This is a genomic window from Pyrococcus woesei (assembly GCF_050496105.1).
GTDB classification, from domain to species: Archaea; Methanobacteriota_B; Thermococci; order Thermococcales; family Thermococcaceae; genus Pyrococcus; species Pyrococcus furiosus.
In genome coordinates this window covers 1120790-1176042 of record NZ_CP179867.1, presented here as the reverse complement: position 1 = coordinate 1176042, position 55253 = coordinate 1120790, and the positions used below count along the sequence as shown (strand labels likewise).

At 41.1% G+C, this 55253-nt stretch carries 61 protein-coding genes and 1 CRISPR repeat array (2 of these 62 running past the window's edge); of the genes, 26 read left to right on the top strand and 35 right to left on the bottom strand.

The window, feature by feature from the left end; all coding sequences use genetic code 11:
• The 11 genes from ACMFNG_RS06425 to ACMFNG_RS06375 all read right to left on the bottom strand — a co-directional run.
• A protein-coding gene (locus tag ACMFNG_RS06425; protein ID WP_011011754.1) for an ATP-binding protein crosses the window boundary here: on the bottom strand, positions 1-428 show its 5' end (the start). 949 nt of this gene lie to the left of the window's left edge; 428 of the gene's 1377 nt are visible here — the first part of the coding sequence; the start codon lies at positions 426-428; its stop codon lies beyond the left edge, outside the window.
• 55 nt (positions 429-483) lie between these two features.
• The gene (locus tag ACMFNG_RS06420) at positions 484-1185 is read right to left on the bottom strand and encodes an IS6-like element ISPfu2 family transposase (protein ID WP_011011181.1); all 702 of its coding nucleotides are present in this window, start codon (positions 1183-1185) and stop codon (positions 484-486) included.
• A gap of 92 nt (positions 1186-1277) precedes the next feature.
• Positions 1278-2627, bottom strand: coding sequence for an ATP-binding protein (locus tag ACMFNG_RS06415; protein WP_011011755.1), 1350 nt, complete (start codon positions 2625-2627; stop codon positions 1278-1280).
• A 92-nt stretch (positions 2628-2719) separates the two neighbouring features.
• Positions 2720-4090 carry an ATP-binding protein gene (locus ACMFNG_RS06410; RefSeq protein ID WP_011011756.1) on the bottom strand — a complete coding sequence of 457 codons (1371 nt, stop codon included), beginning with the start codon at positions 4088-4090 and terminating at the stop codon, positions 2720-2722.
• Positions 4091-4154: 64 nt separating this feature from the next.
• Entirely contained in the window at positions 4155-5201 is a 1047-nt protein-coding gene (gene cas8a2 / locus ACMFNG_RS06405) for a type I-A CRISPR-associated protein Cas8a2/Csa4 (protein ID WP_011011757.1), read from the bottom strand.
• Positions 5198-6346: a type I-A CRISPR-associated protein Cas8a2/Csa4 gene (cas8a2, locus tag ACMFNG_RS06400; RefSeq protein ID WP_011011758.1), complete on the bottom strand. Its 1149-nt coding sequence runs from the start codon at positions 6344-6346 to the stop codon at positions 5198-5200. The genes cas8a2 (ACMFNG_RS06405) and cas8a2 (ACMFNG_RS06400) overlap by 4 nt, the downstream gene beginning before the upstream one ends.
• Before the next feature lie 12 nt (positions 6347-6358).
• The gene (locus tag ACMFNG_RS06395; protein ID WP_011011759.1) at positions 6359-7072 is read right to left on the bottom strand and encodes a CRISPR-associated endonuclease Cas3''; all 714 of its coding nucleotides are present in this window, start codon (positions 7070-7072) and stop codon (positions 6359-6361) included.
• Complete coding sequence (gene cas3 / locus ACMFNG_RS06390; RefSeq protein ID WP_011011760.1) at positions 7069-9045, bottom strand: CRISPR-associated helicase Cas3'; 1977 nt, start codon at positions 9043-9045, stop codon at positions 7069-7071. The genes ACMFNG_RS06395 and cas3 overlap by 4 nt, the downstream gene beginning before the upstream one ends.
• A complete protein-coding gene (gene cas5a / locus ACMFNG_RS06385; protein WP_011011761.1) occupies positions 9015-9806 on the bottom strand; it encodes a type I-A CRISPR-associated protein Cas5a in 792 nt (263 codons plus the stop codon). The genes cas3 and cas5a overlap by 31 nt, the downstream gene beginning before the upstream one ends.
• Positions 9807-10829 (bottom strand): type I-A CRISPR-associated protein Cas7/Csa2, encoded by a 1023-nt coding sequence (cas7a, locus tag ACMFNG_RS06380; protein WP_223209005.1) that lies wholly within the window; start codon positions 10827-10829, stop codon positions 9807-9809.
• Positions 10829-11191, bottom strand: coding sequence for a hypothetical protein (locus tag ACMFNG_RS06375; RefSeq protein WP_011011763.1), 363 nt, complete (start codon positions 11189-11191; stop codon positions 10829-10831). Before ACMFNG_RS06375 ends, cas7a begins: the two co-directional genes overlap by 1 nt.
• 127 nt (positions 11192-11318) lie before the next feature.
• Between ACMFNG_RS06375 and csa3 the strand changes: the two genes are divergently transcribed.
• Positions 11319-11981 (top strand): CRISPR-associated CARF protein Csa3, encoded by a 663-nt coding sequence (csa3, locus tag ACMFNG_RS06370; protein WP_011011764.1) that lies wholly within the window; start codon positions 11319-11321, stop codon positions 11979-11981.
• Between the two features lie 121 nt (positions 11982-12102).
• A complete protein-coding gene (locus tag ACMFNG_RS06365) occupies positions 12103-12402 on the top strand; it encodes a hypothetical protein (RefSeq protein WP_011011765.1) in 300 nt (99 codons plus the stop codon).
• 332 nt (positions 12403-12734) lie between these two features.
• On the opposite strand, the gene ACMFNG_RS06360 is transcribed toward ACMFNG_RS06365, so the two are convergent.
• Together ACMFNG_RS06360 and ACMFNG_RS06355 are read right to left on the bottom strand one after the other, a co-directional pair.
• The gene (locus ACMFNG_RS06360; RefSeq protein WP_011011766.1) at positions 12735-13085 is read right to left on the bottom strand and encodes a gamma-glutamylcyclotransferase family protein; all 351 of its coding nucleotides are present in this window, start codon (positions 13083-13085) and stop codon (positions 12735-12737) included.
• 665 nt (positions 13086-13750) lie between these two features.
• Positions 13751-15397: a radical SAM/SPASM domain-containing protein gene (locus ACMFNG_RS06355; RefSeq protein ID WP_011011767.1), complete on the bottom strand. Its 1647-nt coding sequence runs from the start codon at positions 15395-15397 to the stop codon at positions 13751-13753.
• Positions 15398-15535: 138 nt separating this feature from the next.
• On the opposite strand from ACMFNG_RS06355, the gene ACMFNG_RS06350 reads away from it, so the two are divergent.
• A complete protein-coding gene (locus tag ACMFNG_RS06350) occupies positions 15536-15886 on the top strand; it encodes a hypothetical protein (protein WP_011011768.1) in 351 nt (116 codons plus the stop codon).
• 34 nt (positions 15887-15920) lie between these two features.
• Positions 15921-16388, top strand: coding sequence for a GbsR/MarR family transcriptional regulator (locus ACMFNG_RS06345; RefSeq protein WP_011011769.1), 468 nt, complete (start codon positions 15921-15923; stop codon positions 16386-16388).
• A gap of 105 nt (positions 16389-16493) precedes the next feature.
• Here ACMFNG_RS06345 and ACMFNG_RS06340 read toward each other — a convergent pair whose 3' ends face one another.
• A complete protein-coding gene (locus ACMFNG_RS06340; RefSeq protein ID WP_223209006.1) occupies positions 16494-17468 on the bottom strand; it encodes a hypothetical protein in 975 nt (324 codons plus the stop codon).
• Entirely contained in the window at positions 17465-18232 is a 768-nt protein-coding gene (locus tag ACMFNG_RS06335; RefSeq protein ID WP_011011771.1) for a DUF6345 domain-containing protein, read from the bottom strand. The genes ACMFNG_RS06340 and ACMFNG_RS06335 overlap by 4 nt, the downstream gene beginning before the upstream one ends.
• 407 nt (positions 18233-18639) lie before the next feature.
• Between ACMFNG_RS06335 and ACMFNG_RS06330 the strand changes: the two genes are divergently transcribed.
• The 5 genes from ACMFNG_RS06330 (at position 18640) to ACMFNG_RS06310 (ending at position 22467) form a co-directional block, all read left to right on the top strand.
• The gene (locus ACMFNG_RS06330) at positions 18640-19827 is read left to right on the top strand and encodes an ATP-binding protein (protein WP_011011772.1); all 1188 of its coding nucleotides are present in this window, start codon (positions 18640-18642) and stop codon (positions 19825-19827) included.
• A 152-nt stretch (positions 19828-19979) separates the two neighbouring features.
• On the top strand, positions 19980-20504 hold the full coding sequence (locus ACMFNG_RS06325; RefSeq protein ID WP_011011773.1) for a hypothetical protein: 525 nt from the start codon (positions 19980-19982) through the stop codon (positions 20502-20504).
• Between the two features lie 201 nt (positions 20505-20705).
• Positions 20706-21083, top strand: a complete 378-nt coding sequence (locus ACMFNG_RS06320; RefSeq protein ID WP_011011774.1) for a hypothetical protein — start codon at positions 20706-20708, stop codon at positions 21081-21083.
• The gene (locus ACMFNG_RS06315) at positions 21080-22186 is read left to right on the top strand and encodes a serine/threonine-protein kinase (RefSeq protein ID WP_014835192.1); all 1107 of its coding nucleotides are present in this window, start codon (positions 21080-21082) and stop codon (positions 22184-22186) included. The genes ACMFNG_RS06320 and ACMFNG_RS06315 overlap by 4 nt, the downstream gene beginning before the upstream one ends.
• A gap of 41 nt (positions 22187-22227) precedes the next feature.
• Positions 22228-22467: a hypothetical protein gene (locus ACMFNG_RS06310; protein WP_011011776.1), complete on the top strand. Its 240-nt coding sequence runs from the start codon at positions 22228-22230 to the stop codon at positions 22465-22467.
• A 46-nt stretch (positions 22468-22513) separates the two neighbouring features.
• On the opposite strand, the gene ACMFNG_RS06305 is transcribed toward ACMFNG_RS06310, so the two are convergent.
• The 6 genes from ACMFNG_RS06305 to ACMFNG_RS06280 all read right to left on the bottom strand — a co-directional run bounded on the left by ACMFNG_RS06305 (position 22514) and on the right by ACMFNG_RS06280 (position 25934).
• Positions 22514-22927, bottom strand: a complete 414-nt coding sequence (locus ACMFNG_RS06305; protein WP_223209007.1) for a hypothetical protein — start codon at positions 22925-22927, stop codon at positions 22514-22516.
• A 24-nt stretch (positions 22928-22951) separates the two neighbouring features.
• Positions 22952-23848, bottom strand: a complete 897-nt coding sequence (locus ACMFNG_RS06300; RefSeq protein WP_011011778.1) for a dihydrodipicolinate synthase family protein — start codon at positions 23846-23848, stop codon at positions 22952-22954.
• 12 nt (positions 23849-23860) lie between these two features.
• On the bottom strand, positions 23861-24007 hold the full coding sequence (locus ACMFNG_RS06295) for a DUF835 domain-containing protein (protein ID WP_430515113.1): 147 nt from the start codon (positions 24005-24007) through the stop codon (positions 23861-23863).
• Positions 23961-24443, bottom strand: coding sequence for a hypothetical protein (locus tag ACMFNG_RS06290; protein ID WP_430515112.1), 483 nt, complete (start codon positions 24441-24443; stop codon positions 23961-23963). The genes ACMFNG_RS06295 and ACMFNG_RS06290 overlap by 47 nt, the downstream gene beginning before the upstream one ends.
• Positions 24415-24912 carry a hypothetical protein gene (locus ACMFNG_RS06285; protein ID WP_011011780.1) on the bottom strand — a complete coding sequence of 166 codons (498 nt, stop codon included), beginning with the start codon at positions 24910-24912 and terminating at the stop codon, positions 24415-24417. The genes ACMFNG_RS06290 and ACMFNG_RS06285 overlap by 29 nt, the downstream gene beginning before the upstream one ends.
• A gap of 65 nt (positions 24913-24977) precedes the next feature.
• Positions 24978-25934, bottom strand: a complete 957-nt coding sequence (locus ACMFNG_RS06280; protein ID WP_011011781.1) for a 4Fe-4S dicluster domain-containing protein — start codon at positions 25932-25934, stop codon at positions 24978-24980.
• An 82-nt stretch (positions 25935-26016) separates the two neighbouring features.
• On the opposite strand from ACMFNG_RS06280, the gene ACMFNG_RS06275 reads away from it, so the two are divergent.
• The 4 genes from ACMFNG_RS06275 to ACMFNG_RS06260 all read left to right on the top strand — a co-directional run bounded on the left by ACMFNG_RS06275 (position 26017) and on the right by ACMFNG_RS06260 (position 28449).
• Complete coding sequence (locus ACMFNG_RS06275) at positions 26017-26799, top strand: TrmB family transcriptional regulator (protein WP_430515111.1); 783 nt, start codon at positions 26017-26019, stop codon at positions 26797-26799.
• A gap of 140 nt (positions 26800-26939) precedes the next feature.
• Positions 26940-27083, top strand: a complete 144-nt coding sequence (locus ACMFNG_RS06270; protein ID WP_223209008.1) for a hypothetical protein — start codon at positions 26940-26942, stop codon at positions 27081-27083.
• Positions 27084-27147: 64 nt separating this feature from the next.
• Positions 27148-28110, top strand: a complete 963-nt coding sequence (locus ACMFNG_RS06265) for a hypothetical protein (RefSeq protein ID WP_011011784.1) — start codon at positions 27148-27150, stop codon at positions 28108-28110.
• Between the two features lie 30 nt (positions 28111-28140).
• Positions 28141-28449, top strand: a complete 309-nt coding sequence (locus tag ACMFNG_RS06260) for a hypothetical protein (protein ID WP_011011785.1) — start codon at positions 28141-28143, stop codon at positions 28447-28449.
• A 19-nt stretch (positions 28450-28468) separates the two neighbouring features.
• Here ACMFNG_RS06260 and ACMFNG_RS06255 read toward each other — a convergent pair whose 3' ends face one another.
• The 4 genes from ACMFNG_RS06255 to ridA all read right to left on the bottom strand — a co-directional run bounded on the left by ACMFNG_RS06255 (position 28469) and on the right by ridA (position 32439).
• A complete protein-coding gene (locus ACMFNG_RS06255; protein ID WP_011011786.1) occupies positions 28469-28819 on the bottom strand; it encodes a hypothetical protein in 351 nt (116 codons plus the stop codon).
• Between the two features lie 114 nt (positions 28820-28933).
• A complete protein-coding gene (locus ACMFNG_RS06250; RefSeq protein WP_011011787.1) occupies positions 28934-30292 on the bottom strand; it encodes an RsmB/NOP family class I SAM-dependent RNA methyltransferase in 1359 nt (452 codons plus the stop codon).
• 246 nt (positions 30293-30538) lie between these two features.
• Entirely contained in the window at positions 30539-31891 is a 1353-nt protein-coding gene (gene purB / locus ACMFNG_RS06245) for an adenylosuccinate lyase (protein ID WP_011011788.1), read from the bottom strand.
• A gap of 167 nt (positions 31892-32058) precedes the next feature.
• Positions 32059-32439 carry a 2-iminobutanoate/2-iminopropanoate deaminase gene (ridA, locus tag ACMFNG_RS06240; protein WP_011011789.1) on the bottom strand — a complete coding sequence of 127 codons (381 nt, stop codon included), beginning with the start codon at positions 32437-32439 and terminating at the stop codon, positions 32059-32061.
• A 90-nt stretch (positions 32440-32529) separates the two neighbouring features.
• Between ridA and ACMFNG_RS06235 the strand changes: the two genes are divergently transcribed.
• Positions 32530-33462: a GNAT family N-acetyltransferase gene (locus ACMFNG_RS06235; protein ID WP_011011790.1), complete on the top strand. Its 933-nt coding sequence runs from the start codon at positions 32530-32532 to the stop codon at positions 33460-33462.
• Between the two features lie 208 nt (positions 33463-33670).
• Here ACMFNG_RS06235 and ACMFNG_RS06230 read toward each other — a convergent pair whose 3' ends face one another.
• Complete coding sequence (locus ACMFNG_RS06230) at positions 33671-35443, bottom strand: ribosome biogenesis/translation initiation ATPase RLI (protein ID WP_011011791.1); 1773 nt, start codon at positions 35441-35443, stop codon at positions 33671-33673.
• Between the two features lie 71 nt (positions 35444-35514).
• Here ACMFNG_RS06230 and ACMFNG_RS06225 point away from each other — a divergent pair, with 71 nt between their 5' ends.
• Genes ACMFNG_RS06225 through ACMFNG_RS06200 form a run of 6 tightly spaced genes read left to right on the top strand, consistent with a single transcriptional unit; the run spans position 35515 to position 39665 of the window.
• A complete protein-coding gene (locus ACMFNG_RS06225) occupies positions 35515-35718 on the top strand; it encodes a hypothetical protein (protein WP_011011792.1) in 204 nt (67 codons plus the stop codon).
• Positions 35719-35775: 57 nt separating this feature from the next.
• Complete coding sequence (gene mmdA / locus ACMFNG_RS06220; protein ID WP_011011793.1) at positions 35776-37344, top strand: methylmalonyl-CoA decarboxylase subunit alpha; 1569 nt, start codon at positions 35776-35778, stop codon at positions 37342-37344.
• Between the two features lie 10 nt (positions 37345-37354).
• Positions 37355-37711 carry an OadG family protein gene (locus ACMFNG_RS06215; RefSeq protein ID WP_014835199.1) on the top strand — a complete coding sequence of 119 codons (357 nt, stop codon included), beginning with the start codon at positions 37355-37357 and terminating at the stop codon, positions 37709-37711.
• Between the two features lie 2 nt (positions 37712-37713).
• Entirely contained in the window at positions 37714-38148 is a 435-nt protein-coding gene (locus ACMFNG_RS06210) for an acetyl-CoA carboxylase biotin carboxyl carrier protein subunit (RefSeq protein ID WP_011011795.1), read from the top strand.
• Positions 38149-38154: 6 nt separating this feature from the next.
• Positions 38155-39357, top strand: coding sequence for a sodium ion-translocating decarboxylase subunit beta (locus tag ACMFNG_RS06205; RefSeq protein ID WP_011011796.1), 1203 nt, complete (start codon positions 38155-38157; stop codon positions 39355-39357).
• 56 nt (positions 39358-39413) lie between these two features.
• Complete coding sequence (locus tag ACMFNG_RS06200) at positions 39414-39665, top strand: hypothetical protein (protein WP_011011797.1); 252 nt, start codon at positions 39414-39416, stop codon at positions 39663-39665.
• Here the strand turns inward: ACMFNG_RS06200 and arcC are convergent.
• The 3 genes from arcC to trm10 all read right to left on the bottom strand — a co-directional run bounded on the left by arcC (position 39662) and on the right by trm10 (position 44019).
• Positions 39662-40606, bottom strand: a complete 945-nt coding sequence (gene arcC / locus ACMFNG_RS06195; RefSeq protein ID WP_011011798.1) for a carbamate kinase — start codon at positions 40604-40606, stop codon at positions 39662-39664. The genes ACMFNG_RS06200 and arcC overlap by 4 nt on opposite strands.
• Positions 40607-40737: 131 nt before the next feature.
• Positions 40738-42900 (bottom strand): ATP-dependent DNA helicase, encoded by a 2163-nt coding sequence (locus tag ACMFNG_RS06190; RefSeq protein WP_011011799.1) that lies wholly within the window; start codon positions 42898-42900, stop codon positions 40738-40740.
• A 9-nt stretch (positions 42901-42909) separates the two neighbouring features.
• Positions 42910-44019 (bottom strand): tRNA (guanine(9)-/adenine(9)-N1)-methyltransferase, encoded by a 1110-nt coding sequence (trm10, locus tag ACMFNG_RS06185; protein WP_223209009.1) that lies wholly within the window; start codon positions 44017-44019, stop codon positions 42910-42912.
• 53 nt (positions 44020-44072) lie between these two features.
• Here trm10 and ACMFNG_RS06180 point away from each other — a divergent pair, with 53 nt between their 5' ends.
• On the top strand, positions 44073-44744 hold the full coding sequence (locus ACMFNG_RS06180) for a M48 family metallopeptidase (protein WP_011011801.1): 672 nt from the start codon (positions 44073-44075) through the stop codon (positions 44742-44744).
• Here ACMFNG_RS06180 and ACMFNG_RS06175 read toward each other — a convergent pair.
• Positions 44719-45132: a secondary thiamine-phosphate synthase enzyme YjbQ gene (locus tag ACMFNG_RS06175; protein WP_011011802.1), complete on the bottom strand. Its 414-nt coding sequence runs from the start codon at positions 45130-45132 to the stop codon at positions 44719-44721. The genes ACMFNG_RS06180 and ACMFNG_RS06175 overlap by 26 nt on opposite strands.
• 206 nt (positions 45133-45338) lie before the next feature.
• Between ACMFNG_RS06175 and ACMFNG_RS06170 the strand changes: the two genes are divergently transcribed.
• The 3 genes from ACMFNG_RS06170 to ACMFNG_RS06160 all read left to right on the top strand — a co-directional run bounded on the left by ACMFNG_RS06170 (position 45339) and on the right by ACMFNG_RS06160 (position 47001).
• Positions 45339-46016, top strand: a complete 678-nt coding sequence (locus ACMFNG_RS06170; protein WP_011011803.1) for a hypothetical protein — start codon at positions 45339-45341, stop codon at positions 46014-46016.
• Between the two features lie 44 nt (positions 46017-46060).
• Positions 46061-46237: a hypothetical protein gene (locus ACMFNG_RS06165; RefSeq protein WP_430515110.1), complete on the top strand. Its 177-nt coding sequence runs from the start codon at positions 46061-46063 to the stop codon at positions 46235-46237.
• Positions 46238-46299: 62 nt separating this feature from the next.
• Positions 46300-47001: an IS6 family transposase gene (locus ACMFNG_RS06160; protein ID WP_430515109.1), complete on the top strand. Its 702-nt coding sequence runs from the start codon at positions 46300-46302 to the stop codon at positions 46999-47001.
• Here ACMFNG_RS06160 and ACMFNG_RS06155 read toward each other — a convergent pair.
• Complete coding sequence (locus ACMFNG_RS06155; RefSeq protein ID WP_244949832.1) at positions 46993-47553, bottom strand: glycosyltransferase family 4 protein; 561 nt, start codon at positions 47551-47553, stop codon at positions 46993-46995. The two genes, ACMFNG_RS06160 and ACMFNG_RS06155, sit on opposite strands and share 9 nt — an antisense overlap.
• A 142-nt stretch (positions 47554-47695) precedes the next feature.
• Here ACMFNG_RS06155 and ACMFNG_RS06150 point away from each other — a divergent pair.
• Together ACMFNG_RS06150 and hypE are read left to right on the top strand one after the other, a co-directional pair.
• Positions 47696-48567 (top strand): IS982 family transposase gene (locus ACMFNG_RS06150; RefSeq protein WP_430515108.1). Its coding sequence is split into 2 segments (ribosomal slippage): positions 47696-48121 and positions 48124-48567, totalling 870 coding nucleotides; the frame shifts between segments, so codons are not numbered across the junction.
• Positions 48568-48641: 74 nt separating this feature from the next.
• Positions 48642-49652 (top strand): hydrogenase expression/formation protein HypE, encoded by a 1011-nt coding sequence (hypE, locus tag ACMFNG_RS06145; RefSeq protein ID WP_014835178.1) that lies wholly within the window; start codon positions 48642-48644, stop codon positions 49650-49652.
• Here the strand turns inward: hypE and ACMFNG_RS06140 are convergent.
• From ACMFNG_RS06140 to ACMFNG_RS06125, 4 genes are all read right to left on the bottom strand, one after another.
• Positions 49639-50106 (bottom strand): DUF5615 family PIN-like protein, encoded by a 468-nt coding sequence (locus ACMFNG_RS06140; protein WP_014835177.1) that lies wholly within the window; start codon positions 50104-50106, stop codon positions 49639-49641. The genes hypE and ACMFNG_RS06140 overlap by 14 nt on opposite strands.
• A 517-nt stretch (positions 50107-50623) precedes the next feature.
• Positions 50624-53360: direct repeats of the CRISPR family, unit length 30 nt; unit sequence GTTACAATAAGACCAAAATAGAATTGAAAG.
• Positions 53361-53480: 120 nt separating this feature from the next.
• Positions 53481-53999: a flavin reductase family protein gene (locus ACMFNG_RS06135; protein WP_011011721.1), complete on the bottom strand. Its 519-nt coding sequence runs from the start codon at positions 53997-53999 to the stop codon at positions 53481-53483.
• Between the two features lie 35 nt (positions 54000-54034).
• Complete coding sequence (locus tag ACMFNG_RS06130; RefSeq protein WP_011011720.1) at positions 54035-54922, bottom strand: thiamine-phosphate synthase family protein; 888 nt, start codon at positions 54920-54922, stop codon at positions 54035-54037.
• Positions 54919-55253 carry the end of a CGP-CTERM-anchored Cys-rich protein gene (locus ACMFNG_RS06125; protein ID WP_014835176.1) on the bottom strand. 724 nt of this gene lie beyond the right edge of the window, so 335 of the gene's 1059 nt are visible here — the last part of the coding sequence; its start codon lies off the right edge, out of view; it ends in the stop codon at positions 54919-54921. Before ACMFNG_RS06125 ends, ACMFNG_RS06130 begins: the two co-directional genes overlap by 4 nt.

The following is a 55253-nucleotide window of genomic DNA, read 5'->3' as shown; positions in this document are numbered from 1 at the left end:
CCACAGAGTATGAGCATTATCTTTGTTGAGGACAAGTATAGATCCCAGTACTTTTGAAGGGTGCTGAGGAATCCTTTCTCAGCTCTAACAAGATACTGAACTTCATCTATGACCACAACCAATCTTTTGTTACTTTTTCCAGCTAGATACGTGAAGAAAGCTTTCCAAGTTCTAATGGGATTTTCTTTCAAAAAGGGATCCTTGAAGTAGTCTGTCAATCTTAAGGAGAAATCTTCCAAGTTCGTCTCGTTCTCTTCTGCAAGGAGGTATATTCCATTAGTTTCCTCAAGAAATTTCCGTAGGAGATATGTTTTTCCAATCCTTCTTCGGCCGTAAATAACTATCAGCTCGGCCTTTCCAGAATGATAATGATCTCTTAGGAAGTTTAACTCCCTCTCCCTATTCACAAACTTACTCGTGAGTATCATACTCATGAGTATGTTTTGTTAATTAATAAGTTTTACCGTCGATTTCGAGATACTGTCAGGATAACTGGGGCATCACCTCTTGAAGCCACTCAGTCACATCACCAGGCGGACAACCAAACCGAGAATGAAACCTAACAAAATTATACCAGAACGCAAACAGAAAAACAAACCTGTGAACCCTCCTCCAGTCTCTAGCCCTGAAATTATTCCAGAAACGCTTTGTTCTTTCTTTTAAAGTCCTGAACCAGCGTTCAATACAGTTCCTCGGCCCGAAGGTTACGTGAACAAAATCCAGTCCAAGGGATTTAAAAGCAGACTTGTACCACTTCCCACCATCAACCAGAAAAACAGGCTGTCCTTTGCAGGATTTCAAAACAACCAGAATGAAGTCTCTAGCAATCCACCAGTTTCTGGTTGTTGTAATCCAGACTGCGAGAACTTCCCTGCTCTCAACGTCAAGTGCAGCCCAGAGAAATCTCTTCTCCCCGTTGATTTTTACGACAGTCTCATCAACTGCGATAAAATTCCTCTGTTTTCTTACTGCGAGGAGTGTTGGCTGGTAAACTGCTTCTGCTAGTTTTTGAACTGCCTCCCAGACTGTTGTGTGGCTGATTTTGAGGATTTTTCCGACTTGTCTGTAGCTGAGGCCTCGCAGGTATAGTTCTACTGCTCTGATTTTCTTTTCTGGTGGGATTTTGTTGCGGCGAAAAGGTTTTAAGACTGAAATCAGTGAGTATAGAATGCTCTCAGCCTTCATTTCTCTCCCTTCTTTTTCTGAAAAATTATCAGAAACTTAAACCTAACGCCCTACCGCTTATCCTAACAGTATCGATTTCGAATCGCTTAGCATTATAACTTTTCACGTTCACTGTTTCCGGCAGCTTCCAAAATATCTTCCAAATCCCACACCAAGTAACCTTCCTTTCTGAGTTCCTCTTTTTTCTCCACATTTCTCGCTACGATGCCCAGATTAATTTTTCCACTAAAGTTAACTTTTTTAGCTTTCTCCTCAAGCTCTTGAAGAACTCTTAGGGCTTCCTTTTTCCTTAAATCCATCCATTTTACCTCAATAAGATTTGCTATATCCTCATCAATTGCCACGATATCTATTTCCTCTCCCCTATACCACCATCTTCCCAGGGTTTTGAACTCTATTGGGCGAAATAATGTTAGGAACTCCTTAGCAAGTTCCTCAAAGCGGATAGAATAAACCCTGTAAAGCTTGTCAAGCTTTGCTGTCCCAGAGCTTATTTCGGCCATCTGAGGATATGTTAAAGTAAGCCAAGTAAGGAGCATTGGATCCTTAATGCGGTAAAGGCTCACTTTCCTGCTTCCCAAAATCGGACTTTCTTTCTCGATAAAGCCCAATCTCATCAAAGTTTCAACATAGGGATAAATACTCCTCGCTGGTAAACCAACGAAGTTCGCGATTCTCTCAAGCCTTCTATTGCCCTCTGCTATTGCAATAAGTATCGAGAAGTATGTCCTTAGCTCTCTGAGCTCTTCACTAAGGAGAACATAGGGTTCATCGTAGAAGAACCCATAATCGCTCAGGAACTCCTCTCTTAGGAAGTCTTCAATGGTGTTGTAGCGACTTGCAAGCTTTAAGTATGAAGGAATTCCACCAACGAGCATATATGCCCTTATTCCAAATTCCCAGTCCGAAAAGAAGTTCAAGGCATCGGGATAGTTGAGGGGTTTAAGGTGCATGCTTCTTGTTCTCCTTCCATAGAGTGGTGAGGCATGGCTAAGCACCTCGTCCCACATCATGCCAAGGAGTGGAGCAGAAAGTACAAGCATGACTTTTTTCTCGCTTAGAATAATATCCCATACTCTTTGAAGGTCACTTAATATTTTTCTGTCTGACTTTACAGCATACGTGAATTCATCGAGGACTATAAGACAATCATCGACTTCTTCAGCCAAATATTTTAGAAGATCAAACCAGTTATCTGTTTTTAACTTTCTAATGAATTCATCCCCAAGAAAATCTGCCATTGCATCCTTAAACTCTCTCATTTGAATTTCCTTTATAGCCTCAGGGAATACAAAGAAGAAAGTCTTTTTAGCCTTTGAAAATTCTCTTAGAAGGCGAGTTTTTCCAACTCTTCTCCTTCCGTAGAGAACAACAAAGGAAGGCCTATTTTCCCACTCTTTTTCAAGGATTTTCATTTCCCTTTCACGATTGATAAATATCACCTAATCACCATTATATATAATCATGATTATATATAAGTATGTTTCGATTTAAGTTGCTCACCTGGGACTTCTCTAATAGCCGTCTTTGGGAATTATTCTTTCTTAACTAACTCAAAATCTCTTAAATCCCAGGCTAGAAAGCCTTCTTCTCTTAGATTTTCCTTTCCTTCAATATGTTTGGCAATTAATCCGTAGTTTTTATTCCAATAATCTAATCCAACTAACTTGGATTTTCTTTCAAGATCTCTAAGGATTGATCTTGCCTCTCCCTCCTTTAATGTCTTCCACTTCACTTCAATGAAAGAAGCTCTTTTCTCTCGTTTGTCTAAAGCTACTAAGTCTATCTCTTCATTCTTATGCCACCAACGTCCTATTTTTGAAAATCTGAAAGGAAACATTCTTTTCTTGTTTAACCTTACAAGAAATTGGCATGCTATATCTTCGAAAACCTCTCCAAGGTAGTTGTTGTAATCTTCAAGGAACTCCTCCCAAAAGTTAATACTCTCGAGTTCTATTTCATGTCTATACTTTTCAATGAATCGGAAGTAAAAGGCGATGTAGTTGTCAACTATCTTGTAACGGGTATTTTTGGTTTTGGGAGGAGCTGTAATTGGGGCTTCCCTGCGAAGTAAACCAAGTCTCTCAAGGACTTCAATGTATTTGAAAAGGTTTGGGCGGGGGATTCCAGTGAACGTGCTTATTTCGTTGAATCTTCTCTTCCCTTCCGCTATAGCTTTGAGGATTAACTTGTAAACTCTTGGCTCCCTTAACTCGCTGGAAAGTAGAAAATCAGCCTCTGCATAAAGAAATCCCTGCTTGCTAAAGGCAACATTTTTTAGATCTTCGAACTTTTTAAAGAGAATTAAATAGGCTGGAATTCCTCCTGTTACCCCATATATTTTAATTGCCTCCTCCAAGCTAACTCCTAAGAGCTTCCAGGAACTAAAGAAGTCCAAGGAGTGGAGCCTTATTTGGCCGTCTCTCCTCCCATAGAGGGGGCTTTTTTGACTTAGAACGTGCTCCTCCATCATGCCGATACTTGAACCAACTAAGATTAAATGTATCTCTGAATTCCTAACTATCTCATCTATTATATACTGGAACTCGCTCAAAATCCTTTTATCTGAGTTGATTAAATAGGGAAACTCGTCAATTACCACGACCACTTTCCCTTTTTCGCTTAAATATCTAAAGATATCGGTAAAAGTCGAAAAGGATTTAGGGGTTAAGTAAGGACTTGGATAAGCCTCTAGGACTACCTGGGAAAATCCATATAGGTTATCGTTGTAACTGCTATTTCTAGAGAGGTAATAAACGGAGGGCTTTCCCTTTATGAACTCTTTAACTAGTCGAGTCTTTCCAATCCTCCTTCTCCCGTAAACTGGGACGAAGGAATTTCTTCTTTTCCAGAGTGATTCCAGAAACTTAAGTTCACTCTCCCTGTCAACAAAAGTTATTGGCATGGTATTATACTTTATGTATAACTATTTAAACTCTTCGCCTAATGGTTATGGGAAAAGATAAAGCTTAACGTTCACATATTATATCCTCCAGGGCAGCTACTATTTCTCGACTTGAGACTACCCCAGCTTTCTTACCAAGCTTAAGCGCTGTATAAAATCCTTCTAACCTTTCGTTCATTATAGCATCAATCAAGGCTAAGGCTCCCTCAGTTGCTTTCTTGAGCAAATCGTCGATGAATTTTATTGCATGGTAGAAGTCTCTTCTCTTCAGCTTCCAAAGAAAGTCCATGAGCTTTCCAATTTCCTCTTCTTCAAAAGAGCGTATTGCTTGATTATTTCCTGATCTTTCAAGGGTATATGAGTGAATTACAAACTCTTTTTCAGTGAAGAGTTCCAGTGCTCCTAAGCTTTCACTATGGAGGAGGTGATACAAAAGGGCAAGCCTGCGATTGATAAGAAAGTCTAAGTTACTCTCATAGTAATGTGGGAGATGCATCTTGAGGTCTTTGAGAGAAAGTATTGAGATCATATCAACTTCTTCTACAGGCGCAATCTGATATATGTGAATCCATGTGGTATCTCCCTTTGCATATTTTATATATGGCGTATAATAGTGGAAACCAACCCAGGCTAGAGCATAGTTAAGCAGGTCAACCTTTATTGGATTACCTCCCTGGACCCCAAAGTGCTTTAGCATGTACTTGCCCGCTGAAGGCATAAGGGTTATGGGTATGGTTGCGGTACCTTTTACGCTCCTTTTCTTTTCAAGATCTTTCATCACCTTTTCCAAGTTTCTTGGTACGCTGTCCCAATATACATTGTTGATGTTTGCTCCTGCACTAAAGTCCGCATCACTAACAAGCTTTCCACCTTCTCTTGGAGAATGCCTTGCCAGTGCTATGTGGAGTGATAACATTTCGCTTAGGGCATCCACGAGACCATGGCGAAATTCCTCATTCGAAACGTCTGTTTGAATTAAATACGAGGCACCGTGGGGTATCAGGGTGGCTTCTTTGGCACCTCCTCTTATCAAGGATTCCACATACCCATAAGCCACGTACAGGTCAAAAATTGGATCAATTTGAGGTGTTTTAAATTCGTTAAATTTCATCTTATCACCTCCCTCTCGGAGAGATATTGGGCAATGGCATTCACTAATTCTGGATCAAGGGGGTATCCCGCACGTTTTAATACTCTGAATGCACTATAGAAACCCATTTCGTCCCTGTTTGTCAAAGCAGAATATAACTGGTGGCTAATCTCTCTAAGAATGTCTTCTTGGCTTTCTTTAATTGTTCTCTCTAATTTGTTTAAAATTTTCACAAATTTCATGGTTTCATAAAATGCACGTGCTTTCAAGTATCCAATAAAGTCCCAGACTACGGGGAGCTCCAATGTTCGGAAAATTCTCCATCCTTTTCCTTGTTGGCTTTCTTGTCCATAAATTACTACAGTAAATTTTGAGAGCCCAGGCACTTCTTCAGTAGAAGGTGGCAATTCGGTTAAAAGGAGAGTTTTTAACAGACCATACTCTGAACTTATTTTCCAGTGGAAGTCATTCCCTTGAACAATTTTAGTTGCTAGATCTTTGATTAGTAATAGCTCCCACATTTCAACTTCTTCATTTGGAGGATACTGAATTATTTCAACTATCTGTGAAGAACCCCTCTTAAATTTGTGAACTGAAGAATAATAATAAAACCCTACCCAGGCCAAAGCATACTCAAGATTTGTAATCCTGGATATTCCTTCTTCCTGTTTATAAAAAGAAAGCCATTGGTTAAGTGTAGGATCTAGTTGCTGTGGGGCTCTTAATACCTTTTTATCAATTAGGCTTTTAGTGCTTTTTAGTGATTTAATATCCAAGTTGTTTAGTATTGCCTCAAGCTCACGGTAGTATCTTTGCACGTTTTGGGGAGGATCAATAAAAGCACCATTAGAGATGACTGTATTACTTAATATTACATTGTTAAATTTTTTTGAACGAAAACCCATAGCATAATGAGTCATTATAATTTCCTCTAAAGCATCTCTTAGTCCTTCCAGAAGAAGCTTGCAACCTTCTCCTTCCAAATCTTCCTGGTTTTTTAGCCTACAGTCTAGGTATCTTGAGTGTATTTCATATCCCTCCCCAGTTGGGACTACATGAAGATTTGTTACTCCTGCACGTAGCGCACTTTCAACTATACCGTACATTATGTGGGTGTTTAATACTCGGGAATAATAACCAGAAAACATGGGAACAACAAGCTTCATTTAACTTCCCCCTCACTTCATCATTTCAACTCTAAGAACTTCTGCAAACTTTGGAGATTCACCTTCTCTTTCCTTAGCTCCTTTGTAATCACAGAGAACTAGCGGAATGAGTAACGCTCCAACAACCATCCTTAACTTGCCAGAATCAGGTCTATGCCTGGCAAGTACGCTAAGTCTGATTACTTCTCTGAGAACATCTTCCTGGGTTGGAGAGGGAACCTTTGGAATTACACCAAGCTTCTCTTTTATCATGCTCTTTATAAATGACTCTGTACCCTCCATAACTCCGTTAAAAGTGCGGAGCTTGTCGAGGACAACCTCTGGAGTAAGTTCCTCCTTATCCAGTGAACGTATCTGGCCCATTAGGATTGGTTCATGGTGCATCATCACAACGAGGGCTCCAATGAACGCTATGGTCTCGTCCTTGAACATGTCTTTTAGGATGTTATAAGCATAATAAGCGCTCACAAGCTCATGCCTGAAGCCTCTCAAAGGCTCATTATTGCTTAAGTGCTTCTGATATACCTCACTGCACTTTCCAACATCATGCAAAATTATCAAGGTTTTCATGAACTTGTCAGCATCTTCTTCAGTGAATTTAACACCAACAGTTTTCATTACCCTGATAATTGAGGGTATGTATTTGTTTTTGACAATCTCCCACGCAGCGAGCATCGCCTCAATGTGCTCTCTTAATGTTTGTCCTTGGAATGCCTTACAACTCATACTCTCACCCCCCAGTTTTCGAGACTTGTCTGCCCTTTCTTTCCTTTAGAGCGGTTTTTCTTTGACGAATGCTCAGAATTTCTTGTCCGAACTTTTGAGTCAGAATCTGTGTGAGAATTCGTGTCGCTAAGATTTGTAATAAATCCCAATTCCGAGTTATAGTACTTGGCATCAATTACATATATCTCATATGGATCTATCTTGAATGATTTCCGAACTTTCCATACCCACTTTTCAGCATTCTTGTCCCACTCTTTCATTAATCTACCAATCACGACATCTGATTTTTTCCATTCTTTTACACTATAGCTGATTCGAATTATCCTAGCTGTCTCGAGGTTGTCTATTACCTTATCTTCTACTCTCTCATTTTTCTCAATGTTCATTGGATACAATAATACATATAGCTCTGGTCTGGAGCGAAGTTCATATTCTGGAGGAGCTGAAAACAGTTTTAGCTCCTTGAAGTAGATGTATGCTGAAGCAAACTCTTTCGGCACGATGTTGTTCTCATAATGGAACTTGTATACCCTATCAAGGGCTTTTCTAGCTTTTGTTGTATCTGCTAGGTATTCTCCAATCTTTGATAATTCATCATAAGTAGTGAGGAGCACCAATGGATCATATGGTGAAACCGAGTATGGAATTATGTAGAGATCTTTGGGTAGTTTTTTACTTCTTTTCTTTTCTAAGACTCTTCTTGCAGTGTCAATGTCACCAACGTACACAAAATTTTTCTTTCCTTCTCCATAGTGGATCTCCACGACTCTATCGTATTCATTTGTGCTTGTAACAGTTGCAAAAACAACTGTATCCTCACCTATTTTTTCCATAAGTTCTGAAAGTCCCCTCACGATCTTTTCATGTTCAATGCAGTTTTCTACTGGGATGAGTATTATTCCTTCTCCTTCTTCTCCCGGTCTTCTTGCACACCTCCCAATACGCTGGATAAGGGCATCAAGGGGTGCTATATCAGTCACAACTAGTCCCACGTTTGGCAAGTCAAGTCCAGCCTCCACTACCTGGGTAGCAACGATCAATCTTGCTGAGTCAAGAGCTCTCTCCTTCTCCCTCCTATCGCCAATTGTGAACCTACTGTGTATGAGTAGGGCGTCTGAGGGATTAGCTAGGGTATCGTTTAGCTTTTTCTTTAAAACCTGATAGGTTTCAACAGCTTTTCTAACGGTATTACGCACAACAAGAACTTTCTTCCCATTCTTTAGAATCTTCTTAATGTCATTAAGAACATCTGTAATATCCCCCTCAACTAATCTGACTTTTACATTTCCCCTTGAAGGTTTATTCTTGTCATTCTTATCCACAGTTATAACTTCCGTATCCCCTGCTATCATTTCCCTAAGCTTTGAGGGAATTGTGGCACTCATTATAACGAGAGGAACATTGGCCTCTTCAAGAATTCCAACGACTAGTGAGAGAAGGCGCGGCATGTACATTGACTCATCCTGATACATCTGGACTTCGTCAAATATAACAAGGGATTGAGCTATTGCACCCGCTGGAAAAGTGAATCTATTCCCTACCGTTCTATGAGCTGCAAGACCATAGAGGAAAGCATCCCACGTCGTCACTACAACCCAACCAAGAAATGCATGAGTCTTCTCAAGCCCGTATTCAACAACCACGAGTTCTCTAGCTAGCTTTTCTGCCTCTTCTTTTGATTTTCCTTTTAACTGTAAAAGTTTGTAAACCAAGTTTCTTAGTCTTTCTGCTTGTTTTTCTACAAGTGACCTAGTTGGCAAGACATAAACCAATCTAGCAACAGGCCAATTATTGTTGTAGATTCCAGCGAAGAATGGCATCACAGCAGTTTCAGTCTTTCCTCCGGCCGTAGGCACTTCAATAATGACTTTTCCACCGTTATTCATAATCTCTCTGATTTTTTCCCATGCACGAAGTTGGTAATCATATGGTTCAAATCCGGTCAGCTCTCTGAAGAGTTTTTCGGTATCCATATTCCAAGCACCTCCCCATCAACAGTTAAAGCCTTCTCAACTTCAGGAGGATAAATTGTCCTTGCGTAGTATACTATTCTTTTATAACGGCGCTCTTCAATTGGTAAATAAAAGATCTCCTCCTGTGGCCCTTTAGTTTTTGAGTATTCTGGTGATACTCTCATTTTTTCTATATACATCCTTATCTTGCCCTTTGCTTGAATCTTCGAAGACAGCAAAGAGTATATTTCAGTATAAGGCGCTGAGAATGCGAGAGGTGCTTTTTTATCTTCAGGCTTTACAAAAGAAGCCCAAACTGGAGTAGCTAAACTTTCTGTGTCCCCAATGACATCAATGAGCATTGCTGCTTTTAGGTAGAGGTTTTTCTCCTCTTGAGTTAAATTCTTGAAAATATAGGCAACAAGCAATTCTCGCGTGAAGGTGTATTCTCGTCGCATAGCATCGCTCTTTTCGGCATTGGAACCGGATTCTAAATTTCTCAATCGTTTGAGTAGGAAAGCATTCCTAATGAGGGGACTTAGAGGGGCAACACTCACAGCTTTAATGTCAACTAGCTTGCTCTCGATTTCCTTTATGGCTTTGAGAGCGGCTTCATCTAATGAACTACTGGCATACTTCTCAGGTTTCAGGAGAATAAGCCCTTTTGCTAGTGCTCCTTTTAGAGCCGATGGTGGAGGAAGTAGGAAAGATGTCCTCACTTGATAAGAACGCTTAGCTACTGAGAAAAATGGAAAGCGAAGGCAAACGAGAAGGATGTCCATTCACTCCTTACCTCCCACCATTTTGACTAGATTAGCAACAAGCTCTTCTACGGAGGAAACTTTAGTAGCTTCGATATCCTCTCCCAAGTCAACGTTGTATGTAAACACTTCAATGTTGAATCCAAGAGCTCTTGCGTTCTTTATTATTGACCTGTTAGCTTCTATATAGTCCTCATAGAACCCGTGGACGAGGGCTGGAATAGGTCCTTCACTAGCTATTGCTACGAGCTCTTCAACCTTGAACACTGGGAAAGACCGAGCTAGATTTGCTCCAATGTAACCGCTGAGCATTGGTATCAGGGCCTTAAGAGCGCTTTCGATTCTTGCCTTTCTTTCGTTAGGGTCTATAACGATGTTGGGCCTTGGCTGATTCTCCTCGAATTTTACAGGCAACCCCTGGGGAATACCTACAAGGCCAAGATCAAGAACGATGGAGAAACCATAGAGACCTGTGGCATACTCCCTGCTGAACAGCATCTGGGCGGTTCCTTCCTTGGAGCTACCAATGGCACCTTTTTCATCCACATCAACGCGATTATGCTTTATGGCTGTTATGAGGCGCTCCCCCTCAACTTCTTTGATAAAGTCCTCGGTTGGGAGAATGAATGAAGCTTTAACCAGGCTAACTCTTCTTCTACCGGTCTTTGGAGCTAAAAAACCATGAACATCGGCATCAGCTAGTTCCTTAATAATAGTAGCCTCATCGTTTAATTGGACAGTGGCACCATTGGCTTTGGTTGCAGTGGTCTCACCCTGTCCAAACCTTGTCCCATTATATCTTAAAGCTCTCTCAGTAAGGTTTACTCCATATGGAGTAGTTTTGAAGTAGTCCACGAAGCCAACGAAGTGCCAGTGCTTTAACATGTTACCTGTTATTGCTGGTACTTCAACGACGGTCCAACCATTTTCTGTTCTTACGGTAACTTTAGTCTTAGTTATTTCGATGTAGTTAGTTCCTCCACCACCCTGGGCGTTGAGAGAGTGGGCATTCAACCTTATCCTACCACTTATACGGACATACATCATTCAACACCTCCTTCAGTCCCCTTTCCTTTTTTCGGGCAGTTATTCCAACTTGCAAAAGCCCATAATGCAAGGCTTACCGCAAGCTTTCTAAGATCTTTGGGATTGGAAAGTTGCTCAACCTTTTCTTCTAAAGCCTCAATGTCTTCTGGAGAAGGGATTCTGGGAGGTGGACAACCTTTAGATTCGGCCTTTTTCTTGAGCTTTGGAGCAAGTCTAAGAGCCTTATAGACACCTTCTAAGAGCTCCTCCTGTGTTCTGGCCTTTGCTATACCATCCACAACGTCGTAGGCATATTCTTCAAATGTGTCATCTACTAGATAGCTAAGGTATCTACCAATATTTCTGATCCATCCCCCCATTAAGGAACACCTATACTAACTTGGGCGAATTCTTATATAAATCTTTCTACTAGGAACTTAACTTAAGTTTGTTAACTATTAAGATAAGTTTATTAAGCATCTTAGTGAGCAAATAGGGGGAAGACAATTGAGGTACATAGTTACAGTAGGTCTACATATAAATCACATTTTCAAAAATGATGGTAGTCTTATTTTGCCTAAAAGAATAGAGGAAGCAGGATTTAATATTAGCAGTGCTGTTATCCTTTATTCATTTATGAAAAATGCTCCAAAAGAAGAAATTGAGAAAATTAAAGAGTGTGTAAAAAAAGCCCAGGAGGGATTTCTTAAGCTTGACATTCCAGTAATTACTAAAGAAATAAAGGATCCATACTTATTCCAGGAGAGAATTAAGGAATTTGAAAGATTGATTATACCAAAAACAATAATTAACTTAACTGGAGGAAGGAGAATCCTGGGATATGAACTTTTTTACGCGGCTATTGAAGTTTCAAACAAAAACCCTGAAGCTGTGGAGAGTGTTTTTTATGTAACTGAAGATGGGCACCCGATAGAACTTCCAATTATTAATCCACAAGCTAGACTTACACCTTTAGAGCTAGAGATACTTGAAATAATAAAACAGAAGAAATCAATCACAATAACCGAAATTAAGGAAATCTTATCAGAACGTAGAAAGAGCGAATATCCCCTTTCTCTAGTGAGTGAATACATATCACGGCTTGAAAGAAAAGGGTACGTTAAAAAGATTGCAAAGGGGAGAAAAAAGTTTGTCGAAGCTCTAATTTAGTTTTTCTGTATCGAATATTCCCCGAATGAAATCAAAAAAATATAAAATCCTCATTATTTCAATAGTTTTCGATGTCTCTCATGGAGCAACTGCGTAAGGATTTTGCGGAGTTTAAGGATCTTTGCATGGGGATCCTTCTCTATGGTTCTCAGGTCAGTGGGGGGCTACGAAGAGGAGTGATATTGATGTATGTCTTGTCAAACCAGAACCTGGGACTTACGAGAAAGTTCTTGAAAAGCTTAGTGGAAAATATGACATTAAGGTTTTTGAGGAGCTTCCATTGTATATCCAAATTGAGGTGATTAAGAATCACAAAGTTATTTACGGAGACGAACTGAACTCTCAGAGTATTTCTATTATTTTAGAAAGCTCTGGAGAGATATGGAGCATAGAATTAAAGAGAATCAGTTTAAAAGTGTGAGGGAGAAGGACTTACTTAGGAGGCATACTCGTGAGGTGGCAAAGATACTTGGAAAAGCTCGAGAAGTTTGAAGTTTATAAAAAGTCATAAAATAAAGGATGAAGTTACGCACCGGGCTCCCTCTATATTCCCTTCAGGTATGTGTTGAAGTAACTATGAACATTGCAAAGAGTTCGGTTAGAAATCACATTTAATTGGTGGTAACTTTTCTTGAAGTAAATTGTTAAGGGCTTTCAACATCTTTCCAAATGGTAGACCGGCTATAGGACATTCAACTCTATTTAGAAAGACTAAAAACTCTTAACCGTGAGGCAATACAAAATCCTTAATAATCATCTAACATCGTTAAAATCACCACTTTTTATCCTTTTTCCTTTAGGTTTACCACTCCACTCCCACAAGAAAGCCTTGCCAAACTTAGTGCTTACTTCAACTAATTTGTATCCAGCTCCTGTTTCAATCTCGTTAATTCTTTCAAATGTTTCCTTGTCAACTTCATAAACCTCAACTTTGAGCTTCCCTTCCCCCTTGACGGCATAGGGAAGAAACTCAAAATATAGCTGATACCCCTTAATCCAGTCCTCGCCCAGGAATTTAGCTTCTTTGAGATACCAATGTAAGGGTTTTCCTTTTCTTAGAGTTCCGTACACAGCTATTCTCACACTCTCTTCTCCATAAGACATGTAGAAAGTTTGGGACTCAAGTTTATTAAGAATTGCCCTAAAATTGGAGGTTTTAATTTCTTACGTGGGGGGAACTTGTTGTTTACCTTTATTCCACTATCTTCCAAGTAGAAACTCATATTTCTTTTTGCTCTTTAAAAAGTCGTCTATTACTCTACAGAGGTCAGGATTGGGAGATCTTTCAGTTATGATTTTATCACTTTTCTCAAGTATGAGTAAAAGTTGCGAGATCACCAGGGTGATATATCCCATTTTTGTTTTACGGCAATGTCTGGGAAAACCGCTCCATACAATTTTCTCTTTTTAGCTAACTTCTTCATAATTTCATATGGTCCCCACCCCAAACATAAAATTAAGTCTCCAGCTATGAAGTCAATTACGCGACTTCCCTAGAATCATGCTCATCTATGTTCATTATTTTAGATATAATCAGCCTTATATCTAAAATCATGCACAAAAATGAGCGTCGAAAAAGAGGCAAATCCGAGCTCCTTTTCCCCACATACCATCTTCAATCGTAATGGAAAAAATTGATAGATAAGCCGGCTCATCCAAACACAAAATCAAATACGAGAGAAAGTAGTATTAAAATTCACATTGTTACTTTTCAAAATTGTCTTTGCAAAAAGAACAAAAATAGTAAAAAATCAACAATTTTTACTCTTTTATGCATGAATTTTTTGACTTTCTTTACTAAGTAATTTTTCACCTACTTCTTCAACAACGTTGTAATACTTCGGAATGTTGAGTATTGGCACGCGAAGAACAATGCTCTCATCTACCCAGTTTACTTCACTCAAGCTCCTCGGCTTTCCATGCTTAACTATCTCCTCCCACACCCTCCTATTTATTATGCACCCAGGATCATCTCCCAGGAGGTCAAGCGTGTAGTGATAAGCTCTAGCTCTACAACCCCCGCAAATGTTCCTATAGGGGCACCTTTTACACTGTCCCGTAAAGTTATCCCTGTTCCTTAACAAGTTGAATATCCTACTATTCTCCCATATCTCCTTAAAGGGCTTGACCCTCACATTTCCCACCGGCAATGGAAGGAACACGCAAGGAACAACGGTTCCATCTGGCTCTATCCCCGCATATATCCTTCCTGCCCCACAACCTCCAATGAACTCGGCCAAGGTTTTCACTGCACTATTCTCTCCTATATAAAAGTGAGCAGGAGTAACGCTCTTTCCCTGGGACTCAAGGAGAGTTACCCTTGCATATTGAGGAGCAGTAGTTAGTATTTCGAGCTTTCTTTTCTTCATTTGACGATAAAGTTCCTTCATGAACTCTTCTCTTTCTTCTGGTGTTAAATCGACCTTTACCATATCCTCAGCTCTTCCGGTTGGAACTAAGTTAAAGAATATCACCCTCTTTACTCCAATGTTTTCGGCTAGGTCTAGAATGTCATCAATCTCTTGATATGTATCCTTGTCCATTATTACAGCCATTCCATGACTTATGCCAAGCTCAACAGCATTCTCTAATGCCTTAACTGCCCTTTCCCAGGCTCCTGGGATCCCTCTGAACTCGTCATGTTTCTCTGGTTTTGCTGAATCTACACTGACCTCAACGTATTTAAGGCCAGCCTTTATAGCTTCTTCAAGCTTCTCCTTATCAGCAAAGACCCATCCGTTAGTAGCTACTGATGTATGTATCCCCCTACTTGAAAGCTCCTTGACTATTCTTAGGAAGTGAGGATGTATCGTCGGCTCTCCCCCACTTAATGCCACAGCAGCAACTCCAGCTTTGTCTAACTGATCAACTAGCATGAGCTTCTCTTCTAGGGTAAGCTCACTTGACAATGGCCTGTCAGCCCTTTGATAACAGTGCTTACAACGGAAGTTACACATGTTAGTGAAGTTCCATACTATGAGGAAAGGCCCAGCTAACTTTTGGGGGACTGTAACTCCATACTTTGCTATCCCTTCCAATACCACCCATATTCCTCTCCTTATATGGGGATCCTTGAGGAGAGCCTCTTTTACTGCTTTTTCATCTCCTCTCGCAAGTTTTATTCCTAGCTTCAGGAGAAGCTTAAGAATATCAGCTTGGAATCTTATCATGAGGGGACAATTTATTGATTCCCCTGCATATACGCTGAGTGCCCAATAAAGGGCTGGCAATTCTCTCCCATTTATTTCATACTTCTTGAGCATTGGTTTTAGCAAGGCTCTAGCCAGTGGATTTCCAAGAATTAATCTGAAAGCTCTAAGGGCTGTTGTTATTTGATTTCCTCCCTTTGAGGGTGGTGTGTTCATTGCTTTCGGAAATGGTTCCTCCAAAGCCTCACTTAAAAAATCCTCTGTCATTATTCATCCCCCTTTTCTGACTTGTCCGTCTTTTATAATAAACTTTACGGTTAAGATATATCAAAAATTTCTGACATATCTAATACGTCCGAAAGATTTAAATAATACTTGCAACAAGGATAGGTTGAAGTGATCAAAATGGCTTCCGCAAAAACTGGGATGTGGCTGGCCATACTTGGAGGGTTGCTAATATTATTGGATGGAATACTAGTGCTCGCAAATAAAACATTCTACGGCTGGCACTACGGAGGAGTTTCAACAGTTGGCTGGATAGAGATAATTTTCAGTTTGATAATTATTGGCCTGGCCTACTACTACAAGAGCAACAAAAAGGCCATTGGCTGGAGTATAGTTGTATTGGCATTAATAACTTTGCCCTTTGACGGTGGTTTTTGGACATTAGGGGCATGGATTTGCCTTAATAGGTGGAGTGATAATAGCCTCAGGGAGTTCTTGAAACGTCTTTCTTTTTCTCATAACATTTTTTAAATATGGCTTGACACTTACTTTTAGGGGATAAATAATGAGAATGAGGCAGGAAGAGAGAAAGTTTGTGGAGCTTGTTGAGAGAATAATGGAAAGATGGGGATACGATAGAACTGGTGGAAAAATATATGGAATTCTTCTTTTGAGCAATAAACCACTTACAATATCTGAACTCTCAAAGATTACTGGTCTTAGCAGATCCTCAGTTTCAGTGGCCCTTTCAAAATTAACTAGAGAGTATCTCGTTACGTATACTAAAGAAAAGAAGACAAAATATTTTTATGCCGTTCCAGCATTTTTAGAGAAGTTTCTTAAACAACCAAAGGAGATCCTTGAAAGGGAGATTAAACCATTAAAGGAAATTGTCGTTAAGCTTGCTGAGAAGTCCAATGAAGAGGAAAAAGCTCGCTTTGAGGCAATACTTTCGGATCTCTTAACTTTAGAGTGTGTTCTCAAGAAAATAATAGAATTGGAAGAGAAAGAAAGTGAATGTCTTAAGAAATAGCTACTTTTTCTCCTGAAAGCTCCTCTACAATTTTTTAGCCTCTTATGGAAATGGAGATTTTAACAGTGTTGTTGCTGAAACCTTTCCGCTCTCTAAACCTCGCTTTCATTGTATTCTAATAGCTACTATCATAGCAGTAATGTTCCCTTTTTCGTGAAGATTCTTGTAATCCAGCATGTAAGTTCCATGCATATTATAGACTGGCACTATATATCCCTCAGAGTTTAGTCTATATGTAAGGGTGATATTCTGAATATTCATTTCAGTAAAGGCCATCCAGCTTATGTACCAATCCCTCATTGGCTCCCCTCTTCTCAATTTTTCTTCTAATTCCTTAATGCTTTCCGGGATAGTTTTAATCTCATACCTCCCAATAGGCACAATTTTCTGTGGCAATACTCCCTCAATCCTAATGATTTTGTCACCTTCAAGCACAATTGCGAAGCCTAGGTTATCTACCACAAAAGTTTCTAGTTTTGGCTTAACAATAACAGCTTTTAGGGAGGAGGAATTGTTAAGTTTTCTATAATCAACAACTTTAATGGTATAGTTCTGCATGTACAATAGACCTCTGGCTTTAAGAAAGTTGAGTGCTCTTTCTGTGATATTGCCGTTTAAGTTTGATGAAATTGGACTTTTAAATACAACTCGAATGAATCCAGTTTTTGTTTCGTATTCGAATGTTATGTTACTGTCATGGTAAAGGTATGCTCCTGTTATATTGTTATAGTACAATTTATCCGGACTTATGCCAAATTTTGATGCAATTTGAAATATTTTTTCGGGATTTTTATACTTCTCGATTTTATAAACAGTCAAAGAGTTGGGAAATGTCGCTTTTCTCACAGAAAGCTTTATAGAAAAAGGAAATGGATTTTTCTCGTGTATTCTAATGATGCTTCCGTTCTCAAGTTTATAGTACACTACTGGTAATACCACTCTGACTTTCTCAGGGTCGTATAATTCAAAACTGCCTTGCACCTGCTCCTTTCTAGTGTCGGATACTATGGAGGCTACTAAAAATAACATAATAATGATAATTCCAGCCCCTAATATTCTGATTTTTTCATATTTTTTCACCCCAAAGAACATGTTATTATAATCTTTGTTGAGTCCACAGGGATATACCTGTCAAAACTATCTAGATAATCATTATCTGCAACTTCTGCATTCTCCGCAATAATTCTAGCAATGTTGTCATTATGAGTTCCGTCATATGCTACATATGTATCAAAAAATGCGTCATGAACACTTTCTTTTGGATATCCTCCAGTACCAGTGAGTCTATACGCGAGCTCTGTAGCATCTCCAAGCGCAATTTTGGCTTCCTTTGCAAATCCTAAGATCATGTGAATTCCAGCTAGTGCTTCCAGCCAATTATTTACATTATTATCATTTAACACACTACACTGAATTATGAAAGTCCAGATCGCCCATCCATAACCATCTGGACTCTTATATCCCAATCTAACTTTTTCTGGCAGTGCACACCCTTTATCTCCGAAGCCAATACCTATTTCATTGTTATACACACAGCTATGACCCAATACAAGTGAAAGTTCTGTATAGTCCGCATAATTATTATCTTGGCCTCCATAATCTTCCTCTATCCACATATAAGAGCCAACATTAGGATAGTCCTTAAGAAATCCCTGATACCAATGAGGTTGAGAACTTATAATTTCCACGAAATTCTTCACGTCATTAAACCATTTATCACCAGTGTCATCTGTGAAAGTCATTACGCCACCTACATCATTTCCTTGGACTTTAGGAATAGAAACTAAAGCCATTAAACCAAGTAACAGAACACCAAACAACTTCCACTTTATTGGTATCACCATGAAAAATTATCTCACTAACTTATTAATTTTTCTTAATATTCTTAATATATTTTTGCATTTTAATATACTTTTAAAACATTTAAGAGTTATCATAATAAAAATTTCACGACTTTTTAAGACAGATAATAGAGATATTGTTTCCTAATAGATATTATTATCTATCTATAGTAACCTCGTAATCAGTAGTTAAAAGCTCTAAACTAAGAAAAAACAACCAATCGAAAGATTATCTCCAAAAGGAAAAATAGTTAATCCCCCAAGTTACCGTAGATAAATTCGCACCTAAAATGGCACGTTCATTGCGGATTTTTATGATAAGTCCTATAGAGGGTTAGGATAAACATTTGAGAAGTTAAAATTCTCAACATTTATAAATACTTGAGAACTAAAATTTTTCAGGTGTGCAAATGATGCTAGGCAATATAGCTTATATGAACCCATGGTGGGAAGGGAAAGAGGATTATCACGTAAAATTATGGAAGAACCAAAAAATACGCTGGGAGCCAAATTGGGTCAGAGAGATTTCTCTTAAGCCTTTCTCTCTTAATTTCATTCTTGGACCACGCCAAGTAGGAAAAACTACTGGTATAAAACTCCTCATTCAAAAAATCCTAGAGAATAATCCACCAGAATCAGTCCTATATCTAAACCTTGAAGTTTTACCGACATATAGAGATCTTCTGGAGATAATTCGTGAATTTCAAGAATTAAAAAAAGAGGAGAGAATAAAGACTGGGTACATTTTCCTGGACGAAGCTTCATCACTTGAGGGATGGTGGAGGGGAATTAAGCCCCTAATTGACGCTGGACTTTTGGAGAATGATGTAGTTACCGTTACAGGGTCAAGTTCACTCAGAGTTAGAAGAGATATTGAAATGTTCCCAGGGAGAAGAGGGGAGGGTAAAACTTTAGAAATAATGCCCCTCTCTTTCCCAGAGTACATAAAGGTAATGGGGCTAAAAAAGCATAGGTTGGAAAGCACTAAGGTTCTCAAGCTTTTTGATAAGTACATCCAAACAGGAGGCTTTCCTGGGTCTATAAACGGTTTCCCAATGGAAGATCTGCTTGGTGCTTATATAGGAGAGTTTGTTCGATTTGGAAAAAGCTTGGAAATAGCAAAAGAGACACTCGCCGCTCTAATAAGGAGTGCACCTTCAGCAACTAGCTTCAGAGCATTAGCAGAAATGACATCGGGATACTCCTACAAGGTTATACAAGATTACATTGAATTTTTCAGAGATATCTACATCCTGGGAATCGCATACCTCAAAGAGGACAATCAAGTGATGTACAGGAGAGAAAAGAAGTTTTTCTTCAGAGATCCTTTGCTTGCGAGGCTTTTCTCCCTGTGGAGTGGAGTTGAGGTTAGAGAGGATGCCCTTTATGAGTGGATAGTTCAAGAGCATGTATTTAGGAGATTTGGCGAAGTTTACTACTTCAGAAATAGCTACGAAGTGGATGTTATTGCTGATAATCTTAAGATCGAAGTTAAAGCTGGAAAGGCCCACAGGAAGTATCCAAGAGGCGTTTTAGTTTTAGAAAAAGATGACATACCGTTTTTCTTAATAGAGTACTATTGGACAGGCTTAAAGTAAAAAGAGAGGGTATAACTCCTTAGGAGTTAACTTTATAGAGACCACCCTATCTCTTGTTTGTATTTTCCTAAGTTTCCTATAATCAAGTTTTCTCCATTTTGCCGAAAACTATATAAGTGTATAATGCGGAAAATAATATGTAGGGTAGCAGAATGAAGTACCTCTTCATCGTCGACTATAGCGATGATGCAGAAAGAAAGCGTATTGATTATCTCCTAGAAAAATGGCAAGACCAAGCAATCATATCCAAACCACGTGGATTAATTTTTATCATTGAGACTAGAGATATCAATAAATTTGCAGAAGAATTATTTTCAAAGCTTAGTCCTCAATCATCCAAAAAAGTAAGGGCTTTTGTAATCCAAGAGGAGAACCTCCAATCAAAAATTCCTCCAAAAGAGAAAGTGCTTGAGTACTACAGCAAAGAATCTGAAAATGTTGTGAAAAGACTCCTTAGGTACATATTTTCCAAGAACAACCTCTATTACTACTCTTCCGATAATTATTCTGAGGAGTACTTTACATTAACTAGGAAAGGTAGAGTTAGCATAGAAGTCTCAGTTAAACCTATCTCAGGTGGAACCAAGGTTAAGTTAAGACTTTCAGGGTATGGAGAGGCTGTAGAGTATGTTGCTGAGAAGATTGATAATGATATTAGACTCCTCTTGGAGGGATAAGAGTGGGTATCTTCGACGATGGAGATATAGATTGTGCTGAAAGGCTGCTATCCCAAGCTAATGCTGTTTTAAGGCAGGGCAGAGATATTTGGGTAGAAGATTTTAGATGAGGTTCGCGCAGTTGCTATAGCACAAAATGGCGACATAATAGCTGCTGGATATACTTGGAGCTTTGGCTCTATAGGTAAGAAAGCCTGGGTCATGAGACTTGACCCGAGGGGAAACATCAAATGGCAACAAACCTATGGTGGAGAAAAAAGTGATAAAGCAAAAGCTGTGGCTATTGCTCCAAATGGAGATGTAATTATTGCTGGATCCACAAAAAGCTTTGGAGTTTTTGGGCAGACAGTTTGGATATTAAGGCTGGATGAAGATGGGAGAATTAAATGGTCAAAAATTTATGGTGGAGAAAGGTGGGATGAGATATATGCATTTAGCATTGATAAAAATGGAAACATTATAGCTGGGGGATATACAGAAAACCTACAAAAGAATACTGGGAAGAGAGGATATATTCTTTATCTTCCACCTACCGGAGATGTTCCTGGCTCCAAATTTTTTGTAGAGATGTGGATGTGAGTACTGCTACCACTGATGCTTTAGTTGGCTATACCTATTCCCAGGTTGATGATCCATTTCTAAGAGTTCAAAATTCTTTTGTCGAACCCCAGGAGCTTAATATGAGACCAAGAACTTACTATTATCTTCATTCCACAAGCCAGCCAAAGGTATTTGGGGAATACAAGGCTCCTCCTCAAACTCAACTAACTCAGTTGGGGGATATCATCATAAGGAAAAATGGTGGAAATCCGTTGAAGAGATTTCCTTCAGATCTTCTTGGAAAGTATAGGCCACTTGAAGTCCTGGGGGAAGGAGGGTTTGCAGAAGTTTACAAGGTTGTAAGGAAAAATGATGGAAAGATTGTTGCAATAAAAGTACCAAGGATAAACCAGGGAACAAGCAAACTATTTATAAAGGAAGTTTCAATATGGCTTCACTTAAATCACCCGAATATTGTTAGGCTTTATGATGCTGATATTCTTCCAATTCCTCATTTGGAGATGGAGTATGTTGAGGGAGTAAAAATTAACGGGAAGATCGTAAGGAACCTAGACGAATACCCAAAACCTATGAGAGAAGATATTGCTCTAAAAATTATTAAGGGGATTGCAGAAGGATTAAAACATGCCCATTCTAGGGGGATCTATCATCTTGATTTAAAGCCTCTCAATATCCTCTTGACTAGAGACTTAACCCCAAAAATAACAGACTGGGGACTAGCAAAAATTGCTGTGAGAACCTTTAGTGGGAGTATAAGTGGGTATACACCACTTTATGCAGCGCCTGAACAATTAGCACCCAGCAAGTATGGCGGAGTGGATGAAAGAACTGATGTTTGGCAGATAGGAGTTATATTTTACGAACTACTAACTGGGAAACTTCCATTTGATGGCTATACCTACGAAGAAATTCGTGGAAAAATTGTAGATGAGGGATATAATTTTAAGCCACCTTCAACGTTTAGTCCCAAGTTAGCAAAGTACAACAAGATATTTGAGAAATTACTTGCTAAGAAAAAAGAAAATAGGTATCAAACAATTCCGGAATTCCTAACTGATCTCAAAGAACTTGAGATAAATAAACTAAAGACAACCTTATCAAAAAGAGCTTTGAGGCACTGAAAAAGAGTAAGACACATCAAGAAGCTGCTAGAAATAGAAGAATGCTCGTCGAAGCTCTAGGTAAGTTAGCTATAATATACGCGGAGCTAAACAAAAAAGGGGAGTTACTAAATACACTAAACGATCTCAAGTCATACACACGCAAAAATATTGAAAGTTTAGAGAATGCCAGTAAAATCGTTGAGCTACTTATAAGAGAATGCATTCCGATTGGAGAAGATTTTATAGAGAGACTGAAAGTACTTATCCACGAGATTACTAGAGAAAACGAGCTAATGTAATCATCTCTTGATCTGTTTGGGAAGACTTGCTCCTATTATCTGAATATTAGCAAGAGAGATCTATATCGAAGAATGGCAATGGGGTGTAGACGCTTATCCCCTCCTCTAAAATAGGTAGGGATTTCTCCCAGTCTTTGAGTGGTATTTTGGACAATTTATCTAAGCCCTCTTTAAGCATGATTAGAGTTCTAATTATTGCACACTTACGACGATACTCATTCAGTTGCTGGAGAAGGCTTTTTATGTTCTCCTTATCCTTATTTTCTCCAACTTCCTCACCTTTCAATATGCGTAAATGCCACTCTAATTCTATCATTTCTAACTCTTTTCGTACCTTTTTTATGCGTAATCTTAGTCTTACTTCCTCTTCCTTAAGCTCATCTAGGCTGACCTTTTGCAAAACTTCAAGAACAGGCTCGTCCTTAAACTTTTCAAGGAACTCCATCTCAGTTGCCTCCATCTAGGTAAAGTTAGGATAACAAATCTATAAGCTTTCCTTTCTTAACATCTGCCTCCACTCTACAATTTCTCTAATTTCGTTGAAAACTTCTTCTCCATCAATAACATATGGAGGTCTCAAAACTGGCCTTATTGGGAACCCCTTTGCTACCATTGCAAGCTTTACCGCTGAAGCGAAAGATGAAGCTATTTTGTAAATTTTTGTTATCCTGACGAGTTCTCTCGCCAATTCTATTGCTCTTCTAAAGTTCTTTTCCTTAAATGCGTTCCAGATTTCCAGATGGATCTCTGGAGCAAAGTTTGCACAGGCCATGATCCCTCCGTCTCCTCCCAGGGTGAGGAGGGTAAAGAAATATTGATCTAAGCCAGTAAAAACCTTAAAATCTTTTCTTTCTTCCTTTACTTCAAGGAGCTCGCCGAGGTATGTTAAGCTGTCAACGCTAGCCTTTATTCCGATTATGTTCGAGTGTTCAAGAGCTAATTTTCTCACTATTTCTACATTTATTGGGTTTGCACAGGAAGGAATGGCATAGAGAATTATTGGAATATCCGCCCTTTCTGCAACAATAGAGAAGTGTCTGAAGATTGCCTCATCCTTAAGTTTACAATAATATGGAGAGACTATTACAGTGGCATCTGCCCCTATGTCCTTTGCGTGTTTTGTCAACTCAATAACTTCAAAGGTATTAGTTGAACCTGTTCCAACCAAATAGTAAGCTTTTGATGTGAGCTCCCTTCCTTTTTCTGCTAATAATTTCTTTTCTTCAAAACTCAAGCTTGTAAACTCTCCTGTGGTTGAATTAGTGAATATTCCATGAACTCCTTTATCTTCTAAAAACTCTATATGCCACTCTAAGGCCTCAAAGTCTATCGAGTAATCCTCCTTAAAAGGAGTCACCAAAGGAACTATCACTCCTTCCATTATCTCTCCCCCTTACTCTAAAACTCTTCTCAAGAGGGCATATTCTCTTTCATCAAGGGCCTTTTTATCAACTACAACTATAAGACCTCCCTGGTGAGAAATAACGTAATCCCTAACCGTCGCTAGCATCTTTGCTATCGCTGAAAATTCGTTGTACATCTTCAAATATTCTATCCCCTCTATTACCACTATACCCTGAATCCCGCTTTTTGCTTGTTTCTAGGAGATATCTACGAGCAATCTCAGGTACTTTATAAAGATCCGTTGGTTGAATTCCGTTCGGTATTTGTGCTGTAGTAAATACGAATGAATGCCAATTATCGGCTGGATTTAAGCTTCGCAAAAAGGCAAGGACTGGTAGATTCTCTATCTCTCTCTTTACAGTTTCGTACTCTTCTGGCGAGATTATATGCACCCCTGTAAGTTTAGAAATATTAATGGTGTTTACTTTATATCCTGCCAAGAAGCGCGGAGTAAAGATCACCCTATAGTAGAAGTAGAACACCCCAATTCCCAGTGCTACTGCAGTAATTTGAGCTCCAATGAACACTTCATGAATTGGGGGATTAGTTTGATAAATAGGGGGATAGAGCATAGAAAGCAGGCCACCAATCAAGATAATATTTCCCAACCTTTCCATCCTTTCCATAGTGCATTGAAAACACGTACCTCCCTATACTTCCCGAAACTACCGTTAGAAGTCCACCCAAATAGTAGGCATCTTCAGGAAAATCTTTTTCAAAGGTACTCTGGGCTATGGCAAAGAGCACTAACACAATTGGAGGTATCATGATAAGCTCCCTGGGAAAGGAAATAGTTGTCTCTTCCCTAACAATAGAAAAGATTCCCAGGTACCAGAGAGCAAAGGCGAGTCCAATAAAGATATTTTCTATTCTCAACTCTATAAAGCCAAAAGTTGTTGTTGGAATTGTCATAACCCAGGAAAGCGAAAGAAATAAGGCGGATCTTCGCTTACTCTTATAATAAGCGTATAGGAGTAGAAGTGCTGCTATTATTCTTATTGTACCCAGGACTGCAAAACTTATCCAAGAGGCATGCACCATATTTTTCCCTCAGTATAACAATATGCATCGAGTTTAATAAGAGTTTCGAGCTGGGTGATACAGCTCTATCTGTTTCTAATCTTTTCATGAACTCTCTTTATCTTCTCATAACTTCCTTTGGTAAATGTGCACTCCTTTACGCAGATGGAACAGCCGAGGGTTCTTGAAAATATGACAGCACATCTCTTATAGTCTATGTGCACTTCTCGTCCGTTTTCCCTTCTTGGCGTGATGTAAATAGCTTGAGCCGGACAGGCCCTAACGCACGCGTTGCAGCGGTCGCAGAAGTGAGGAATCCACCCGTGTTCCCGAACGCGCTCGTCCGTGTAGGGAAGCTCAAGATCGGTGTAAACCGCCCCTATCCTCACGCTCGGCCCGTTTTCGGGGGTTATCAAAAGCCCGTGCTTGCCTATGTGGTCAAGACCAGCTTTTTGAGCTAAAAGAGGAAAGTTAGTACTCCTTCCAACTGCCGGATCTGGTTGAGCGTTGTAGCCCCTCTCCCTCAAAAACTCCGCTATCTTGTAGGCCGCCCGGGTTAAGCGGTAGTAGGTTCTCCAGACTTCCATTCCAGCCCTAACGCCGGGCGCCTTCGCTATCTCCTTCTTTCTCATCTCACCTATGAGAACTATCGCGTTCTCGAAGAGAACAGCTCTATTTGAGAAGACCAGCTCTGGAGTAAGCTTCGTGTAGCCGACCTTCAGAACGCCGAGCGATTTCGCATAGCTCTCAAGCTCCTCGAAGAACTCCGGCGGGGCAGTCTTTTTACCCTTCCCGGGGTTCCTTCTTACGCTTGTCACGCTCTTTCGGGCGTAGTAGGCCGTGCCCACAAGGTATGGAAGAACGAGTGCCATCTTGAGAATATGCACTCCGGGCTTTCCGTATAACGCAACAACCTCGGGCACTAGGCGGCCCTCTGGGGAGTCCGGCGAGTTCTCAAAGGCCGGCTTAATGCTTGTGTACTTCCTCACGTCCGGGAAGACTGCGTAGACGAACTTCCTCGCAAGCTTTGCCTTGAGGCTCATCTCACCACCGAAGGTCAATCGGGGAAAAGGAATAAAAGGATGTTGTAACTACTTGAGTTACATAACTTTGATGGTGAGCTGTATGATCGATGAGAAGCTCGTTGAAAACCTCAAGCGCCTTGGCCTTAAGGACTACGAGGCTAGGGTTTACGCCGCTTTGGTGCTCCTTGGTCCCTCAAAGGCAAGCGAAGTGGCAAGGGAGAGCGGCGTTCCGAGGCCGAAGGTCTACGAGGTATTGAAAGAGCTTCACAGGAAGGGCTTTGTTGACTTCAGCGAGGGGAAGCCTGCCTTCTTCCGCGCGGTGGAGCCGGAGAAGGTCATAGGGGTACTCAGGGACGAGTACATAAAGTCGGCCGAAGAGGCGATAATCTCCCTCAAAAGCGGGGGTAAGCGGGAAGAGGAGTGGTATCCCGTGTGGTACCTTCAGGGGGAGTGGAACATCCGCAGGAAGGCCGAAGAACTCATCGATGGGGCACAAAGGGAGATCATGGCGGCCTTTGTTGATAGGCGCTTCTCCAGAAAGCTTGTGAGGGCTTTAAGGAACGCCTGCAGGAGAGAGGTTGAGGTTACCGTCCTTCTCCTCGGAGGGAAGAGGCCGAAGTACCTTGAGGGAGTGAGTGTTGAGTTAGTTGACCCGAAGAAGCTCCAGAGGAAGGAGGATCTCAGGGACATCTTCATCAACTCGATGTTTGAAGGTCCCTACGCCGTCAAAGCTCTGATCATCGTCGATTCCAGGGAGTCACTGATGATATACGAGGAGAAGGGCGCACTAAAGGGCATCCTCGTGACGATACCCTTCATTCCGACCTTCCAGAGGGCGGCGCTGCTCTACCTCATGGATGAGACGGGTGCTGAACCTTCATAGAATGACTTTGAGTAAGGATGAAAGGATTTGCCTTACCCGGATTCGAAACCCTAAAATACCTTGAAGTGTAAAGATGAAGGGGATGCTGTGATATGGTTCGTGGTATGATTCCCGATCAGACCACGATAAAACGTTCTGAAATGCTGGCGAAGGAGAAGACCGAGCGCTACAAGCACGAAGCTAGAGAAGTGAAGGATTACTCAAAGCTTGAAACCGCTATAGTCATCCTGCTCGGGATAATTGCTATCGGCTTCGTAATATTCGTGCTGAGCCACTACCTGTGATATTAGCAAAAAGTCTCAAAGAGTATTCTTCAAGTGGCACTATACCAATGGTGAGGAAGTCAAAATGAGGATACCAAAAAGGTACGTCTTCTGGTTCATCCTCGGGTCCCTCTCGACACTCTTCGGTGAAGTGGCTATAGGGGCTACCCTTTATCCTTTCTTCTCACTGTGGGGAATTATTGTCATTCTCCCTCTCTATGGTCTCCACACGCTCGTTCTGTCTTCCATAGTCTACCGCTTTGGCAGGCCACGCTTCGAGACCCTCTATCTGGCGGGCGTCATCTTCGGCCTCTACGAGGCGTACATCACCAAGATAATCTGGAACCCAGACTGGGAATCCCCGATTCAGGTGGGCGGAATCAGCGCCCTCGAGCTTCTAGTCGTGGTGTTCTTCTGGCACCCTTTCATGTCTTTTATTATTCCCATTGGAGTGGCTGAGTTGCTAACCTCAAGAAGGAAACTACTTCCTGAGTTCATCTTAAAGCACCCCGCTCTCTTTGCCATCGTTCTTGGAGCCTTGGAGAGCTCAAACTCTCCCTCGCCGCTCCACTCTTTCCTATCCCTTGCGTCGACGTTGGTTATTGTTCTTCTTCTTGTGCGGTGGTGGATGACGGGCTATGAAGGAGAAAACCTAGACGATTTACTTCCTACATTGGGAGAGCTGAGAGTTCTTATACCTTTCCTTTTGGTGTATTACATCGCCCTCAGCCTGGGAATCAAGAGGGAAGCAATACCAGGACTTGGGCCTCAGGCCTTCGTCTGGTTTCTCTACGCCCTCACCTTCTATCTCCTCTACAGGGCGCTCAAGAAGTCGAGGGGAGTTGAGGTAGAGCGCACTGCCGCTCCCTCCTTGAGAAAACTGGTCGTGCTCTCGGTTGTCTGGATTATCTCTGGAGTCGTCTTCTCCACATTGGAGCTTTTCATCCACGAGTTAAAGTTCGCGATAATCGCCATTCTCTGGCTTTCTGGAGCAGTGGTTGGGCTTGTAAGCTTCTTCAGGAGTGCACGGTGGGCATTGGCGGAGTGAGGACCTTTTATAACACCGAGAGGTGTTGATATGGCAATCATGAGGTTGTGGCACGGACGCATACCGAGGGAGAAAGGAGACGCCTATGAGCGCTTTTTGATAGAGCGGGCAGTTCTGGACTACAGCTCTGTCGGGGGGCTTTTAAAGCTCTACTTCACGAGGAGGGACGAGGATAACGAGACCCACTTTCTGCTCGTGACGATATGGGACTCGTGGGAATCCATCAAGAAATTCGCGGGAGAAAACCCCGAGCTGGCCAAGTACTACCTGGAGGACGACAAGTTCCTGCTTGAGAAGGAGAAGTATGTCCAGCACTATGAAATATTTTATGAAAGATAAAAAAATAAAAATTAAAAGCTCACTTGGATTTCCTCTTTCTTCTTCCCAAACTTGCCCTTAATCCTACAAGTAGCCCAGGCCCGACTAAGAGAAGCGGGGCAAAATAGTTCTTAAGGTACGAGCTCAAGGCATAGTAGTTGATAACGAACGCAAGCAATGTTAATGCCAGTATAACTCTTTTGTCGCTGGTTCTCTTTTCCCTTCTAACGTCTATAGATATAGATTCTGCAACTATGAAGCCAAGAATTGCGTAGAGTATTCCTCCTATTAGTGCTAGTATTCTCTGAATCCAAGTTTCTGAAAATGCTGCTATAAAGAACATTACAAGCCCTCCACCTGTGAGGAACATAAATGACAGTATTTCCATCATTGGCGAACACCACTTTTACTGAAATGTAAAACTTTAAACCCTTTTCTAAATGTAAAATACGCAATATTACAAGAAATCATAATAAAATTAAGCATAAATTTAAAGAAGAGGGATTTATTGTGTCACTTTTTCAAATAGTGCATAGAAAAAGCCTATTGTTTCATGTCTGTGGGGCCATGCTCTCATAGTTCCCTCAAGGAATCCTGGGTCGTAGGGGCCGGAAAGCTTTACAAGCCTAAACTCTTTGTATGTCTCCAAGAACCAGGAAACATTGTCCTCATCTTCCTCAATAAAAATGCTACAAGTTGTGTACAGTAACCTACCTCCAGGTTTTACAAGCTTGGCGGCACTTTCCAAAAGCTCCCTCTGAAGTTGAGCCATTTCTTCTATTTTCTGCTCTCTCAACCTCCACCTAAGTTCGGGATTCTTTCCTATAGTCCCGGAAGAGGTACAGGGAGCGTCAAGCATAACTCTGTCAGCTACCTCTTCTCCTAAAATTTCTGGAGCCTTTCTGGCGTCTTTAACTATGGGTTTTACTATTTTTATGCCCATTCTTGAAACGAAGTCTTTTAACCTTTTCATCCTAGCCTTATCTATATCAAATGCAAATATCTTTCCCCTGTTTTTCATAAGTTCTGCCATATGTGTCGTCTTTCCTCCTGGGGCCGCTGCCAAGTCAACGACCACTTCACCAGGCTTTGGGTCTAGAATAACGGAAGCTACTGCCGAGGCTTCTTCTTGAACTATTATCTTCCCTTTCCTAAACAAATAGCTAGAATCAAAATCATACGGCCCCTTTATCTTTAACACAACTGGAATTCTTTTGCTCTGCACTACTTCAACACCCTCCTCCTCGAACTCTTTTATTACCTCCTCTGGGGTAGTTTTTAGGGTGTTTACCCTTATGCTTATCCACTCATGCTTTCTATTTACGGCCTCAAAGAATGCCTTGGTTTCATCCCCAAGTAACTTTCTAACCCTTTCTATGAGCCAGGCTGGGGCTAAGTATTCCCATTCTAGCCTCTCTAGCTCGGTTTTAGGATTAGGCTTGTATTCCAATATTCTCTCAAAAATATCCCAATAATACATTCCAACGTAAGGATGGGTTTTAGATGAAATGAAGTCAGAAGCCTTCCATTTTAGGTTTTTCAATGTGTTTTGATTGGGGTCATGGAAAAGAACAACATCAAAAGCCACACGAAGGGCGGCTCTTAACCAGGGATCCAAGATCAAGGGAGTAACACCAACAACATCCTTTATAGCCTTATCAATTAACCCCTGCTTCTTCATAATGTCATAAAATATCATAGTTAAAACTCTATTTAGCCAGGCCTCCTTAATATCATGCTTCTTAAAGGCTTCTCTTTTAGCATATTGGCTAGGTTTTATAACTTCTCCAAGTCTAACAGCCTCTATTATCGCTCTTATTCCCCTAGGAGGGATTGATAGCTTCTTTTCTTTCTCGGCTTCCATCACTATCTAACTTCTTTTTACTATTTTTAAATTCATCTATACTAACAGATTGAGTAAAATTTCCAAATTTTTTACTTTATCAAGTTTTGTAGAATTAAATTTTATGATTTTTAATATTTAATTATTGGTTATCAAAAATTATAAATATAAATGCAAGTAAATTTAATTATACTAGAAAGTTTCACAAGAAACAACAATGATAAAAAGTAAAAATATGGAGGCTCACTCTAAAGTCTTCAAAAACAATTAAAGACCTTTAGCCTCCATTTCTTCAACATAAGCTATAACATTCTCTACTATTTCTCTGGCCTTTCCTATGTAGTTTTCTGGCTTCAAAGATTCAAAATCTTTCTCTGTTAAATATTTTCTAACTTCCTCATTCTCCTTTGCCACTTCCAAGAGATCTCTGTTCTCCTTAAAGGCCTTCATGGATATTTGCCTAACTAGCTCATGTGCCTCCTGCCTTCCCATTCCTTTCTCCGCAAGCTTGAGCATTAATGGTTCAGCCATTATCAAATTCTTCGTTAGATATAGGTTTCTCTTAATATTCTCGGGGAAGAACTCCAATCCCGAAAGAACCTTTTTCATTGTTTTCAACATTTCGTCAAGCAATATAAAGCTCTCTGGGAGGATTACCCTCTCAACTGAAGAGTTCGTCAAATCTCTCTCATGCCACAATGGATTGTTTAAGAGGGCTGGAATAACGTTTGAGTAAAGAACCCTGGCCAATCCACAGACTTTCTCAGTCCTTATTGGATTCCTCTTGTGTGGCATTGTTGAAGAACCAACCTGCTTCTCTCCAAAGGGCTCACTAACCTCAAGAATTTCCGTTCTCTGAAGGTTTCTTATCTCTAATCCCATCTTGTCCAAAGTTGAAGCTACCAATGCCAAGAAGAACATAAGCTCGGCATAAACATCTCTCTGGATTATTTGATTTGTTATTCTTGCCGGCTTTAATCCCAAGTCTTCCATAACTAGCCTCTCTATTTCAAAGGCCTTTTCTCCAAATGAGGCTGCAGTTCCCACAGCTCCTCTCATCTTTCCAACTAAAACTCTCTCCTTTAATTGGTACAACCTCTCGATGTGCCTCTGAATCTCGTCCAACCACAAGGCAAATTTCATTCCGTATGTTGTTGGGATTGCATGCTGTCCATGAGTTCTTCCAATGCAAACTGTATCTATATGCTCCTTAGCTAACTTTTTCAATATTGACCTGAGTTCCTTTAGGTCTCTCTCCACGATCTCAAGGCTTTCCTTTATTAGAAGGGCGTTTGCAGTATCGATGATGTCGTTGGAAGTCGCTCCCAGGTGAACGTACTTCCCATGCTCACCGCAAACTTCGCTTAAGGCCTTAACCACGGCCATTATGTCGTGATGAATCTCGGCCTCTATCTCTTTAACCCTCTCAAGCTTTACCCACTTGGTGTTGGCCCTCTCTGAAATCACCCTTGCACTTTCCTCTGGGATATTTCCTACCTTAGCATGAGCCCTAGCAAGTGCGGCCTCCACGTCAAGTAGCTTTTGCAACTTATTCTCCTCATCCCATATCCTCTTCATCTCCTCGCTACCATAGCGATAATCAATTGGGTGAATCGCCATCCAATCACCACCTTTGTGATAAAATTTTGAAATATAAATGTTATTATTTGACGTAAGAATGTTAAAAAGATACAAGATTAGATTAAAAACATAAGGAATCTAAGGGAGGTAAGGCGATGATGATGCCTTCCGCACCTGATTGGTGAGGAGTGGACGGCTTCCTGAGCCTACTCCTTATATGCTATCGCCTCAATTTCAATGAGAACATCTTTTGGCAGTCTTGAAACCTCTACTGCAGCTCTAGCAGGCTTAGATTCTCCAAAATATTCTGCATAAACCTCGTTCATCTTTGCAAAGTCGTTCATATCTTTTAGATATACTGTAACCTTAACGACATCGGTAAGAGAGTAACCAGCTGCCTCTAAAATTGCTTTTATGTTCTCTAAAACTTGCCTTGTCTGAGCCTTTATGTCTCCTTTTACGATTTCTCCAGTTTTTGGATCTATTGGGATTTGGCCTGCGATAAAGAGGAAGTTTCCGGCCTTAATTGCCTGGCTATAAGGGCCTATTGGTTTTGGAGCATTTTCAGCAAAAATTACCTCTTTCATAGGGATCACCACGAGATAATAGGGGAGAAGACATAATAAATGTTTAGAAATGCATTAAGCTTATAAAGACACAGTACTTTATTTAGGCACATGTCAGTTAGGGTACGTCTCGCATCTCTTGATGATGTTAAAGGCATTGTTGAGGTTCATTGTTCTTCAGTTAGCAAATGGGTCAAATACATCAATGGTAAGAGAGTTGAAGCTAGATATGATGACCTTACTATAGCTGAGCGATGGAGTCATGGAGGCCCTTGGATGAGTATTGAAACTTGCGCTATAAATATAAACAACATCTTAATCAACAATCAGTACCCCTTAGTAGCTGAGCTCAATGGTAAAATAGTCGGAGAGCTAGAGCTCTACATAGGTGAGGAGGGGGGTCTCCTCGGTAAATGTGGATATATCGATGTTTTGGAAGTACACAAAGATTATAGAAGAAGAGGTGTTGGTAAAGCACTTGTGAACAAGGCAGTCGAAATAGCTAAAGAGCATAAATGCGATACTGTGGCTGTATGGCCGGTTAAAGAAGCTGTTGGATTCTATAGAAAATGTGGCATATCCGAGATCGCATACAGGATTGTTCATGTAGAAATAAACCTCAATGAAATCCGTACTAAGGTTCAAGAACAATACTCAACTACTTCGTTTCCTAATAATTATGATATTATCAAAGACATGATATTTGTAACACCTAGGATATTTTCATCCTTTGCTGCATGGATAAAAAGTAGATGGCGCTATGCCATAGAGAAGAATAGAACAAGTATCGAGGGTTGTATACCAGAATTAAATGCATGTTACATAATCAAGGGTCTTTGGAATAATAAAAGTGCAGCTGAATTATTCCTATGGGTTGAGGATATAGCAAGTATAAACCAAGTGCTAAATGAAATATTTGGAATCGCTAAGAAAAAGGGGATTACCACACTACATTTGCTAATAGATGAAAATGTGTACCAAGAAATCGTGAATAAGTATCCTCACAAGGTTTTAGAACACGAGGTCCTCCTGATGAAAAAGTAAGATGATTCATTGTATCTCTTTTCACCACTACTTCTCTGGCCAGTTGTTGTCATTATGATCTCCATACAATCCTCTCCTCTGAAACCATTTAAAAATTCTAGAAAACAAAAGCCAACAAACATTATGACGACATATCGCAGTTAGCTAACCATGTTTCAGACTGTTAAAAGGCTTGATAATAATTTATTAAATAAGGTAAAAACTAGGATTAGGCAATATAGTAGTATTCACCTTTCTCTTTCTGCTCCCTATCCTTAACGCTACCCTCCTTGTTCGCCCTGGGTCTTCCAGTATCTGGATCTCTTCTGAAGGTTATTCCAATTGAAGCTAGGAACCTGTTCATTCCCTCTCTCATTCCCATTGGGGGTAAAGCCCTTCCATACTTTCCAGGCTCTCCCTCAAATACCATAAGTCTGTCACTAACATAATCAATCATCAAAACGTCGTGCTCTACAACTAAAGCCGTCTTCTCGTTCTTCTCCATCAAGTGCCTTATCGCCCTTGAAACTGCCAATCTCTGCTCAACATCTAGGTAAGCTGATGGCTCATCGAGCAGGTAAATATCGGCATCTCTAAGGAGTGTAGCTGCTATTGCAACTCTCTGAAGCTCTCCACCCGAGAGCTCGTTTACCTCTCTGTCATATAAGTCAATTATTCCCAGGGGCTTCAAGAGTTCAGTCTTGTAGAAATTGCTGTTTAGCTTAGAAGCATCAATCTTGCTCAACAGCTCATAAACAGTTCCTTCATAATCGGCCTTAATGTACTGGGGTTTATAAGCTACTGTAAGGTCCCACTCTATCTTTCCTTCCGTAGGCTCCTCAACTCCTGCAAGCATTTTAACGAATGTTGTCTTTCCTATTCCGTTTGGTCCAACTATTCCAATTACCTCCCCCTTCTTTATCTCTCCAGGCTCGACCTCCAACCTAAAGCTACCGTAATCCTTCACTAACCTGGGATAAGTGACCAGGGTTTCCCTCTCTATCTCTACCCTCTCTCCAGTCTTCGTGAACTTGATCTCATAGGGCCTAAATCTAACGTTCTCATCCTTTAAATAACCCCTGAGAAATTCGTTAATCCCATTTCTGGTTCCCTTTGGCTGAGAGAATATTCCATACACTCCAGGCTCACCGTAAACTACATGGATTATATCGCTAAGATAGTCGAGAACTGCCAAATCGTGCTCTACAACTAAAACGGATTTTCCTTCTTCACTAAGCCTTCTTATTGCTCTAGCAGCATTCAATCTCTGCCTTATGTCTAAGTAGCTTGAGGGCTCGTCAAAGAAATAGAACGTTGCATTTCTCAGCAGAGCTGCGGCTATTGCAACCCTTTGAAGCTCTCCACCAGAGAGGTGTTGGATTTCCCTATCAAGCACATTTTCCAATTCGAGGGCCTTAACTACTTCCTCCAACTTACCAGTTTCATCGGCCTTCTTTAACAGCTCTATGACCTTCCCTTTTACGGCCTTTGGAATCAAGTCCACGTATTGTGGCTTAACAACTGGCCTTATCTCTCCGTTCTTAAGCTTTTCAAAGTAATTTTGGAGTTCATTTCCTCTAAATGCTCTTATAACACCATCCCAGCTGTCATTGTCCCCACAAAGGTTTGGAATCAGTTGTCCAGCAAGTATCTTTACTGCCGTAGACTTTCCAGTACCGTTAGGCCCCACTATACCCACGACCATGCCTTCCTTAACTACGGGAAGTCTATAGAGGACGAAGGCGTTAACACCATACCTATGCACACAGTCCTCTTCGAGCTGCTCTGGTAGGTTAACTATGCTTATGGCCTTGAAAGGACACTTGTGGACGCAGATTCCACATCCAGTACAGCTTGCCTCTTGGATTATGGGCTTGTAGTTTTCTTCGTCAATAATTATTGCCTCTCCTCCCATTCTATTCACTGGACAGACCCTCTCACAGAGAAAGTGCCCACACTTGTCTGGATTACATTTGTCGTAATCGATGACCGCAATCCTCATCTCCCCTCCCCAACTAACCGTGAGAGATACGGTTTATAAATGGTACCCAGAATATTGGATTAGGTGATGACATGAAAAAGGAAAGACTCAGGTATTCTCTGCCACTGCTTCTAATTGGAATAGGAGTATTGATAGTTCTTTTACACCCTCCCTACATAATGAGATTTATAATAGGGGGGCAGGCCTACTACATCAACCTCTTGCTGGCCTTTACTCTGATTGTTGGAGGAATTTTGCTGATATTTGTTGGAGAAGAAGGTATTTCATCTTCATAAAAATCCTTTTAAGTTAAAACTTTACAAATATCAACCAGCCTGGTAGGGGGTAGGAGGATGAGCATGGAAGAGAAGGTCAAAGATCTTTACGAGAGGAAGAAAAAGATAATGCAAATGGGTGGGGAAGAGGCAATAAAGAAGCAACATGATAAAGGAAAGCTTACAGCTAGAGAAAGAATCGAGCTTCTCCTAGACCCAGGAAGCTTCGTGGAAATAGGCATGTTCGTTAAGCACAGGGCCACGGAGTTTGGGATGGACAAGAGAGAACTCCCAGCAGATGGAGTAATAACGGGTTACGGAACAATTGATGGAAGGCTTGTCTTTGTCTATGCCCAGGACTTCACGGTAATGGGAGGTTCTCTTGGGGAAATGCATGCAATGAAGATAAAGAGGATAATGGAGCTGGCTTTGGAGGCTGGAGCTCCAGTTATAGGGCTAAACGATTCTGGTGGAGCTAGAATACAGGAGGGCGTTGATTCACTTAAGGGGTATGGAGAGATATTCAAGATGAACACAATTCTCAGCGGTGTAGTGCCTCAAATTACGGCAATTATGGGCCCATGTGCAGGGGGTGCCGTCTACAGTCCAGCAATTGGAGACTTCATACTGATGGTCGATAATCCATCAACGTTCATGTTCATCACCGGACCCCAGGTAGTTAAGGCCGTTACGGGAGTGGAGGTATCTCCAGTTCAGCTTGGTGGTGCAATGGTTCATGCCCAGAAGAGCGGACAGGCTCACTTGATAGGGAAGAGCGATGAGGAAGTTATTATGCTTATAAAGAAGCTCTTAAGCTACCTCCCCTCCAACAACATGGAGAAGCCTCCAAAGATAAAGCCCAAGGATGAGCCCTTCAGAAGAACCCCAGAATTGTATGATATAGTTCCAGATGATCCAAACAAGGGTTACGACGTTAGGCAAGTAATTTATGCAATAGTTGATAGGGACGAAAACGGAAACCCCGACTTCCTGGAGCTACAGCCATACTTTGCTCCAAATGCTGTGATTGGGTTTGGAAGGATTAATGGACAGCCCGTTGGAATTGTGGCAAACAATCCAATCCACTTAGCTGGAGTTCTTGACATTGACAGTTCTGATAAGATAGCGAGATTCGTGAGGTTCTGTGATGCGTTCAACATACCGATAGTCACCTTAGTTGACGTCCCAGGATATCTCCCAGGGGTTGACCAGGAGAGTAGGGGAATAATTAGGCACGGGGCAAAGGTTCTCTATGCTTACGCTGAGGCGACAGTCCCAATGGTCACTGTTATCCTAAGAAAAGCTTATGGAGGAGCTTACCTTGCAATGGGAAGCAAGCACCTGGGAGCAGACTTCGTCTTTGCATGGCCTACAGCTGAGATAGCTGTTATGGGGCCTGAAGGTGCTGCAAACATAATATTCAGAAAAGAAATAGCTGCTGCCGAGAACCCAGAGGAGGTAAGACAGCAAAAGATCAAGGAGTACAGGGAGAAGTTTGCAAACCCATACGTAGCTGCGGCAAGAGGTTACATTGACGACGTAATAGATCCAGCTGAGACAAGAGCAAAGATAGTTATGGCTTTAGAAGCTTTGGAGAACAAGAGGGTTAAGCTTCCTCCAAAGAAGCATGGAAACATTCCACTGTGAGGTGCCCAAAATGAGCCAACTCCTTGAGGGCCTCTATATTACAATTTTAGGAATAGTAGTTGTCTTTTCAGTCCTTGCAATCCTAGCAATTGTCATGGACTTAATAGGGAGAACTGAGAGGAAGTTGGTAGAAAAGGAGAAAAAGAAAGAAGTTGAAGATAAAAAAGTTGAACCAGTTAAAGTTGAGAAAAAACTTGATGAAAAGAAGATTGCAATAATAACTGCTGCGATTTTGGCCTATTTGAGGGGAAAGCAACCAAAAGAAGTCCCAATCAAGAGAAAACCTTCTCCAAATTGGTGGTTATCTGGTCTCATCACCCAAATGGAAGAAGTTGAAAACTTCAACTATGAGATAGGGAAGTGGTGAGGATGAAGGTCAAGATCGTTATAAATGGAGAGGAATACGAGGTTGAAGTAGAGGAAATAATGCCTGGAAAGTTCAAGGTTACTCTGGAAGGAGAAACTTACGAAGTGGAAGCCAAAGACCTGGGAATCTCTACCCCAGCTCCAGTTCCACAAGTTCCCACTCCAACCCCAGCTCCAGCCCCTGCCCCAATGCCAACTTCAACACCAGCTTCACCACAAGTCGGGGATAACGTGGTTACAGCTCCAATGCCTGGAAAAATACTGAAGATACTTGTAAGCGAAGGGCAAAGGGTAACAATAGGTCAAGGATTACTAATTCTGGAAGCAATGAAGATGGAGAACGAAATTCCATCGCCTAAGGATGGCGTTGTGAAGAAGATTTACGTCAAAGAAGGAGACACAGTTGATACTGGACAGCCATTAATTGAGTTAGGGTGAGGGAGAATGGGACTTGAACAGGCAGTAGTTGACTTCTTCAACCACATGGGACTTCTTAATTTAACAGTGGGAAATGTAGTGATGATCATAGTTGGATTAACTCTAGTGTACCTGGCAATAAGGTACGAGATGGAACCTCTGCTCTTGCTCCCCATCGGCATCAGTGCAGTTTTAGTTAATCTCCCTCTCTCCCACATGGCTAACTGGCCTCTAGCTCCCCAGCTCCCCCCTGAGATTCAGGAAAACATATTCGCAACAATAAGCTACTTAAGTCAACAATATGGGCCCCCTGGTCTATTTGACCTCATCTACTACCTCCTCATAAAGACTGAAGTAGTACCTCTCTTAATATTCTTCGGCCTTGGGGCCATGACTGACTTTGGTCCAATGATAGCAGATCCAAAGACAGCACTGCTTGGTGCTGCAGCCCAAATAGGGGTATTCGTCGCAATGCTGGTTGCCCTGGCCCTAGGATTTAACCTAAAGGAAGCTGCGAGCATTGGGATCATTGGTGGTGCAGACGGACCTACAACCATTTATCTAACGACAAAATTGGCACCTCACATTCTCTCAGCAACTGCTGTAGCGGCTTACAGTTACATGAGCCTAGTTCCGCTAATCCAGCCACCAGTTATCAAGGCTCTAACAACACCAGAGGAGAGGAGAATTAGAATGGAGCAACTAAGGCCAGTATCTAAGAGGGAGAAGATACTCTTCCCAATTGCAAGCATGATAGTTATCGGACTCCTCGTCCCCTCAGCTGCACCACTCATTGGAATGCTTATGATTGGCAATCTCTTTAGGGAAAGTGGGGTTGTACAAAGGCTTAGCAAAGCTGCCCAGGAAGAATTAATGAACATCGTAACCATATTCCTTGGCCTGGGAATTGGATCAACAATGAGGGCCGAGAGCTTCTTAACTCCCAAGACGCTGATGATACTTGCCTTGGGTGTGGTTGCCTTTGCTTCCGCAACGGCAGGTGGAGTATTGTTTGGCAAGATAATGATGAAGATCTCTGGAGGAAAGATTAACCCAATGATTGGAGCTGCAGGAGTTTCAGCAGTTCCAATGAGTGCCAGAGTAGTTCAAAGGCTTGCAAGTGAAGAAGATCCAGGAAACTTCATACTCATGCACGCTATGGGACCCAATGTTGCGGGTGTCATAGGAACGGCCGTAGTCGCTGGAGTATTCTTATCAGCACTTGGCTAATCCCTATCATAAATTTTTTATTTATCTTTTTTGTTAGTAACTTTTTGGGATGAGATATGGACTTTGCCCTATTCATGGAGAAGTACGGATATAAGATATTGGGGTTACTTCTCGTGATAATTGTTATAGTAGTGTTAGCATTCCCGTTCCTGGGTCTTCTAAAGTTCCTCAGGGAAAACTGGGAGGTGGCGGGAGTACTAATACTGCTAATCCTAATCACGTCGTTTTTTAGAAGAAAGTACTATCAAGCCTATGGAGAGGCTTTGGGTAGGTACTTTTATGATGATAAATTTGGAAAAAGACCTTAAGGGAGAACTTGAGTACCAGTCTTCCCTTCGAGAGCCTCAACTGCCTTTTCTAGGTGAGCTATTATGGCCCTCTCTCCACCCCACTCGATGAACCTTATAGCCGCTAGAACCTTTGGCCCCATGCTTCCCGCCTTAAAGTGGCCCTCTTCATAGTACTTCCTAAGCTCTTCGACCTTAACTTCCCTTAACCACTGCTCCTTTTCCGTTCCATAGTATAATGCAGCGCCGTTAACATCTGTAAGAATCATGAATATGTCAGCATTTACTTCCTCAGCAAGCTTTTCTCCTGCCAGATCCTTGTCGATGACGGCCTCAACACCCTTTATTTCCCCGTCTTCAAGTATTACAGGAACTCCTCCTCCACCACTTGCAATAACTATAACTCCCCTTTCCACTAACTTTTTAATCGTCTCTGCCTCAACGTGCCCTTTGGGATCTGGAGAAGGAACTACTCTTCTCCAACCTCTACCAGAATCCTCTTTAACTATCCATCCCTTTTCTCTGGCTAACCTTTTTGCAGTCTCTTCATCGTAAAATGGCCCCACTGGCTTTGTGGGGTTTTGGAATGCTGGATCATTCTTATCAACAATTGTTTGGGTAATTATTGTAACAACTTTCTTTTCCATGCCCCTCTTCCTCAGCTCGTTCTTCAAAGCCTGCTGAATCATATAACCAATCCATCCCTGACTCATTGCACCAGCCACATCCATTGGTTGGGCGGGAATTCCATAAGTTGCCTGCCCAGCATCCATATGAAGGAGAAGACTTCCAACTTGAGGACCATTTCCATGAGTGATAACAACTTCATACCCTCTCGCTATAATTTCGGCAATTTGCCTAGCGGTCTTGCGAACGTTATCCATCATCTCCTCATAACTTCCCTTTTGACCTCGCTGCTGAAGAGCGTTACCTCCAAGTGCAATCACTACCCTCTTACCCATTAAAACCACCGAGAAAAGTTTGGATTTTTCTCCATAAAAGCCTTTGTTAGCCATAAAATACTTTTTTATGAAAAAACTGCGGTTTCTGAGAAATGGAAGTTGCTAAATGTAAAAATTTTACTTTTCATGTATCAAGATTTGAGAAAGTAATCAAGGGTACTTTTTCTAGGTTTCTCCGAAATTTTCACATTCTTACCAAGAAACTTGAAGATAGCCTCAACGGTCTTGACCCCTATCCCCTCGATTTTCAAAAGCTCTTCTGGCCTCGCTTGAGATATATCCTCTATACTTCTAAATCCGCTATTGTAAAGAGCTCTAGCTCTCCTTCTTCCAACCAACGGGAGTTGCATTAGGGGAATCAATTCCTCCCTAATCCCATACTTGACCCTAACCCTCAATGTTTCAAGATAATCAACGATCTCATAAGCTCCAAGAACTTTTGCAATTTCCTTTAGAGAGTACACCAGCCACTCAGCCGTCTCAACTATCCTATAGATGTCCCCAGGTTCCACCGAGTACTTTTCAACTATTTCTCCCTCAGGGACTTCATTTATCCATGCCAGAAGCACTAGTGCAGTTTTGAAAGCTCTGAAGAACTTCCTCTCTAGGTAGGGGTCGTAACCCGAAATGTAGGGATCGTCAAAGTATAACCTATCCTTGAATTCGTAGTATTCCTCTTCGAGCCTTTCAAATTCTCTCTTTGAGTAGTTGAAGGGGGTTATATCCGGAGTTAGGGAGATTAAGTGAAATATTCCTATAGGATTTGGATCTTTAACAACTTCCTCCATTTTATCCTTGAACATCTTGGCCGTATAGGGATCGATATAAAGCTTTGCAGTCCTAATTCCCAGGGAAAGCGGCCTTATTTTATCCTCTAAGGATATCTCTATGAACTCATTCTCTAGGAGGAAGTAGAGTATGTTCCTTATCTTCTCCTCTAAAGAGTATGTGTCCTTCCTTTGATAAGCATAGAATGTGTTTGAGATGAACTTCAAAATCTCCTCCACAGTTGAATAGCCAAAGGTCGCTATTAGGGCCAAAACTTGACTTCTCAAATTACTCTCGTTGGAGAGCTGGGAGAACAGTTTTTCAGGCTTTCCAAATATGTAGTGATTCATTACCTCTCTCGGATCATCGCTTGTAGAAACTATTATTCCCTCCCCAACCTCATCATACTTCGGCCTTCCAGCTCTCCCAAGCATTTGGTGAACCTCGATTATCGGAATTCTCTCCATTCCAAAGTCAGAGTACCTCCAAATATCCCTTATAATCACCCTAAACGCTGGAGTGTTAATTCCCGCCGAAAGTGTTGGGGTGGCAACTACGGCCTTTATTATACCCTTTCTAAAGTTCTCCTCCACGAGAACCCTCTCATCTCTCCCAAGACCAGCGTGGTGGAACGCAACTCCACCCCTAATGGCCTTAGCTAGCTTTTCATTTGTGGGATTTTCCTCGAGGGAATCAGCCAATTCATTTAAAGCTCTAATCTCAGGTTTCGTGAGGAGAGACTTAACTTTTTTAGAAAGCTCCAAAGCTACTCTCTCAGCCTTCCTTCTCATGTTTACAAAAATTAGCGCTCCTTTCTTCTTCCTAATTGCATCGTAAACTAACTCTTCCCAGGAGGAAAACCTGTCTATACTTCCATCTTCCCAGGTAACAAAGCCTTGGTAAAAAACTCCCCTTCTAAGCTTAACGGGCCTCCAGTCACTGACTATTAGCTCGGCATTTAACCACTCCGCAAGCTCCTCTGGATTTCCTATCGTTGCAGAGAGTCCAATTATTTGGGCCTTTCCGAGCATATGAGCTAGGATAACTTCAAGCGTAGCTCCTCTGTCTCTTGAACCAATCAAATGAATCTCGTCAGCAACTAAAATCTTCACATCCTTAATCCAACTTGAGCCATGCCTTAAAAGGGAATCAAACTTCTCAGCCGTCGCAATGATTATGTCGTATTTCCCCAACCACTCATCCTTTGAGTCGTAATCCCCAGTGGCCATCGCTACTCTTAACCCAATCTTCTCCCAATCCTGGAACTCCTGAAACTTTTCTTCAGCCAAGGCCTTCAGCGGGACTATGTATACAGCCTTTCCTCCCTGGGTCAAAATCCTATGAACCATGGCAATCTCAGCAATTAGTGTTTTTCCGCTGGCCGTTGGAATTGAAATTAATGCATTCTTACCTTCCAATATCCCGCTCTTTAAGGCCTCGGCTTGGGGAGGGTAAAAGGATTCGATACCTCTCTCCTTCAAAGTACTCTTTATCCTCTCATCAACTCTCAGCTCATCAACCCTCATACGTCTCCCTCAGCAGTTGTAGCAAAGTAAAGCGGCTCTCTTAAGGAGAATAACTCTCTTACCTCCGCTCTTGTCGAACCTGAAGACGGAGATCTTGTTCAAGTGGTGAATTCTTCTTCTTTCAAGGGCCACCATTCCAGTCTCTCTGAGAACCTTTACAAAGTCCTCCCACCTTATGTTCAACCACTGCTTGAGCTCATCGTAAAGTTCTTTCTCAACCACGAGATATAACTTCCCATCTATTAGATACCTTATCTTCCTCTTTGGAATCTCCTTCCTCAATCTCCATCTAGCATGAGTTGGAGCTTGAACCGCTAAAATTGCCTTTTCCATGTCCTCCCCATATAACATTCTAAGAAGAATTTCGGCAATGTGATTTATCCTGTCGGGAACTCCGACTATATCCCCTCTTAGCACTATCTTCCTCCTTAGAACATCTATTCCTTCCTTCTCTAAGACTTCGCCAATCTTTGCCGTTGTTCCCTTCTTGTCACCCTTCATGTCAACAATCCCACCAATTATAAAGGCCCTTTCCTGGAGATCTTCCCTGCTAAGGACTTCCTCAGCGTTTGGATCAAGGAGAACTACTCTGTTTATTCCCTTCTCCCTTAAGAAATCTGCCGTTGAACCCTCATAGCTCACAACTTTTTCGAGTGGTACCTTATTCTTTTTCTTAAACTCCTCGTTCACCCAGGTTATCGCGAACCTTCTCGGATAGTACATTCTCCTCACAACTGCATAGGTCTCTCTCAGTTGCAAAGCAACTTTATCTTTCTCCTTTGGTATATGCCTGTTCCAAAACGTCAGATCGACGATTATCCATGGATAATCGGGAAGACGCTTAGCTATCTCGCTCCCATCGACGATAACTTTGAATTTCTCCACAAAGCAGGGCCTAACGTATGCATATTTAGATGGGCCAACTTTTTTCCCATTTAAGTCCCAGGATTCAGCTGTTTCTTCCCTAAGCTCTACTATGGCCCCATCTCCCTCCAAGAGGAGAAGGGCCAATTCCTGATAGATATCCCTACCCGAAGGCCACTTTCTTGAGAGCGTTCCAACAGATTTGATGCCCTTCTCTTGAAGGATTTCCCTTAGCACATCCCCTGGCTTCTTCATCGGGCACAAACTCGAAGGAACTTTTTTAAATCTTCCCATCTCCAGTTTGTCCGATGATACATGAGATGATTCTTGATGGGAAAGTGGTTAGGTATAGGGTTGTCGAAAAGCCTGTAAAGTATGTAACGTTAAGGGTTCTCGAAGATGGAACAATTCTCGTTGTCACACCTTTAGAGCAGATAGTTAGGGAGGTTTTAATCAAGAAGAAAGATTGGATACTCTCAAAGATTTCCATAGTTGAGGAAGCTAAAGAACTATCAAGGAAAGGATTTCCCCTCTTTGGCAAGTTTTACTCGCTTGAGATGGGAGAGAAATTCGAAATAAACAGAGAGGAGTTAAGGATAACTTTCCCAGGAATAGAGTTCTTGAGGAATTGGATTAAAAGAGAAATAAAGAGGAAGGCACGAGAGATAGCTAAGGATTTTGGGATTTCTCCTAAGAGGATTTACGTAAAGGCTATGAGAACTAAATGGGGGAGCGCAACATGGAGGAAATCAATAACCCTAAACTTCTCTTCTGCCGCTCTTCCAGAGGAGCTTTTTCACTATTTAGTTATCCACGAGTTGGCCCACTTAATTGAGCTAAACCACAGCAAGAGATTTTGGAGTTTAGTTGCAAGTTATCATCCAGATTACAAGAAAAAGAGAAGAGAACTCAAGAAGTGGTGGTTTATCGTTCACTCAAACGAGACCTGGAGAGCTATTCTCCAATGGCCTGAAGGATGACCCTTCTCTTCCTGGGCCTAGTATCAAGCTCAACGAAGAATATCTGCTGCCAAGTTCCTCTCATTACTTCCCCGTCAATTATAGGGAACACTAGGCTTGGACCAAGAAGGGTGGCCCTTATGTGAGAGTGAGCATTGTCATCGAATCTGTTGTGGAGGTAAGGCCTCTCCTTGGGAACTATTTCCTTTAACCACCTCTTGAAGTCCTCCAATAACCCTTCTTCGTGCTCTATTGCTATAACGGCCCCCGTAGCTCCTGGGACAAAAATTAGCACTTGCCCCTGAGATATTCCGCTCTCAGCTACAAAGAGCTCAACTTCTCTCGTTATGTCTACTAGGTCAATTTCGCCCTTCGTGGAGAAGTGTAACTCTTTTTTTACGATTTTCATAAGCATCTCCCCCTATGTAAACTTTGCTTTTTGTTCAAAAACTTTAATGGTATTCAAGCTCATTCATATTGTTTAGGTTAACTTATCCAAATCATTCTTATTTTTTCTGTAATACTCATAGCAATAACCTAAGTATTTGACATAGAAAATTTTATAAACATAAAAGCTTAATATACCAACGCTAGTACATTATTAGAGGCGATACTATGCAAAAAAAGATATTAGGTTTTATAGTGAGTATTCTTGTATTAGGCATGACAATTGAGGTAGTAAGTTCAGCCAAAGTACCAAATGAGCACAAAAATGTGCTCTCTATAGAAATGCAAAAGAGAATTATAGAGGAGTATTCCAGACTTAGAGCTAATGGAAAAATAGAAGAGGCTAACAGATTGCTATCAAAGTATGGATTTGTTAAGTTGGGAGAAGAAAAAGTGTATCAAAAATTCAACAAACCTAAAAAGTTTAATTCTGATATTTCAATACAAAGTTGGGTTTCTGAAAGAGATTTGACTCTTGAAATAGAGTATATCGTGTATCCCGCTTCTAAAACGCTGTTTATAGACTATTATTGGACGTGGGATTTAGTGGAGGATTACTGGGATCAGGGTGATGTGGATGAAATATCAATAACTAATGTGATAGGTCAAAAAATAGAAGGAGAGAGTTACTATAAAGTGCTGGTCGATCGTGTGGATGCATGGGGTTATGAACTAAAGTGGGGAATGATACCAGGAAACCACGACGTAAAGTTAGCCTATGAAGTGCAGGCACTTAACCAAGATGCAGGAACAGTAGAACATAGGATGATATTTAAAGTAGGGGACAGTATTAAAAAGGAAGTAGTATATAGGATTCATGATGATGTATTTGGGACGGGGGAATAAGCGCCCACATAATCTACACCCACACATATGGAAATGCAAGACTTGTGGATACGATCAGTAGGATTTCGTCATATGTGGCTGGAAAAGTTGTAAAATATCCTGGACTTAAGTATATAGCAGGAGTTGCGATCTCATATGCAATACACAAGTTTGAGGAAAGTGGCCTGTGGAGGAGTGTACCAATAGATAAATACATCCAGCTTCCAAGGGGATACTGTTAGGATAAGCGGTAGGGCGTTAGGTTTAAGTTTCTGATAATTTTTCAGAAAAAGAAGGGAGAGAAATGAAGGCTGAGAGCATTCTATACTCACTGATTTCAGTCTTAAAACCTTTTCGCCGCAACAAAATCCCACCAGAAAAGAAAATCAGAGCAGTAGAACTATACCTGCGAGGCCTCAGCTACAGACAAGTCGGAAAAATCCTCAAAATCAGCCACACAACAGTCTGGGAGGCAGTTCAAAAACTAGCAGAAGCAGTTTACCAGCCAACACTCCTCGCAGTAAGAAAACAGAGGAATTTTATCGCAGTTGATGAGACTGTCGTAAAAATCAACGGGGAGAAGAGATTTCTCTGGGCTGCACTTGACGTTGAGAGCAGGGAAGTTCTCGCAGTCTGGATTACAACAACCAGAAACTGGTGGATTGCTAGAGACTTCATTCTGGTTGTTTTGAAATCCTGCAAAGGACAGCCTGTTTTTCTGGTTGACAAAGGGCCGTGGTATAAATCAGCGTTTAAATCTCTCGGGCTGGATTATCTGCATGTGACTTTCGGGCCGAGGAACTGTGTTGAGCGCTGGTTTAGGACTGTTAAAGAGAGAACAAAGCGTTTCTGGAATAACTTCAGGGCTAGAGACTGGAGGAGGGTTCACAGGTTTGTTTTTCTGTTTGCGTTCTGGTATAATTTTGTCAGAATTCATTCTAGTTTTGGTGATCCGCCTGGTGATGTGACTGAATGGCTTCAGGAGGTGATACCCCAGTTATCCTGACAGTATCTCTTCCGAGCTTGGGTGCTTTACCGAGGGGGCACCGTATAGGATTCCCCAGTTTGAGAGACTTCTAAGGGCTTTCTCCTCTTCAACATTTTTCTTGAGTGCATTACTCACAAACAGTACTTTATCAAACTGAGAGAGGACAAAAGTCATTAAAAGCTTCTCCACAGTCCTTTTTATCTTCTCTTGGGTGGTATTTGGACTGTCGTAATGAGTGTGATACAGATAGATTATCCTTACATCCGGATTTCTATTTTTGTAAATCATTGCAGGAATTGCAGTGAACCATCCACCCTGAGACAGTATAAGTTCAGGTTGCAATCCATCGAGCTGTTTTATAGCCTTGGCGACATATAGTATTTTGTTTTCTGGAAGCTTTATTTCTTTTTCAGTGGGATCCCCCTCACGCATTAAGATAGCGTAATCTACCCCAAGCTCCTTTAATGCATCAACTAAGTTTTTGGTGTAAACTTTAACGCCCCCTCCATCCGAGTTGAGGCCATAATTGGTTAGTATCCCAATACAAACATCATCGCAGTGAGAGTGCATAATTATATACCTCCTCAAGTTTGTCTACGTATGATTCCCAGTTTTGACGAGCTTCAACATACTTTCTCTCCCTTAAAGATACTTTACCCTAGTTCCCATTAGATCGTTAGAGTTATAAGCACTTAAGTCTTTTGGTTGATTGGTGGTTGTATTGAGCTTTCAAAGGAAAATCCTGATCATAAAATCCGAAATCTATCCGATAATCAGCAAACACTACCCGAAAAACACTCGCAGGGAAATAATCAGCCTCTACGACCTGATAACCTTCGCAATACTAGCACACTTGCACTTTAACGGAGTTTACAAGCACGCTTACAGAGTCCTAATCGAAGAAATGAAGCTGTTCCCCAAAATCAGGTACAACAAACTAACAGAACGCTTGAACAGGCACGAAAAACTCCTGCTCCTAGCGCAGGAAGAATTATTCAAAAAACACGCCAGAGAATACGTTAGAATACTGGACTCAAAGCCCATTCAGACCAAGGAGTTGGCCAGAAAAAACAGGAAGGATAAGGAGGGTTCTTCAGAAGTCATCTCTGAAAAGCCCGCAGTTGGGTTTGTTCCCTCTAAAAAAAGTTTTACTATGGGTACAAGCTGACCTGTTACTCTGATGGAAATTTGCTGGCTTTACTGTCTGTTGATCCGGCGAATAAGCATGATGTGAGTGTTGTCCGGGAAAAGTTCTGGGTGATTGTTGAGGAGTTTTCTGGCTGTTTTCTGTTTTTGGATAAGGGGTATGTTAGCAGGGGGCTCGAGGAGGAATTTCTGAGGTTTGGCGTTGTTTACACGCCAGTAAAGCGGGGGAATCAGATTAGTAATCTGGAGGAGAAGAAGTTTTACAAGTACTTGTCTGACTTTCGCAGGAGGATTGAGACTTTGTTTTCGAAGTTTTCTGAGTTTCTTCTGAGGCCGAGCAGGAGTGTTAGTTTGAGGGGGTTAGCTGTCAGGATTTTAGGGGCGATTCTGGCCGTGAATCTGGACAGATTATACAACTTCACAGGTGGTGGGAACTAGGGTTTCCTTCATTTTCCTCTCCCTGGGCATAATGATTTTAATAACCCTTGCCTAACACTAGCTTGGGATGCAAAATGAGAATCAGGCTTGAGCATGGAGCCGGAGGAGAATTAATGGAAGAACTAATTAGGGAGGTAATCCTCAAGAATTTAACCCTTAATTCTGCTGGAGGAATAGGATTAGAGGAGCTTGATGACGGAGCTACAATCCCCCTTGGAGATAAGCATTTAGTGTTTACAATAGATGGGCATACAGTAAAGCCGATATTCTTCCCAGGGGGAGACATCGGAAGGTTGGCCGTTAGCGGAACTGTAAACGATTTGGCTGTCATGGGAGCTCAACCCTTGGCAATTGCAAGCTCGTTGATAATCGAGGAAGGGTTTGAAGTTAGTGAGCTGGAAAAGATTCTGAAGTCGATGGACGAAACAGCTAAAGAGGTTCCAGTTCCAATTGTTACTGGAGACACAAAAGTCGTTGAAGACAGGATAGGAATCTTCGTTATAACAGCTGGAGTGGGGGTAGCTGAGAGGCCGATAAGCGATGCCGGCGCAAAAGTTGGGGATGTCGTTTTAGTGAGTGGAACAATTGGAGACCACGGAATAGCACTAATGAGCCATAGAGAGGGGATCTCCTTTGAGACAGAGCTTAAGAGCGATGTAGCTCCAATTTGGGATGTCGTAAAGGCCGTTGCAGATGCCATTGGTTGGGAGAACATCCACGCAATGAAAGATCCCACAAGAGGAGGATTGAGCAACGCACTAAACGAGATGGCAAGAAAGGCAAACGTTGGAATTTTGGTAAGAGAGGAGGCAATACCAATTAGGCCAGAAGTAAAAGCTGCCAGCGAAATGCTTGGAATAAGTCCCTATGAAGTTGCAAACGAAGGAAAAGTTGTAATGATAGTGGCGAAGGAGTATGCGGAGGAGGCACTTGAGGCCATGAAGAAGACAGAAAAGGGTAGGGATGCCGCAATAATAGGAGAAGTTATTGGTGAATACAGAGGAAAAGTTATTCTGGAGACGGGAATTGGTGGAAGAAGATTTTTAGAGCCGCCTCTCGGTGATCCCGTTCCTAGAGTTTGTTAGCCTTTATCTTTTTGTCCATTTTCAACATCTCCCTCCACTGCCTCCCTGGCCAGTAAATTTGGCCACAACTTGTGCAAATGTAGAATTCATTATATGAATTGTAAACATTCTCTGGAACTTTTCCTTTAACCTCCTCTTTTTTTGCTGACCTTATGACACCGTTGCACTTAGGACAGCGAGCATTCTCTGGAAAAAGTTCACTGAACTCAACTCTCTCCATCATCAACTGCTTAACTTGCTCTTCGAAGGAGTTAGAGGTTATTAGGATTGCCCTTAGATTTCTAACCTGAGCCTGCCTGTAGAGCTCTACATCTCTAGTGAGGATTATTCTACCCTCTTCCTCTGCGATTCTTAATATCTCATTATCATCTTCTATTCCATAGAGGGTATCATACCCATACAGTCTGAGCCACCTTGCCAATCTGCCCAGCATCATGTCAGCTATAAATTTCAATTCTTATCCCAAGGAAAATTATCTTGGTTGAATTTTATATCTTTTCTGAAGATTTTTCGGTACAGGGTGGTTGGGCTTATTTTTCCATTTTTAGTTTTCTCTAGGCTTTATTTTTGAAATGGAGATTTTTTAGGGATTAGGGTTTGATTTAGTAACTCAAAGTTAGTATTTACAGTATGTTACAGTTTTATTACTTATTTGTTACGAAAGTTTTTCGAAAATTTTTGAATACCATGATAAAGACAAATTTTTAGAAAAAGTTTGATAGTTTCTGTTGGATTCTTTCAAAAGATTGCGAACTAGCTTGGTTAGAATAGTTAAGTCTTCTCCTTGGATAGGGTGTGAAAGCAGTGTTTTATTCCCAGGATGCTCGTGGGAGTGTTTTTGATTTAAAGTCCCAGGGGGAGTTGGTTTGTTTATAAATGGGGGGTTGCTGGGTAAGTTGGATGCCCCGTAAGGGTTATAAATTCAAGTGATATAATTACTCCATAGGAGTATTGGGGCGAAAAAGCCCCCTGTTACAATAAGACCAAAATAGAATTGAAAGCCGTCACGACGCCGTAGTCTCCGAATGCGGTAAAACTGATCTTCGTTACAATAAGACCAAAATAGAATTGAAAGTGTCTATGCAGAGGTTGTCAGGGATGACGGTACGAGGGTTACAATAAGACCAAAATAGAATTGAAAGGAATTTTTCCGTGAGGAAATCTCTAGAATAGGGTGGTCTCAGTTACAATAAGACCAAAATAGAATTGAAAGAGTTCTTTTGCAACTTGAATCCTGTGCTCACCATCTGTTACAATAAGACCAAAATAGAATTGAAAGGAGGTAACATCTAGCATAAGCGGTGACAAAAGACGCAGTTACAATAAGACCAAAATAGAATTGAAAGTTCTCTAAGAATTGCCAAACTTTTCTCCCTTTTTCGGGTTACAATAAGACCAAAATAGAATTGAAAGTTCGCACTAAAATCAAAACTGTGAAAGCCTTCTGGTAGTTACAATAAGACCAAAATAGAATTGAAAGGGTTTCACGCTCTTTGGCGGCGGTGGCGGCTCTCACAGGTTACAATAAGACCAAAATAGAATTGAAAGTGTAGTTGACTTTGAGAGGATCAAAGTATCCCGGGTTGTTACAATAAGACCAAAATAGAATTGAAAGTGCTCGATGTACTCCTCTTGGTGCTTGACTTTGGCCGTTACAATAAGACCAAAATAGAATTGAAAGGCGGCGGTGGCGGCTCTCACACGCTCCTACTACTTGGCGTTACAATAAGACCAAAATAGAATTGAAAGCTCTCGGAGAAGGACGTTAGCGTGGCCTTCGCCGTGCGTTACAATAAGACCAAAATAGAATTGAAAGTACCTTCTTCATCCCTGCTCCGTCAAGGTGATATTTTGTTACAATAAGACCAAAATAGAATTGAAAGAGCCAGGACTTCGTTTCTGGACATGCTGAGATCAAGGGTTACAATAAGACCAAAATAGAATTGAAAGGACCATACTCACCAGCAGCGGTGAGCCCTTTGCATTGAGGTTACAATAAGACCAAAATAGAATTGAAAGAAGGGGAATGGTTCACGTAGTACTTGAGGGCGCTCACGTTACAATAAGACCAAAATAGAATTGAAAGAAAAGATCAAAACAATAACACAGTCCTAATGCTCGTGTTACAATAAGACCAAAATAGAATTGAAAGACCACTCCTGAAAACGCTAGCAGGACTAGTGCTTGTGGTTACAATAAGACCAAAATAGAATTGAAAGGGAACTCCTCGATTTTAGTACCTGTGTCAGAGTCATAGTTACAATAAGACCAAAATAGAATTGAAAGAGGCACTTGGCTTGGAGGGATGACGTCCACTATTTTCAGTTACAATAAGACCAAAATAGAATTGAAAGCCTTCTCAGAGGGTGATTTATCTACATACCTATTATATGTTACAATAAGACCAAAATAGAATTGAAAGGTCACGTAATTCGCCAAGTCCTCTTGGAGACCGTTCCTGTTACAATAAGACCAAAATAGAATTGAAAGGTGGAGGACATTACAGGTATGTTCTCACACTGGCCAGGTTACAATAAGACCAAAATAGAATTGAAAGGTGGATAATATAATCCCTGTTTTTCCCAAGAATTAAGTTACAATAAGACCAAAATAGAATTGAAAGAGATTTGGGTCTAAGGGATATACAAAAGATGCAAAGAAAGGTTACAATAAGACCAAAATAGAATTGAAAGAGTGCCCTATCAAGAAACATTGCCACATGCCATGAATAGTTACAATAAGACCAAAATAGAATTGAAAGGTGTATACGGTATGCAACACATCAATAACTAGCTTGGCGTTACAATAAGACCAAAATAGAATTGAAAGTTCACTAGCTTTTCACACACTCTCATGGACATTAGCTAGTTACAATAAGACCAAAATAGAATTGAAAGTAATCTCAATAACTTTGGCTTCTTTTCTGTGTTTGTGTTACAATAAGACCAAAATAGAATTGAAAGCTGATAGTAAACTACGCTGATTTTGTAATACAAAAGTCGTTACAATAAGACCAAAATAGAATTGAAAGCCTTATACTTCCCTGCCTCAACGAATACATTAACAACGTTACAATAAGACCAAAATAGAATTGAAAGTATCTTGAATCTCTCATTTACTTCAGCAATCGGTAACTCCGAGTTACAATAAGACCAAAATAGAATTGAAAGGCAATGAAAAATTTTTGCAATGTCGAAATCAATGCCCAGTTACAATAAGACCAAAATAGAATTGAAAGTGGAACTCTATCAAGGTTTGCAACACCTTGCTCCCGCGTTACAATAAGACCAAAATAGAATTGAAAGACCTAGCCTTCACATCCCTCGACACCTTCTCAGCTGTTACAATAAGACCAAAATAGAATTGAAAGAACGAACCACTCAATAGTGTCGCCATAATCACCATGTTACAATAAGACCAAAATAGAATTGAAAGTGAGTCCCCTATAAACCTGTGGTCTTGGTCTCCTTACAAGTTACAATAAGACCAAAATAGAATTGAAAGGCCGACAACATCAGCAACGGTGAGCTTATTGTAAGGAGGTTACAATAAGACCAAAATAGAATTGAAAGAGTATTCCACCGAGAATTGTGCCTTTGTACTGGACTGCGTTACAATAAGACCAAAATAGAATTGAAAGAGTCCTAAGTCTCCAGCAAACCACCCGTCTAACCACCTGTTACAATAAGACCAAAATAGAATTGAAAGAAAGCTTTCAATAAGCCCTACACTAAAATTACTTAAGCACTTAAGCAGGTATTTAGCTCTAAAAACCCCTCAAAAGCTTTAAAAAAAGTTTATAGAAAATAAATAATAAAGCAACACTAATTATTCGGCCCTATATATCTCCTCAGAGAATGTAACGAATTCTGTCCAGGATAGATGTGCCAAGAACTTAGCCTTTGGATTTGGCTTTCCGTTCTTGAATGCCTCTTCATTGTAGGAGTATCCAACCACTTCTCCCACAAACCAGATGTGATCCCCGTAATCTCTTTCATCTATAACCTTACATTCTATGTTGGCCAATGCCTCCTTTATGCTTGGAACGCTCACGTTCTTTGAGGGAATCAGGGTTATGTTCATCTCCTTTAGCTTTGCAGGTCCCTTCTTTGTCCCAGCAATCCAGACATCTCTAAGCATGTCAAGGCTTGGAACGCTGATTACAAACTCCTTATACTTCTTTATTAGTCCATGAGTTGTTCTTTGAGGAGCAACAGCAACTCCAACTAAGAATGGATTAAACGATACAATCGTCACCCAATCAGCCGCCATAACGTTAGCTTCTTCTCCCTTCCCAGAAACAACCAGATAGGTTCTCATTGGATATAAAAGTCTATACGCCTGCATTTTATCACCCCCGGGTAATAAAAATGAATACGATTTCATAAATGTTTCTCTATAAGTCTAAGCTTCCTTATTACATCCCAGGGATCCCTGCCAAATATGTAGACACATGGTTCAACCCCAAATCCTCCTGGGTCAATCACGGCATCCCAGATTTCTTCCTTGAACAGTTCAGCAATCTTTACCTCAGTTTCCTCTTCTGATCTGCTTCCTTCTTTCAATCGGGCAATCTTCAGTCCAGAAAGTTTCAATGCCTCCTCGACATCCTCGCCATACCTTATGTTCAACACTGCCCTAACCTGGGGATTTGAAATCCTAACCAATATTTTTGCCGTATGCCTGCTGGCTCCAAATTGAGGAGGCATGGCAAAGGGCTTTCCGTGCACAAGGGTAATCCTTCCTGGAACGGCCGCAACGTCCTCTATCCCTTTTGGGTTTGGAAGTGAGTATGCAAAGTTAGACCTTATCTCAGGAATTAATTCGGGAAATTTTTCATCACTCAAAAGGACCGAAAGGGCCTTGGAGAGTTCTTCAATTACGCTCTGCCTTTCAGATATAAATGACAAAATTTCCCCACAAATGTTCCCAGGAAGGCCAGAATAGCTTTCATAGGCTTTGCAAAACTCTTCATTTCGCAAAAGCTCAAAGTATTTTCGCTCTAAAATCTTCACAAGATTCTCTTTCTTTTCTCCCCGCTTTATGAGTTCTACGAGAGCCAAGGCTATGTTCTCGATTTCTTTTTCTAGAGGTTTCAGAATCTCAGGGGGAGAATATCTGGTTATGTACTTACTCACCATAGCCTGGGTAACTCCCATGATATCAGCTATCTCACCCTGGGAATATCCTTGTGAGTAGAGAACCTTTGCAACCCTCGCCCTTATGGCTGGAATTACAACTTCTGCCCAAAACACGCTTGGCGTTCTCATTTTACCCGCCTCAAAGCTAATACGCTCAAAGCTAATATAAGAATAACTCCCACCCCACAAGTCTTCTCTTGAATTTCGGGCGGAGAAGAGGGGAGAGTATAGTTAAATGCAATCCCCACCCCACCACATTTAATCAGCTCTGCCTGGGAATAGTTTGAGTAGGGAATCCACTTCTCATCATAGAACCCTATCCTTGAATTGTATCCCGCGTAACCCCACTTTGCAACCTCTTTTATTTCTTTCAAATCCCTATCGTCTAGGTAAACAACGCCAGCCTTTCTAAGCCACTTTAACTCTTCCACTATTGCAGTGCCAGCATCTAACTTTGATG

What these genes read in the sequence shown, in the direction of transcription:
- cas8a2 (WP_011011758.1), bottom strand. Translation starts at nt 6,346, where the DNA reads ATGAAGCTTGTTGTTCCCATGTTTTCTGGTTATTATTCCCGAGTATTA.
- ACMFNG_RS06260 (WP_011011785.1), top strand. Translation starts at nt 28,141, where the DNA reads ATGGCAATCATGAGGTTGTGGCACGGACGCATACCGAGGGAGAAAGGA.
- ACMFNG_RS06160 (WP_430515109.1), top strand. Translation starts at nt 46,300, where the DNA reads ATGAAGGCTGAGAGCATTCTATACTCACTGATTTCAGTCTTAAAACCT.
- ACMFNG_RS06295 (WP_430515113.1), bottom strand. Translation starts at nt 24,007, where the DNA reads ATGTACAACGAATTTTCAGCGATAGCAAAGATGCTAGCGACGGTTAGG.
- ACMFNG_RS06355 (WP_011011767.1), bottom strand. Translation starts at nt 15,397, where the DNA reads ATGACAGAGGATTTTTTAAGTGAGGCTTTGGAGGAACCATTTCCGAAA.
- ACMFNG_RS06325 (WP_011011773.1), top strand. Translation starts at nt 19,980, where the DNA reads ATGAAGTACCTCTTCATCGTCGACTATAGCGATGATGCAGAAAGAAAG.
- ACMFNG_RS06375 (WP_011011763.1), bottom strand. Translation starts at nt 11,191, where the DNA reads ATGGGGGGATGGATCAGAAATATTGGTAGATACCTTAGCTATCTAGTA.
- trm10 (WP_223209009.1), bottom strand. Translation starts at nt 44,019, where the DNA reads ATGAAGAAGCCAGGGGATGTGCTAAGGGAAATCCTTCAAGAGAAGGGC.
- hypE (WP_014835178.1), top strand. Translation starts at nt 48,642, where the DNA reads ATGAGAATCAGGCTTGAGCATGGAGCCGGAGGAGAATTAATGGAAGAA.
- cas5a (WP_011011761.1), bottom strand. Translation starts at nt 9,806, where the DNA reads ATGGACATCCTTCTCGTTTGCCTTCGCTTTCCATTTTTCTCAGTAGCT.
- ACMFNG_RS06265 (WP_011011784.1), top strand. Translation starts at nt 27,148, where the DNA reads ATGAGGATACCAAAAAGGTACGTCTTCTGGTTCATCCTCGGGTCCCTC.
- arcC (WP_011011798.1), bottom strand. Translation starts at nt 40,606, where the DNA reads ATGGGTAAGAGGGTAGTGATTGCACTTGGAGGTAACGCTCTTCAGCAG.
- ACMFNG_RS06190 (WP_011011799.1), bottom strand. Translation starts at nt 42,900, where the DNA reads ATGAGGGTTGATGAGCTGAGAGTTGATGAGAGGATAAAGAGTACTTTG.
- ACMFNG_RS06205 (WP_011011796.1), top strand. Translation starts at nt 38,155, where the DNA reads ATGGGACTTGAACAGGCAGTAGTTGACTTCTTCAACCACATGGGACTT.
- mmdA (WP_011011793.1), top strand. Translation starts at nt 35,776, where the DNA reads ATGAGCATGGAAGAGAAGGTCAAAGATCTTTACGAGAGGAAGAAAAAG.
- ACMFNG_RS06300 (WP_011011778.1), bottom strand. Translation starts at nt 23,848, where the DNA reads ATGGAAGGAGTGATAGTTCCTTTGGTGACTCCTTTTAAGGAGGATTAC.
- ACMFNG_RS06285 (WP_011011780.1), bottom strand. Translation starts at nt 24,912, where the DNA reads ATGGTGCATGCCTCTTGGATAAGTTTTGCAGTCCTGGGTACAATAAGA.
- ACMFNG_RS06395 (WP_011011759.1), bottom strand. Translation starts at nt 7,072, where the DNA reads ATGAGTTGTAAGGCATTCCAAGGACAAACATTAAGAGAGCACATTGAG.
- ACMFNG_RS06420 (WP_011011181.1), bottom strand. Translation starts at nt 1,185, where the DNA reads ATGAAGGCTGAGAGCATTCTATACTCACTGATTTCAGTCTTAAAACCT.
- ACMFNG_RS06235 (WP_011011790.1), top strand. Translation starts at nt 32,530, where the DNA reads ATGTCAGTTAGGGTACGTCTCGCATCTCTTGATGATGTTAAAGGCATT.
- ACMFNG_RS06290 (WP_430515112.1), bottom strand. Translation starts at nt 24,443, where the DNA reads ATGCTCTATCCCCCTATTTATCAAACTAATCCCCCAATTCATGAAGTG.
- ACMFNG_RS06200 (WP_011011797.1), top strand. Translation starts at nt 39,414, where the DNA reads ATGGACTTTGCCCTATTCATGGAGAAGTACGGATATAAGATATTGGGG.
- ACMFNG_RS06225 (WP_011011792.1), top strand. Translation starts at nt 35,515, where the DNA reads ATGAAAAAGGAAAGACTCAGGTATTCTCTGCCACTGCTTCTAATTGGA.
- ACMFNG_RS06320 (WP_011011774.1), top strand. Translation starts at nt 20,706, where the DNA reads ATGAGACTTGACCCGAGGGGAAACATCAAATGGCAACAAACCTATGGT.
- ACMFNG_RS06275 (WP_430515111.1), top strand. Translation starts at nt 26,017, where the DNA reads ATGATCGATGAGAAGCTCGTTGAAAACCTCAAGCGCCTTGGCCTTAAG.
- ACMFNG_RS06230 (WP_011011791.1), bottom strand. Translation starts at nt 35,443, where the DNA reads ATGAGGATTGCGGTCATCGATTACGACAAATGTAATCCAGACAAGTGT.
- cas7a (WP_223209005.1), bottom strand. Translation starts at nt 10,829, where the DNA reads ATGTATGTCCGTATAAGTGGTAGGATAAGGTTGAATGCCCACTCTCTC.
- ACMFNG_RS06305 (WP_223209007.1), bottom strand. Translation starts at nt 22,927, where the DNA reads ATGGAGGCAACTGAGATGGAGTTCCTTGAAAAGTTTAAGGACGAGCCT.
- ACMFNG_RS06175 (WP_011011802.1), bottom strand. Translation starts at nt 45,132, where the DNA reads ATGAAAATCGTAAAAAAAGAGTTACACTTCTCCACGAAGGGCGAAATT.
- ACMFNG_RS06310 (WP_011011776.1), top strand. Translation starts at nt 22,228, where the DNA reads ATGCTCGTCGAAGCTCTAGGTAAGTTAGCTATAATATACGCGGAGCTA.
- ACMFNG_RS06350 (WP_011011768.1), top strand. Translation starts at nt 15,536, where the DNA reads ATGGCTTCCGCAAAAACTGGGATGTGGCTGGCCATACTTGGAGGGTTG.
- purB (WP_011011788.1), bottom strand. Translation starts at nt 31,891, where the DNA reads ATGGCGATTCACCCAATTGATTATCGCTATGGTAGCGAGGAGATGAAG.
- ACMFNG_RS06280 (WP_011011781.1), bottom strand. Translation starts at nt 25,934, where the DNA reads ATGAGCCTCAAGGCAAAGCTTGCGAGGAAGTTCGTCTACGCAGTCTTC.
- ACMFNG_RS06135 (WP_011011721.1), bottom strand. Translation starts at nt 53,999, where the DNA reads ATGCAGGCGTATAGACTTTTATATCCAATGAGAACCTATCTGGTTGTT.
- cas3 (WP_011011760.1), bottom strand. Translation starts at nt 9,045, where the DNA reads ATGGATACCGAAAAACTCTTCAGAGAGCTGACCGGATTTGAACCATAT.
- ACMFNG_RS06250 (WP_011011787.1), bottom strand. Translation starts at nt 30,292, where the DNA reads ATGGAAGCCGAGAAAGAAAAGAAGCTATCAATCCCTCCTAGGGGAATA.
- ACMFNG_RS06360 (WP_011011766.1), bottom strand. Translation starts at nt 13,085, where the DNA reads ATGTCTTATGGAGAAGAGAGTGTGAGAATAGCTGTGTACGGAACTCTA.
- ACMFNG_RS06155 (WP_244949832.1), bottom strand. Translation starts at nt 47,553, where the DNA reads ATGCACTCTCACTGCGATGATGTTTGTATTGGGATACTAACCAATTAT.
- ACMFNG_RS06215 (WP_014835199.1), top strand. Translation starts at nt 37,355, where the DNA reads ATGAGCCAACTCCTTGAGGGCCTCTATATTACAATTTTAGGAATAGTA.
- ridA (WP_011011789.1), bottom strand. Translation starts at nt 32,439, where the DNA reads ATGAAAGAGGTAATTTTTGCTGAAAATGCTCCAAAACCAATAGGCCCT.
- ACMFNG_RS06210 (WP_011011795.1), top strand. Translation starts at nt 37,714, where the DNA reads ATGAAGGTCAAGATCGTTATAAATGGAGAGGAATACGAGGTTGAAGTA.
- ACMFNG_RS06255 (WP_011011786.1), bottom strand. Translation starts at nt 28,819, where the DNA reads ATGATGGAAATACTGTCATTTATGTTCCTCACAGGTGGAGGGCTTGTA.
- ACMFNG_RS06130 (WP_011011720.1), bottom strand. Translation starts at nt 54,922, where the DNA reads ATGAGAACGCCAAGCGTGTTTTGGGCAGAAGTTGTAATTCCAGCCATA.
- ACMFNG_RS06180 (WP_011011801.1), top strand. Translation starts at nt 44,073, where the DNA reads ATGATACATGAGATGATTCTTGATGGGAAAGTGGTTAGGTATAGGGTT.
- ACMFNG_RS06270 (WP_223209008.1), top strand. Translation starts at nt 26,940, where the DNA reads ATGCTGGCGAAGGAGAAGACCGAGCGCTACAAGCACGAAGCTAGAGAA.
- cas8a2 (WP_011011757.1), bottom strand. Translation starts at nt 5,201, where the DNA reads ATGAAATTTAACGAATTTAAAACACCTCAAATTGATCCAATTTTTGAC.
- ACMFNG_RS06170 (WP_011011803.1), top strand. Translation starts at nt 45,339, where the DNA reads ATGCAAAAAAAGATATTAGGTTTTATAGTGAGTATTCTTGTATTAGGC.
- ACMFNG_RS06335 (WP_011011771.1), bottom strand. Translation starts at nt 18,232, where the DNA reads ATGGTGATACCAATAAAGTGGAAGTTGTTTGGTGTTCTGTTACTTGGT.
- ACMFNG_RS06410 (WP_011011756.1), bottom strand. Translation starts at nt 4,090, where the DNA reads ATGCCAATAACTTTTGTTGACAGGGAGAGTGAACTTAAGTTTCTGGAA.
- ACMFNG_RS06330 (WP_011011772.1), top strand. Translation starts at nt 18,640, where the DNA reads ATGATGCTAGGCAATATAGCTTATATGAACCCATGGTGGGAAGGGAAA.
- ACMFNG_RS06345 (WP_011011769.1), top strand. Translation starts at nt 15,921, where the DNA reads ATGAGAATGAGGCAGGAAGAGAGAAAGTTTGTGGAGCTTGTTGAGAGA.